Raw genomic sequence first — 52,812 nt, 5'->3', positions numbered from 1 at the left:
GGTGGATCGGCTGATTCACCGTGCCCATATCATCTCTTATCAAGGAGAGAGTTACCGCTTAACAAATGCATTATCTAAAAGAAAATAAAGAGAAGTATTCCGGGTGACAAACCTCTGCACTTTTCTTTGCATTTTCCTGCACTTTTCTATTGCAAAATACAGGCAAAATATTATACTTAATAATAACTTGTGTCTTATTATACGGATTCTTTAAGATCATTAGATTTATTTATAACAAATATATACCTTACAGTTTTGCGACAGATGCAATCGGAATAATAATATTTGTTATCTTTTGCGTTCCTGCCTCACTAGTAATAAGCCATAAATTGTTAAATTCAGCAGGGAAATATTGATCATAAAGAAGGTACTAGAAAGTGTGATGAACTTATATCTTCAGTTATTTCGGAGCTATTGCTCAATAAAAGTAAGCACTCTATGTAAGTTTAGTGCTAATTAGTCGAGTAAATTCAAATGACAACTTATGAGAAATTAATCAAGTTAACCTATAGTGAATGTAAGAAAGGGCAAATGATATGTCGAATCAAACTGCTGGTGAATGGCTAAGAAGTCAAGGATTATCTATTACTGATATTGATTTTATTGAAACGATTCTAGTTGCTACATCTACTGCTAAAGGGTTTAAAAGTAAATTGGATGAGGTTAATCTAACAGTTCAAAAATCATTTCCTGATAAAAAAGTGGAAATTGATTCAAATTTAACGTTTTGGCAATTTGAGAAACTACTACATGATAATGAAGTTTATATTGATATAAATGAATTATTAATTAGATATAGAAAACAGGGTTTTTGTGCGGAACTGTGTAAACAATTATTAGACAGTTGGTCAGTAAAATAACTAGTTCATTATATCGGAGCGATAGTTGCACAGCTTAGGGGAACCTCACAATGAGGTTCCCCTATTTTAGCTCCAATATCAACAATAACCTTTAATATAGCTTATTTTTAAATAAATAAATAAAGGGGTTAGATAGACATATAATACCTATTGCAATTCCAAGATAAGAGCTAATGAAGTCACCTGATAAGGGCTGCCCATTTAAACTAAAAACATCCACAATGTATCCTTCTTGATAAATAAGCATGGTAGTAACAGCTAAGCAGATCACAGAAATACTCACAACACTAAATCCATTTAATAATTTTGACTCTTTTTTTTGAAGAACTATTATTAAAGTAGTAATCACTAAAACTACAATTAAAAAAATAAAAATAGTCCGAAAGGAATCAAACGTCAAAAAGATACACCTCCTATGTATTAATTCTATTTTTTATTGTAAACCATTTTTCGTAATCGGTAAACATAAAATATCATATTATACAAATTTATGAAGACTAGATATAAAGTAGTCTCTTTTTTAAAAGGTGTGCGATATTAAGAACGCATCTCACGATAAGAACTTAGCTTGGAGTTTAGTGTATTAAGACTAATAGATAATTTATGTTATTTTACAGGTCTATAGTCCCTCTTGAAGCGAAGGATGTTTCATATGTTAGTAACATTGGACTATTCGCCGTTGTTGGTTTTAAGTCCTTCGATGCATTTTAGACGAAACGTATTAGTATCTAATACAAAAGAAGTATATTTCTGTTACAGTTAAAATATGTAAACTTAATATTTTGTCAGGTTTACAATAATGAAAAGGAGTGGTTTAAATGAAAATTTTTGAAAGATCAGGCTTATCAATTTTAGTTATGTTAATTATGGCAACTCTGGTATTTGCACCAACAGCAAACGCCCAAGGAAATTCTTCTCAGAAAGAATTAATTACAGAAAGTGGTCAAAAGATTGGTTTTGGTAAACCTAAAGTTAATTCCAATGATGTAACTACTAAAATTGTAAAATCTAAATCTAATAATGTAAATCTTGAGAATATCATTCAAAATTCTAAAGAAAGGGAGGTCTTAAAGCAGACTATCACAGTTCAAGAATCTTCAAAAGATATTACGGTTGAGGTTCCATTTAAATTTGATAATAGAGAATATCTTGTCCTAATTCGAGATGAGGAAGGTAACCTTGATGGTACTGGAAATATCTATAATAAAAATCATAAATCTATCGGTGTTTTTTCAGCGAAAATAGTAGATAACAAGCAAAATGTAAAAATTAATCAAAAAGTAAAAGAAAATGATGTATTAGAATTTAATATTGAACCGAGTGGATCAACAGAATCAATTACTTTAGAAGTAACAGCTCAAGCTACATATTATAGTGATTACTTCTATGACTTTAATTGGATTTCTCTTAGTGGAGGTAAGACATTAAGCTTATACGCTACAAGTTACCTACGCACTTTGGGTTGGGAGTCGGCATCTATAAGGACAGATGCTTGGGATAAGTTATACGCTGTACATGGTTCAAGTCAATATTGGTATAACACAGGTGGAATGTCAGACCAATTTTATTGTCATGTTGACTTTGCAAAGAATAAGACTCCGTGGAATTTAGATCCTTGGAGGCCGAATGTAAGCTATTGGGCAACTGTAAATGCCCAGTGCAATCCTTAAGAGTATACTTAAAACATATATTCAGGAGGAGCTGTTGTTCACAATAGACGGTCGCTTTTTAAAAAGTAGGAACAAAAAGAGACAGTGATATTCTAAATCATTTTTTCTTTTTGTTTTCGAAAAAGTGCCAAAAAAACCATTCATATGAGATACGTGTGAATTATATTGCGTTCATTTCTTATTAAAAATTTCATTCCAACTCAGTTGCCTGGAACATAGGGATTATTCAACAAGATATGATATATTAATGGATGTTGGAAATTATAGTGAAACGGCAGCTATTGGACGTAGTTTTAAGTTCAAAGATGTCGGTGTTTCTGATTTAAAACTTATTGGTTCTGAAATTCCAGAGAACATTGGTATGGGACAAAATCTTCATATTACTGCTGTAGCTGAAGAATACAATGAAAATTTGGAATTTTGTTACTTAAGCCAATTATTACTGAATTAAGATAACTGATATATTGAACAATATGCTAAAGTATTGAAAGCTTTAATCGACTTATTAAACGATGGTTTTGCTGTATAATATGCATTGATTAGGAAGGGACCGCCAGTAGAAACTGGCGGTTTTGTTAATTGAAAATTTCATTTAGATACGTTAAGAAACCGTATCACAAATAAATGAGGTTTTTACAGTGCTCTAGATTAACCTTGGTGCATCAGAAGTTCCTTTTTGTTAATCTAAGTGAAAGTTTAGTTATGAGCTTTTGCAGAAGGTCGTTATATAAAATATATGTAATTAGGATAGTTAATCGTCTAAAGAGGTTTAGTTACCTTCAGTTAATAAAAAACCAATATATGGTAGTGTAATTGATTTTCGTGAAATGTAGTATTCTAAGAGCTTATAAGTGTACTTCTATCGCCAATATGTATTCCTTAAGAATGCTTACAGGGGAGGAAGTATCTTTTGTTTAGGACTACCTTTACTAATAGTCTATTATCGTAAACATAAATTTTAAGGACACCGAGGTAATAGTGCAAAGTTAACTATTCAGCTATATCGGAGCTTATCTGTAATAAGATAGGCTCCTTTTAATGTTAAATAAAGGATTGAGATATTTAAACTTATTTGAAATAATTGGTATTGAGAACTTGGACAGGGTTGTGGATCAGCTGTTTGATAATATTACCGTTTTGTTATTACACAAAAACTTTAAGGGAGAATGGTTGTGCAGAGAAAGATTATAGATAAGTTCAGGTATTATTCCTTTGAAATTAATAAAGTAAATGAATGTGAAAAAGTAATAATCATATATCACGGTTGGGGAGGAACAGCTGAAGGGTATAAGGAACTGGCAGAGGAATTATCAAAAGAGGGTTTTAGGATCATCGTTCCTGAAATCATTTTTCACGATACAAGACAGCCACTAGAAAATCACTTTGACCAAAAAGCAATGCGAGATTATTTTTGGGATACCATAATTAAAAGTATTGATGAATTTAATGATTTTATTTCTGCATTAGAAATAAATAAAGAAGACGTATTCCTTATAGGCAGTTCTATGGGCGGATTTATAGCAAATGGAATTTTCGCTCGTGAACCAAAGTTAGGTGGATTAGCGAATATAAATGGATCCGGTTCATTTATATTGTCAGAGCAAATTTTTAGAGATAGAGATAATAGAGAAGACATCTCCGTAGAACTGAAAAAAACATTAATGGAATACGATCCTAAAGAGAGAGTGAATTGTGGTTCGCCTGTCCTTCTTATTCACGGAGAAAGTGATGAGATTATACCAATAGAGGGACAAAAAGTTTATTATCGTTACCTAAAAGAGGTTGAAAAAAGAAGAAATGTGGATTTCAATGTTCATAAATATGTTAATCATCAATTCACCTCGGAAATGATAATCGATTTAATAACTTGGTTAAATAAAATATCAAACTGAGATAGAAAATGCTTTGTTCCACAATCTCGGAGCTTTGCTGGAAGAGATTTATTGAAAAGAATTGGTTAAATCAAAGTAAAAGGATTGAGTGGTTTGTTAAGAAAGGTTATGGTTTACGCTTTTATAGGAATGGTAGTGCTGATATTAGGAATGGGGTTTACTACTCCTTCCAAAGCAACTTTTAATAATTGGGTACACGGACATTACAATATTAAGTGTGAGGAAGGTTATTGCTTAAAAGAAGATAAAAAAATAAAATTGACTGCTTCACATTTAAAAAACGCCTTTGTATTTTCTTCTTATGAACAGCAATTTCAGAGTTCTAATGGAAAAGAGACTACGATTAGAACTGTAGGCGTGTTTGGTAAAGTTTTCGAGATGGAAAATAACCAATTATGGGAAACGCTCAATTAGATTTTTTATGTATTAAACAAAAAGAAGATAACTTGAATTATCTCAAGTCTTCATGTAAATCGGAGCTTATCTGTAATAAGATAGGCTCCTTTTCTGTGAACAAAAGATTGAGTTATTCGCGTTAATTTGAAATAATTGGCATTGGATATTTCCTTAGGATAGCTTTAGAGAATATTATACAAAAAATATTTGGGGGAGAGTATGAAAAGATTTATTTTAATAATTCCATTTGTATGTATTTTGTTTACTTTACTAGGATGCCAATCTGAAACAAAGGAGATGGTGGTACTAGATAAAATTACTAAAATCTCTGTTTCTAATTCAGAAGGTTTCGGCGGGCTAAATGAAAACTATATCTTTTCTTCACAAGAAAACAAAATAACATCTATTTTTGAAGGGACTATAGAACGATCAACATTGGTTAATAAGGAAATTTCTCAAGTAACTCCGGACTACGATATTCTAGTGGAGTATGAAAATCAAGATACTCAAGGTCTAAATCTTATACTTGGGAGTTCAGATCAAGAGAGCTACCTCACATACATTGGATACGAAGATAAGGTGTATAGAATTTCACGAAGTGACATTGAAATCGTAAGAGGGTTGTTAAAGAAGGGCACTTAATAAAAAACGAAAATAATTTAGTTGCCCTATGATCATTTAATTTTAAGGTGGATAAAATAGCTCGGTAGTTGGGGGTTGAAATGAGGAAAATCATACTAATAGGATTATTTCTACTAATTGTATTAGGAATATCCTCTTGTGGTCCATATAACCTGTTCAAAGATATTAATGAGGAAAATGGACTTAAAGAATTTGTTTCAAAAGATCACAAGTTTAAAGGTCAGGAAATTATAGAAATAGATTATAAGGGATCTGATACCTATTATATTCAAACAAAAGATGAGGAAAAAATAAGACATTATATCGTAATGAGATATCAAGCCTCTGTTATGAATGGACATTGGAAGGTTTTCGAACAGACCTCAATAGGAAGTTACTATTAGGTTATTATGATGTTCCATTATCTCGGAGCTTATCTTTAATAAGATAGGCTCTTTTAAATGCTGGGATTTTAAACTCTAGTAAGATTATCTGGCTCATGTATAAGTCTCCTTCTAAAGTTGTAGCTTATTTAATGCTCGCAGCCGAGGCGTCATATTAAATTCCTATATACACTTAATTCATAGAAAATATGAAAAGAGGAAGTGGATAAATATGATTGAAGGACTTTACGAAGCTCATTTACCAGTTAAAGATCTAAGATGTTCTATTCAATTTTATCAAAGCTTGGGGTTAGAGCTTGCTTGGGAAGGAGATGGAATTGCTTTTATCTGGATTGAGAGGCATAAAAGTTGGCTAGGGCTCTGGGAAGGAGAAGAATATTTAACCTCATACCACCCATCACTAAGACATGTGGTTTTTAGAATTCCATTTGAAGAGATGAAGAACTCTGTGAATTGGTTGCATAGTAAAGGAATAGAAGCTGTACCTTTCGGAAACAGGACATCAGTGCAGCCATTTGTAAGGCCTAATCAGGGGAATGCTTCTGTCTATTTTAAAGATCCAGATGGAAACAGTTTGGAGTTCATGAGTTTTGTTTCTGTTCCGGACGAACTCAAACAAGAAAGTGGGAAATTTGAAATGACAAAGTGGATGGAAATAGTACGCCTAAGAGGAGAAGAGAATACCTTGTGAGGATAAGGCGGCTTACTTTAAAAACAAAACATCTTGATAAAATGAAAATTTTTTATACAGAAACTTTAGGTATGCCATTAACAAAAGAATGCCAAGAAAGTTTTCAGGTATCAATTGGTTCAAGTCAATTGAAATTCACATCAAGAAATGTAAAAGGCGATCCTTATTACCACTTTGCTTTCAATATCCCTTCAAATAAATTTAAAGAGGCTAAAGCATGGTTAGAAGGTAAAGTTGAACTGAATGAAGAAGAAGGAAAAGATGAGGCGGATTTCCCAAACCTTCCTGGCCATTCACTATACTTTTATGACCCTTCTGAAAATGTAGTTGAGTTTATCTCCAGACATTCTATAACCAAAGCTAGTGATGAACCCTTTTCACAAAGTAGCATTCTAAGTATTAGTGAAATTAGCCTTACTGTGGATGATGCAATAAAAACTGGAAGACAATTAATGGACCTTGGGATTAACGAGCGTGATAACAAACAAATAAGCGACGAATCACTTAACTTTATGGGGAATCGTGCAATTGGCGTCTTTATTTTGTTAGTTCAACCAGGTAGAAGATGGATATTTTCTGATAAGGTTTCTGCTATTTATCCAATTGATCTAGAGGTAAATACGAATGATCAAATAGTAGTAAATGAGAACCACGCAGTAACAATTAATTCCACTAGCTAATAGATTTTAGGTGCTTATTCAAGTATCTCGGAGCAATTCTGTAATATCATAACAGTGTAAACAGTGAAGTTTGATCTTGAATAATAGGGCGTGATTCCGTACTAAGGAATTACGTCTTTTCTTTGAAGAAAAGGTTGAGTAAGTGGTTGAGTTTTGAAATAATTGGAATTATTCAATAAAGGAAGTATTTTGAACAAATGCATTGTGTTTTTCTATACTCATTAATGATAGAGAGTTCACGACAGCAAATGAAAAATTGGAGTAATTCCAATACATTAGTCTCATTTATCACGGAAGAGAGGAGCTATTATATTTGAATAAAAAGAAGAAAAGTGTTGCTGTGGGAATTGTTGTTTTAATAGGAATTCTGCTGTCGGTATATGAATATTATCAACCTGATGTATTTGATCAGGCTACTCAAGTTGCTTATGAAGAATTCGAAGCTGACTTTAAAGATAGGTATGGTAAGGACCCAGAAGGGATTACCGTTACTTCCGCCGTTGAGTCAAGTAACAGTTGGATGATAGCCTTCGCAACGGAAGATAGGTCCCCAGAAACAGAAAGGATTGCAGAATATGAGGTAACAGAAGACTTATCTATTCAAAATAGTTCCTGGTATGTTGCTGATCAAATTAAAGCATATAAAAATCTTGTCTCAGCACATAACAAAGGAAATAAAGAAGCATACCTCCAATCCTATAGTCATATTCTCTCCAGTCATTCTCTTCAGAAATTAGAAGAAAAATTTAACATGGATCGTAATGAAGAACATTTATTGTTTTCTGAAGTTACCCTAATTGATTCTTATGAAAAAACGGCTATTCTATTAAGTGAAGAATCACACGCCTTCAACCAGGAGTTTAAGTACAGTTTGGATTCATTTGTCATTCTAAATAAAGAAAATGGACAGTGGAAAGTATTAGAGAAGTTACCCTTTAAAAAAACAGGAAGAAGAGATTATGACACTTCAAGTGACTTTGATAAAACTGAAGAAGTAATTAAAAAAATTAAACAAAATTATGATATTGCAGTAGAGAGATATGAGTGGGCTTTAGTACAATCTTAAAATTATGGTCATTCTAATCGTCATATGGTGAAGCTTTTGAAAAAATGGTTGGAGGTTTCGAAGTAGACCTTTTTAAGAATCTAAGATATCTCGAAGTCAAGTCTTCCATTTAATCGGAGCGATAGCTGCACAGTGGCTATCGCTTATTGTAACGGGTAGAGTTTAATAACAGCAGGAGGAAACAATGACTAAAAAACGTAGAAAAACAATTCTATTTGCCTTACTAATTCTAATTTTTTCTGTGGTTTATTATTTTTTGCAACTTAATTGGATTTCTGTAACAAAGGAAACCGTTCATTTAGATGATTTGCCAGAAGAATTTAATGGATATAAGGTTGTGCAATTATCAGATTTGCACAATAAAGAATTCGGAGATGGAAACAAAAGACTGGTTAATAAAATCCACGAAATTAAACCGGATACGATTGTAATAACAGGCGATATGTTAACTAACACAAGAGAAGTATCAAATAACGGGAATGTTTTAATTACGTTCCTTGAAAACCTTAATAATGATTATCCGATATATTATATTACTGGTGAACACGAGGAAGGTTTATATTATGAGGATAGAAATAAGTATCAAAAAGAAGGTACCAAAGAAGTATATGAAGAGAAATTAAGTAATATGGGCGTTACAGTGCTAAATGATGAGCAAATAACAATCACACGACAAAATGCTGAAATTAATTTGTATGGGTTGAGAGAGCATTTATCAGGAGAAATCCAAATCGAGGAGCGACTGGGTAAAACGAGTGAAAACGAAGTCGATATTTTGCTTTCGCATAGACCCTTTTATTTTGATGAATACGTGAATTGGGGCGCGGATTTGGTTTTCTCTGGCGATACACACGGTGGAATGGTACGGCTACCATTTATAGGTGGGATCGCATCCACAGAAGGTTTTTTTCCTCGATATGATGGTGGTTTATTTCAAAAAGAGAACTCGATAATGAATGTAAGTAGAGGTTTAGGAAACAATCCAATTCCTCTTAGAATTAATAACAGACCAGAAATAAACGTTATTACACTGAAAAGTAAATAAGGTTTAGATTTTACTCAATTAAAGGGGTCTAAAGTAAAAGACTCCTCCAATAAATATCTCGAAATCGAATCTTAAAGAAACTCGGAGCGTTTGTTCAATACAGACGGTCGCTCATATTAAAAGTAGGATAAAAAGAGCCATTAATTTATATTGTTGTCTCTTTTTGTTTTTACATTTTTCACCTCAGTGTTATGTTAAAATAAGAACAGATGTTTGTGTTCATTAATACATATGCAAGGAGGAGAATATGGAGAAAATAAGTTATCCAAAAGTATGGAATTTAGATAACGTTTTTTATGGTGGCAGTAAATCAAGTCAATTTTTAGATCATATCAAGGGATTAGAGGAGCTTATACATGAGCTAGAAGGTAATGTTGAATCTTTTACTTCTTTAATTCTAACTAATGAAATTAGTAATATTGTAGATTTAGTGGGAAACGTCGGAAAGATTCGCTTGCACATTACACAGGCTAACTCGTTTATCACGTGTCTTCTGGCACAAAATCCAAAGGATCAAGATGCTGCGAGTCTAAGAGGAAAAGTTGCTCAAAAAGAGTTGCGTTTCGAAAATATATTATCGGAAATAAAGAAGATATTATCAAATACTGAAGAAGATGTATGGAGAGATATACTAGAAACTAAAGAGTTAGAAGATTATAAATTTATCCTCAACGAGTGGCGAGAAAACGCAGATTCGAATTTGTCAGAAGAGGAGTTAAGTTTAATTTCTGACTTAATGGTTGATGGGTACCATGCTTGGGGCCATTTTTATAGAGATCTAGTAAGTAGTATTAGCGTAAAGATAAGGGTTGAAGGAAAAGAAGAAGATCTATCAGTTGGACAAGCCATTAATTTGCGGTCACATCCTGAGGAAAAAGTGCGTAAGGAAGCTCATAATGCACTAGAATCAATATGGAAAGAGAAAGAAGAACTCTTTGCGAAAGTAATAAATCACATTGCTGGTTTTCGTATACAAATACATAACAAATATGGGATAAACAATGTTCTAGAAAATCCTTTGAAGAAGAACAGAATGAAAGAAGAAACGCTAAATACGATGTGGTCAGTAATTAGTTCATATAAACAACCTTTTTCAAAGTACCTGGAGCGAAAAGCTGAAATGATGGGCGATTCTAGTATGAAGGCTTATAACTTTTGGGCTCCTGTTACAAAGAATGATCACGAAATGAACTACGATGAAGCTGCGACGTTCATTACGGAGCATATTGGTCAGTTCGGAAATGAATTAGAAAGCTTTGTTAAAGAAGCTTTTAATGAAAATTGGATAGAAGCTGAAAATCGTCCGAATAAGTCTGCTGTTCCGTTTTGTGCTAGTTTTCCAGTTACGGGTGAATCAAGAGTTTTTATGACATATAGCGGTACCTTTATAGATGTGCTAACGCTTGTTCATGAACTGGGGCATGGCTTTCATAATTATGCTATGAACGATGTTGAGGGCATAAATAAGCAATATCCATTGAGTATTGCTGAAACAGCTTCAACCTTCTCAGAAATGATTATTATTGATGCCTCAATGAAAAAGCAAAAACTAAAAAAGAAAAAATATTTATACTAGATGAGAAATTGAAACGTAGTGTTATGAACTTCATGAATATACATTCGAGGTTCTTATTTGAGCAGAGATTTTATGAGGAACGTAAAGGTGGTATCGTTTCACCCAAACGTTTAAATCAATTAATGGAACAATCAATAAATGAAGCATACGGGGGTTCTTTAGATCAACCCTCAATCTATTCCTGGGTTTGGACACCTCACTACTATATTACGCAATCCCCGTTCTACAATTTCCCTTATACTTTTGGCTATTTATTTGCTTTAGCAATTTATGCGAAGGCAAAAGAGAAGGGAAAAGAATTTGAAAGAGATTATTTGAAATTACTCCGTGATTCAGGAAGTATGAATGTGGAAGATTTAGTTATGAAACATTTAGGAGAAGACATTACTTCTAAGGAGTTCTGGGAAGCAGGAATGGAAGTATGTTTGAAAGATGTGGAAGAGTTTTTAGAATTAACTTCGGGTTAAATTGAGGAAATCTTATATAATGTGAACTACCCTAATTGGAATATCTCAATATAAAGTCTTCCACAATCTCAGAGCAAGAGTTGAATAAAGTTACCCAGACCTTCAGCTCTATCTTTATCCAATAACATGAAAAAATCTAAGGGGAGTTATCGATGGAAATTGAAGTTAGAGAAGCAAACTTAGACGATTTTGAAAAGATCAAACCAATACATAAAGAGGTTCACGATCTCCATACAAAAGGTAGACCTGATAAGTATAAACCTACTAAGAGTACATTGGATAAGGACTATTACAAAGGTCTAGTTGAAAGCAAAGAAAGTAGAGTTTATGTAATAGAACATACAGGTGAAGTCATTGCTTTTACATTTTTAAGTAAACAGGAGACACCTGACCGTGAAACAATCGTAAAGAATGAATATGTATTTATGGAGGATTTTGGTGTTAGCAATTACTTCAGAGAAAATGGTCTGGGTAAGATGTTGTTTAATAAGGCAATAGAATTCACAAAAGAAATTGGAGCTACCAGTTTAGAACTTGGTGTCTGGGAGTTTAATGAGACTGCAATTAAGTTTTATGAATCTATGGGAATGAAAACACAAGCGAGGAAAATGGAATATATATTTGATTAATAATCACATTGCTCCTCAACAATCTCGGAGCATTTCTGCTAGAAGGTAAGTGCTCAATGAAGGTTTTAGGTAGGATTTTTCAAAAAAGGAGATGAACTTCATGAATATTCAAGGAATTAACCACTTTCTCTTTTCTGTATCTAACCTGGAGAGATCCATTGACTTTTATAAGCAAGTATTTAATGCCAAGTTACTTGTTAAAGGTAAAAGCACTGCTTATTTTGACCTTAATGGGATTTGGCTTGCATTGAATGAGGAAAAAGACATTCCTAGAAATGATATTTCCCAATCATATACCCACATAGCATTTTCGATTGATGAGGTTGATTTCGACAATGTATACAAAGAGTTAAGAAATTTAAATGTAAACGTTCTTTCAGGTCGAAAAAGAGACATTCGTGATAAGAAGTCGATTTATTTTACTGACCCAGACGGGCATAAATTTGAATTTCATACAGGGACATTACAAGATAGACTGGATTACTATAAACAAGATAAAGCTCATATGAAGTTTTTTTATTAGAAAGGAATACAGGATTATTCAGTTATTATAATAATCTTAAAATAACTCTATAGTTGACATAGAGAATGCTTATTTATTTCACTAAGCATTGATTTCTAAAAAAAGTATTTGGAGTGAGGACATAATGCTAGTAGCACCATCTATACTATCAGCCGATTTTGGACAACTAAAAAGGGACTTGGAAGAGTTAAAAGACGCGGAGGCTGACCTCTTACATATTGATATAATGGACGGACATTTTGTGCCAAATATTAGTTTAGGAATACCAGTCATGCAAGCCATTAATAACTATTCTGATTTACCAAAAGATGTACATCTTATGATAAACAAGCCAGAAAGTTTTATTAAAGAATTTATCGGCTTAGGTGCGGACTATGTAACAATTCACCCAGAAGCCACTAGTCAGTTAGAGCATTGTATAGACTTGATAAGGTCTAATGGAGCTAAACCAGGAATAGCCTTAAATCCAGAAACTGAACTAGATGTAGTGCTACCTTATTTACATAGAATCGATTTATTGCTGTTTATGACAATAAATCCAGGCTTTGGTGGACAGAAATTTATAGATAGTGTAGTTGATAAAATGATAAAAGCAAATAGTTATAGAGAGAAGCACGGGTTAAACAATTTATTATTCGAAGTCGATGGTGGAATCAATGAAGAAACCGCGAAAGTTTGTTCAGAGAATAATATTGATATCTTAGTTTCTGGTTCAACCATCTTCAACTCAAAAAATAAAAAGAGTACAATCCGTAATTTGAGAAATGTGTAAGCTTATCTTGAAATCAAGTACTCCACAATCTCGGAGCTTATCTGTAATAAGATAGGCTCCTTTTTAATTTGAAGTAAAAGATTGAGTTATTCGCACTAATTTGAAATAATTGGTATTAAGGGATTAGTCGTATTATAGAAAAATTAATTTTAAGTAAATTGGAAATCTATTCAGAAGGGGGGATGAAATCTTGAGGATAAGATTTTTTATGCTTGTATTGTTGATAGCTATTAGTTTAGCAGGTTGTATTCAGTGGGAAGAAGACGGTGAAAACAGTCCAGTAAAGGCAATAGATGAGTACGATAAATTTAAAGATGTGAAGATTTATGGTTCTCATCAAGTAGCCAATGATTTAACTTTGGTGGTACTAGAAGGGACATATACACAAAAGGGAATTTGGGTTGCGGAAGTTCATTTCATAGAAAAAGATAATAGGTGGAAAGTGAACAACATTACACACCTAATGGAACCAAATGAAAATTGGAGCCCTTTTGAAATAATGTTAGAGAGCGATGAAGGATATCGTGTAGGCTTTTTAAAGAGTGATTCAAAAAACAAGGAGATTGAAAAAGTTGATAAAGTAATCAACATAGAAAGTTACGATAATTGGAAGGTTTGGATACAAAAAAATTGATCGGTTGAAAGTAGAGATTGATTATAAACTGTTTGGTGACTGATATTCACTGTTCAGCAATCTCGGAGCGATTGTTGAAGAACTCTAGCATAAACTTTCGACTTCCTGGACATAATAAAATCAAGATTACTAGATTCGTAACTTGGGGGAGTGAAGTGAATGTTGTTATCGCTTGTTTGGGAAAAGTATAATCTTGATAAGAAAATTGAAGGATATTCTCCATTAACGCTCAAGACTTACTATTTTCAGTACAATCAGCTCTTATGTCACTTTGGTAATGTTGATATGAATGTGATTACGACAAATCAGCTTAAATCATATTTATTGAAAATGGGGAGTCATTTAAAGCCTTCTAGCTTAGGGCATCGTATCCGGTGTATACGATCGTTGTTTAAATGGACTTATGATGAAGGGTTTATTCAGAAAAATCCAACTGCTAAATTGAAAGAACCTAAGCTTGGTAAAAGGATACCAAAGTTTCTTACTGAAATAGAAATTGAACTCTTGAGAGAGGGTTGTCAGAACACGATGGAAAAAGCTTTGTTTGAATTCTTTTACTCAACTGGTTGTCGTATTGGTGAAGTTGTGAAGATCAATCGTGAAGATATTAATTTCCATACAAATTCAGTCATTGTTCATGGAAAAGGGGACAAAGAGAGAGAAGTGTATTTTAACACACGCTGCTCAATCTGGTTGAAACGCTATCTTGATGAGCGTGGTGATCTTGAACCTTGCTTATTTATAACTGAAAGAAGGCCAAAAAGACGGATGAGTATTGACCTTATTCGCTATATCATTAAACGAATTTCTAGAAATGCAGGGCTAAAAAAAGAGATTCACCCTCATCAATTAAGACATAGCTACGCGACGCATATGATTAACAACGGCGCTCCTCTCGAGGTAATCCAAAGTTTGATGGGGCACGAGAAAAGTGAAACAACCAAATTGTACGCCCAGCTTAGTGGAAAATTAAGATACGATTTCTATACGAAGTATTTCTAAGAAGCTCATCTAAACGACCATAATTAGTATTGAGCTGACGGGCACACGTGCCATTATAATGATTCTTCAAGTCAGCAAGTTAATCTTAAAAGCACCTATTCATTTCTTTTTTTCTTCAGCAATATATAAATATAATGACATCAAACCAGCCTTCTTTCATACAATACTGTTGGGGTGGGAAAAATGCCAAGAGTGAAATACACAAGTAAAGACATCGACTTAATGGCAAGGATGATGAGAGCAGAAGCCGAGGGTGAAGGAAAGCAAGGCATGCTATATGTAGGGAATGTCATCGTGAATCGTGCAAAAGCGAATTGCTTAGATTTCCAAGATGTGAGAACTATTCCTCAAGTTATTTATCAAGTCCAGGGAGGGAATTATTCTTTTGAAGCAGTTCAAAAGGGTAATGTCTTCTACAACAGGGCAAGATCGGCTGAAAAAAGACTAGCGAAAAAGAATTTGGATTATTGGAGGGAACATCCAGGGAAATATTCTCTATGGTATTTCAATCCATATGGTCCATGTCCTCCTACATGGTATGGTCAGCCTTTCGCTGGTCAATATAAAAATCATTGTTATTATGAACCAGCACCTGGAACATGTGGCAGTGTCTATATTGGTGGGTGAGTCTTTTCTATTCAGAAATTAAGATATGAAAGCCTTCTTGAAAGCGGATGCTACTTGCATTCGCTTTTCATTTGTATTTTATCTAATTGAAAAAATAATTAAATGATATTTGAAGAAAGGACTGTAAATTCCTGTTATCATCAAATAAATTGATAAAAAATTAAACTCTCACCATATTAAGGCGAGAGTTTAGTTGATACTATTAAGATTTTATATAAAGAAAGTTCTCAATTATTTAATATGTTGAAGGTCATCATTTAATTTCTTTGATTCATGCTTGAAGTATAGATAGAAAGCTATCCACATCACGCTATAAAAAATGGTTGATATAATGAGGAATATAAGAATGTTTATTGCTCCACCTTCAATCCAACCGATTCCATACGCTAGGATAAAGTAAACGATTGTTACTGTGGAAAAATGTAAAGCCGTTTGCTGTGGAAGTTTTAGTGAACGAATTTCAAAGTATAGTGGTGTCACGGTAAATAGCCATCCACAGAAAATGGCACCTAAGGAGTTTGTCACAAAAAGGCTTGAATCAAGTGTCGTTTGTTCTCCGAAAAAGATCACAGCGTACGTCAGCAAAACAGCCAGGAATCCCCCGAAAAATAGTCCTATCATACTTCTAAATAGAAATGTTTTCATTTATTTGTTCCTCCTATTCATTTTTAGAACGTCTTTCAATTTTCCTACATAGTGTCTTGAAGCATATTCTTTTTTGCCAGAGTGGAAGTGTACAGCAAGTGTTCCGTTAAAAGATGGCTCAAAATGATTGATTTCGTGCAGATTAGCAATAACGGATTTGGAGAGGCGTATAAATGTACTAAATGGAAGACTCTCTTCTAGCTCATATAATTTCTCCTTCACTTTAAAAACACCTTCGGAAGTTGTCGCCATGACCTGATCCCCCTCTGAATGGAAGTAATGCACATGATTTGGTTTTATAATGTGCTGCTGCTCGCCTTTTTTTCCTACAATGAACTCTGTTTTTTGTGTATTAAGATAATCGAGTATCTCTTTAATTGAATCATCCACTTCTTTGCAGTGAATCGTAACGCTAGTTTCTCGATACTTCCCGTCAACGTCGAGTGAAATTTTCACTTGTTCACGTCCTTCCTTTTGCGTCCTTCTTATGGTTAGTATAGATCTGGAAAAGGTGGATGTCATTAGAATGAAGGTAAGGGGTCATTACTTGCGGATCAGATGCATCTGGCGACGTTTCTCTTACGTTGCAATGACGGAGGTTGCTAAGAACAATTTAAGCTGCTAAAAGAAATGATTGCCAGTAAGATACTGTTTTGAAATAATTGGGAGTGAGGAAATAAAGTGCGGAGGTTAATCAAGATGGGACATATTGTAGCAGCGATTTATGTAACGTTAGGTTTTTTATTATTTTCGTTTGCTTATTTTGATGGGTTTTATGTGACTTGGTTTGATGAGCTTGGTATTAGCATTATTGTATTTGGTATCGCTTTGCACCTAGTTATTTTCATAAGAGAAGATGAAAAGAAGAGAACCTACCATCAAAAGCGAGAAAAGGAAGAAGAAGTTGATGAAGAATTTTAACCGTTTTATAGTTAACGAGCAAGGAGGAGATCGTTGAAAAGACCTATAGGTGTTTCACTCATAAGTTATTTCTATTTATTTGGAGCTGTTGTTTTACTAGTAACGTCAGTCTTTTATGATCCGAATGCGAATTCTATCGGAATGGCAGATCGAGTTGGATTACCGGATGCACCGGAAAGGTTAGTGAAAGTAGGTATCGCTTTTCTTTCTTTAGGGATGATTTATGGATATATGAGGTTGAAAAAGTGGGGATTCTGGATGATGATTACTTATTCCATTGTTTTCGGATTCATTAGTTCAATCCTTGTTTCGAATCAATCTCAGCAACCCTTTTTCGGGAATATGCTTTTTTCAGTGGTTGTAATAGTTTATACCATATATGTTAGAAAAAATTTTCTGCAAACGTACGATCAGGGCGAGTAAGTTAAGGAACAATAAAAATGATGTGAATAAGCTAAATAGAGTGGGTGGAAATAACGGATCAACTTGAAGTACAAAGCGAGTAATTAAGAGAGATTTAAAAAAAATAAAAGAAGTAGATTAGCAGATATTAATCTTATCTTGAGTAGTTCATTTTTAGCTGAAAAAGGGTAGATGATGCTATAAATGAATGTTAAAGAGAGAGGGTATGGTGCATGCCGAAATGTAAGAATTGTGGTTATCAATTTAAGTGGATAGAGATGACAAAGAATACAATTGGAATGAAGCAGTTTATTTCAGGGATAACATGTCCAAACTGTCAGGCACCTCATTATTCTCAATTATGAAGATCTCGCTATATTCCTTTCTTTATTCTTTTTCATATTTATTTGATATTCTTTCTTTTTTATAGCGAGAAATTCACAGTGTCTTTGTTTATTGGAGGTGTTGTCGTTTTCTTGCTATTATTGATCTTCCTCTTTCCATATATGATTACTTTGAAATATGGGAAACAACCGGATTTATATTGAATGCGTTTATAGGGTTGCAACATTAGCCTGTTTTTTGATGGAGGAGTTATAAAAATTGCTTGTGATGGGCCGATTTAAAGGTGAATAGAAACGGACATAAAGACACAATTCTTTTTAAAGAGAAAGGGCTCACCTTCTTATTTGATAAGGTGACCCCATCTAATCAGTTCTTCGCTTTTTGTTCGCTCGATCTTCTTCCTCAGTTTCGAGCATGCCGTAATCACCATTCATCGCCTGTTCATCTAAATCCGCACCATATTCATTCGTAAATTTGTTTCTATTGTTTTGATTTATTTCGCTTTTGCTTGGTGTCTTTTTGTCCATGATATTCACCTCCACTGAATAGGTTGGCTAATCATGGAAAAAGTATACCTATTAAATGAGCCGGATAACCACTATTTCTGAAACATTTCACACACTTGGCCGTATGAAAGAAATAACCATTTTATGGAGGTGGTAGGAGTGTTCGGAGAAAAATCAACTTGTAGTATTTGTAAAAAAGAAATCAAAGGAAATGATGTTGTCTATGTTAAGATGCGATATCCTTCACATAAAGGTATGACGGAAATCAAAGCATTTCTGAAAAACGAAGGTACGTTCATTTGTGAGACTTGTTTTAAAAACAACTAAGATTAAAAAAAGCGCCTCGCCCTTATAGAAAAGGGTGAGGCGCTTTTGGGCGACATCCATTATTGATAATTAATGATCGCTGGATTTGGATCAAGTTGCAACACTTCGGATGGGGTTAGAACCGGTTTATCTTTGTTATAGAAAATTTTAAATCCGCCGTATTGAACAGGCTCATTTCGAACAAATTTACGGTAAAGCGACATTTTCGTTCCATAGTCGCCGTATCCGTCAAAGTTTAGAGCAACCTCTACGTTATCTGTTGGCTTGATTGCCTGTTTGTTCGTCACAGCGTGATCAGTGAACTGGTGGACGAGAACAATCTTATCAGGTAGATCATTATCTTCAACAAATTTAGATACATAGTCGACAACTTCCTGTACTTCTGAGCCATCCACACTACCTAGATCGATACCTGGTGTTTGACCTTCTTCTACGTGGAACTCCGTATCGATGGCAACATGAACGTAAGGAAGCTTAAGCCATTTTTCAAGAAGCTTCACTTGATGAAGAGCAGTGTCACGACCAAGCTGAACATCTAGCATTAAAATGGCATTATGTTTCTTAGCAAGCTCTGCGTATTCGTCAATATCCTCTTCTGAGGTCATATGATAATATTTTCCATTCGGTCCTGGATCGCGCTGAGCAATCGTTGTGATTAACTCAATTGTTGGAATCGCTGGCCGGTTTGGATCAGCATCGGAATAAGCTTGTGTTTGTTCTTTTAATTTCGTCATCAGGGCTTCAGGTTCCATCTCACCGAGAATGCCCATTTGAGTGGAGTTCGGTTGACCATAGTAAGCAACAAGGCGGTAATCTTTTAGAATACCATCCGTTTCATCAGTTGTGCCTTCCATTAGCGTTTCGCCAACGGGTGTTTTTCTTGTGCGGTCTTCACCGTGGGCTTCAACGACAGGCATTTTCGCTAATTCTTCTTCGGTCATGGTTTCATCAAGCGGTTTAGCGTCCTCAGAAGGCTCCATGGCTTTGAAAGGTTGAGGAGTCTCTTCTTTTTTTTCCGTCTTTTCTTCGTTTTCTTTGTTTTCATCTTCATTCGTTGCTTGCTGATCAGCTTGTTCGTCAGTTTGCTCGTTTGTTGAGGCGGTGTTCGAACATGCGGTAACTAAAGCTACTAAAGCAACGAGAAGGAAAAGGAATAGCTTCCTCATGATATTCACTTCCTTATGTAAGTTAATGAGATTCATAGTTTTGTCAAAACGACCTTCTCATTCTAACACATCCCGAGTAAAACCGAACGAATAGACAGGTAATAAGGTGAAATGAGGTAATCAGTACTATATTTCATATCGAAAGCGATCATTTACAAAGAAAAGCTGCCGTCCTTTTAAATGGATGGCAGCTTTAAAGCTGTTGACAGGTGAAACAATTTTACATGTAGAGGTTCATTCAGTTTAGTCAATGGAACGCACGTACTCAGCGATTGCGGCAACTTCGCCTTCTTCGAATTGAGGTTTTGTTTCATATTCATGGCGTTCAATAGCGTCGTCGATGGTTTTAGCACTTCCATCGTGTAAATAAGGCGCTGTTGCAAAGACGCCAAGTAGCGTTGGAACATCAAACTGAGAAGGTGTTCTAGTATAAGGAAACCTTCATTTTATGTAAACCCTTTATTAACAATTGATTGAAAAGTCAGTGCTGTTTTGGAAAATGCGTTGAAATGCCAAAAAGCAGTGGAACGAGTTCCACTGCTTTTTGGGTATTTATTGTGTTTTATTTCTAATATAATCTCGTATCATTCGTCTGTGGCTTCCAACCATCAGCTCTGGAAGATGGTCTGAAGAAAAGTATCCTAAAGCTATACTTTCTTCTGTGTGGGTGAGATCTCCAGCATACTCGTTTGTAACATAAGCCGTTGTGACAGAGTAGAATTCATCACCGTTATCTGCTTTCGTGAAAAATTCTTCACCAGAATAGAGTTTAAAAAGAGTGAGCTTTTGGATTGTTAAACCCGTTTCTTCAAAAGACTCTCTTACGGCTGTTTCTTCCGTTGATTCTCCTGGTTCCATCAATCCACCAGGTAACCCCCAGCGTTTTTGTTTTTCGTTACGCTGTTGGAGTAGAATTTCTCCATTTTCGTTTAAGATTATTGCGACGGCCCCGACTAAGATCAGTGGCCGATGACCAACAACGTCACGCAATTCCTTCACATAATTCATGCCTATCGCTCCTTTTCTTCCTATTATAAAGGAAGATCTCTTTTCGCAAAGATCATGATGGCAAGGGCATAAAGGACGGTACCTAGTAAGAGTAGGAACGTCATTGATGGCCAGATTTCAACAGAACCTCTGGCAATCTCAACTGGCCGAAATGTTGAAAAGAGTGAGAGATTCACCATCCAATCGAGTTGATCGCTCATTTTCCCGATTAAATCCATTCCATAGAAGACGATGGTGAGTAATCCAGAAAGTCCTAGTGCCTGTCGCTCATCATTTAATAAGGAAGAGAATAGAAACGAGTAGGCTGAGATGACGTAGAACAAAAGAATACCGACGAGATTAACCTTCATAAACGTCATGGCTTCAAACGGCTTATCATCAATTAATATTTCTGTTCCAATGACTCCTGCAAGAGCAGTTGTTAATCCGATAATAAGAAGTCCGGTGAGCAGCACAAGAGATTGAGTGAACGCAATTTTCTTTCGTGAGTTTGGTGTTGCGAGAATGTAAGCCATTGATCCTCTTTCAATGTGACGAGCCATTAGCTGTGAAGCTGTCATTAAGCAAAAAATCGATAAAATGACTATATACAGTAATCCATAATATTCCCCTGCAATAAAGTCACTTACATGCTGAAATCCACCTTCCATTCCAAATGCAGCTAGAAAGCTTTCGGGCATAGACTCCATTAATTCATTCAAACCAGGTGCATCTGCAATCGAAGGGTAGATGCCGATGATAAGAAGCAGGTAAAGTGCAGAGCCAATTGCATAGCTAGAGATGGACTTGGCATGGACTTTTAGCATCCTAGCATAGAGTGTCATATTCATGATTTCTCTGCCTCCCTGTCGTAATAAGTAAGAAAGACTTCTTCAAGGTTTTGTTCATGAATATCAATGTTCCGAATCTGATAATCTCCTAAAGCAGTAATAAATTGATTGTAGTCACCTTGAACCGCTATTTCTGCGCGGTTATCTATGACTGATATGACCTCGAGGTTACTTTCTTTGATACGCTTTGCTTCTGCTTCAGTAGCAAACGTAACATCAAAAAGACGACGCTGCTTTTGCTGCAGATCATTAATATTCTCGACGACAACAATTTTTCCATCTTTAATGATCGCAGCTCTGTCACACGTTCGTTCAATTTCGGAGAAGCTATGAGAAGACATTAGGAATGTAGTGCCTTTCTCTTTCTGCTCCATTACAATTTCAATGAAAATTCGCTGCATGAGCGGGTCAAGACCAGAGGTTGGTTCGTCTAATATAATAACTTCAGGTTCATGCATAAAAGCAGCTACGATCCCCACTTTTTGTTTCATTCCTTTGGACATTTTACGAATAGGAGTTTTTACATCGAATTGAAGTCTATCAATTAGCTGATCACGGTATGTGGTGTTTTTTAGATCTCTCATTCCGCCAACTAATTTAAGGAAACCGATGCCATCCATTCCATCTAGAAAGGCTATTTCACCAGGGAGGTATCCGATCTTCCTCTGGATTTTGGCAGCATCTTTCCACGTATTCACTCCATCTATCGTAGCCGTGCCTTTTGAAGGCTTCATGAATCCCATTAAGTGACGTATCGTTGTCGATTTACCAGCACCGTTTGGGCCGAGAAATCCAAATACTTCGCCTCTAGGAATAGAGAACGTAACATCGAAAATTCCTTTTCCGTTTGGAAATTGCTTTGTTAACCCGTTTAATTCGATCATTGAGGTGCCCCCTCGGCTGATTTTTGAACTATATTATATTATATATTTCATTTTTATCATAAATGACTCTATAATAATAAGCAACATTTATTGAACTCATATTTAATATAAAGTTCAATAAGTGATATACTAATAATGGTGATGAGAATGAATGGATTTGAATTACGTAAACAACAGAAGCGCAAAGATATAGTGGCGTCAGCTTTTACGTTATTTAACGAAGAAGGTATAAAAAAGGTAAAGATTAGTGACATTGCTCGTTTTGCTAATGTCTCTCAGGTCACGATTTATAATCATTTTACGAGTAAGGAAGAGCTTGTAAGAGCGGTGCTAAAAGACTATATGAACAATCAATTTAAAGCTTTTAAAGAGGTAGTTCAGCAGGAGCATTCTTTCGCTGAAGTGATTGAATTGATTATTTTTGAAAAGCATAAGGCAGTCCAAAGCCTTAATCCATCGCTTCTAGCAGAAATGTTAACGACAGATGAAGAGCTGAAGGATTACGTGGATTATTTTTATCGGACACAGACACTTCCGTTATTTGTGCAACTCTTAGAAAAGGCACGTGAACGAGGAGAAATTAATGCTTCGCTTTCGATGGAGTCGATTATGCTATATCTCAATGCCTTAAAGACAGAGGTGCAGCGCATTCCAGCCGAAACATGGTCAGAGCGAAAGGACTTTCTCGACGATGTTCTTCAACTATTCTTTTATGGTTTAAGTGGTGGTGCAGTTTCAAGTAGGAATGAATCTGAATAATCATTCATAAACTGAAATGTGTGTAAATTTTCACAAAATTTTAATAGTTTGTTAATTTATCTAACACACACCTGTTGTATAATGAAACCATACAGAGGGAAAGTTGGTGAATTTTGTTGAAAAAGCTGAAAAAGTTAACCTTTAAACAGCTCGTTGATCAAAATAAAGCAGAACTTCTTAAAAATGAAAAAGAATTAGCTGAAATAGAAAAACGTATTGATAATAGACACGTTTAATTCAAAGGAAACAGTCGTCAATCGGCTGTTTTTTTGCATGAATTAGAATCATATTTGTTGCTTCTCCCTGTGCTAAACTATAGAAAGGAGGCGGTCGGATGGCGAAATTAGTAAGTTTGAATGTAGGGAAACCTATTGAAACGCCCTACAAAGGGAAGTTGATCTCTACAGGCATATACAAACAACCAGTGAGTGAATCAGTTTATGTATCTAAATTACAAGTAGAAGGAGATGGGCAAGCGGATCTTGTTCATCACGGAGGATCAGAGAAAGCCATTTGTGTTTATCCCTTGGAGCATTATGCCTATTGGGAAGAACGTTTAAGATGTGAACTGAAGGCTGGTGCATTTGGTGAGAATTTTACAGTAGTTGGAATGGATGAGACAGTAGCTCGTATCGGTGATATTTATCGAATTGGTGAGATTCAAGTACAGGTTAGCTTACCGAGGCAGCCATGCTTTAAACTCGCGAAGAAGTTTGAAGTTGATAACATGCACTTATTTGTGATGGAAAATGGATACAGTGGTTATTATCTCCGAGTGTTAGAAGAAGGTGAAGTTAAAGCCGGGGATGAAATAACCCTTGAGAGTCGTCCAGATCATGATGTAACTGTTGCTTTAGTCAATCGCGTTACGTACAATGATCGAAAAGATCGCGCTGGGCTCGAAAAGGTATTACTTGCAAAAGAACTGAATGAAAACTGGTATAACAAGCTAAGTAAACAGTTGAGCGCGCTTTAAGTTGCGCGCCATTATTTTTTAGCCATTCTATAATAAAAGACGATCAGCATAATAATCGTAACGAAAGTAACGGTGTATTTAACAATCTGCATCAGTTCCATTGATTTCTCCTCAAATAAAAGCTGGAACCGAGTGGATCCAGCTTATCTGTAAGTTAAACAACTTTTTCTTTTAATGCTTTCCCAGGTTTAAAAGCAGGTGTCTTTGAAGCTTGAATGAGAATTTCTTCACCAGTTTGTGGGTTGCGTCCTTTTCGGGCAGAACGTTCCCTTACTTCAAAATTACCAAATCCTACAAGCTGCACTTTTTCCCCTTTCGCAAGTGCCTCAGCAATCGTATCCATTAACGTGTCTACCACTCTTGCAGTATCTTTCTTTGACATTTCCGATCTTTCCGCAACTGTCGTTAGAAGTTCCGCTTTATTCACTAAGTTTCATCCTTTCTAAATTTGCTAGTTTCAATGCTATGGCACTATTTTCGCCAGTACATCAGTGATTTATACATCGTGAATAAAAGAATATAAAAAAGAGACTCTTAACGAATCTCCAGTGATTATAGGATATTAATAGTTGGATAGTTGTTTGTACTCTTTTTGAAGGTCCGTCAGTGTACATTGATACAGATGGTGGTCAGCGGTGGAATAGGCTCCTGCCTCAATAAGCTTCGAAATGTAGTAATTTCTACGTTGCTCTAGTGCTTTTCTGAGCTGATTGGTTTCCATGAGCACATCCTCCTTAACGATTTTTTATTCCCAGTATGTCCTGGGGCTATGCATTTTAATCAAAATTAGATGTGACAGATTGGACAAAGGACATGTAGGATTCTTAGAGCGCCTTATACATAATTGAAGCTTTTTATAGAAATGAGATGATGAGCAATGAATGAGGAGCAAATTATTTGTGCAATTGAAGCCATTCAATGGGATTACGAAGAAGCTCTTGTACCTGAATCTATTCACTATATTCAAAAAGATGACCTAGTGATGATCAAAAATGATAAATCAGCAAGCGTCTATGCGAATAAGGTTGTTCGCTTCAGTCGAACTCTTAACGAGGTTGAAGAAGCGATAGCGTATTTTCAGAACAGTCCCTTCTCCTGGTGGATCCAAACAAGTTCTGAGTCTAGTGAACTCGAAAAAAAGCTTATTAAATTGGGGATGAACCACGCAGATACATACGTTGGTTTAGCAAAGGAACTAACAGAAGAAATTCCGTCATCATCAGAATATATCCATAAGGAAGTGACAACGAAAGAAGACGTTCTTGGGCATGTAGAGACCGCAGGGAAGGTTTGGGGTTATGACAATCAGGCGATGCAAGCTGCTATTAATGAAAGAGCTTCTTATCTTCAGTTCGCTGAGCGAAGAGGAGGCTATACGCTCTTACTAGACGGAAAGTATCCAATCGGTTATTCAAATTATCGCTATAGTAAGGATAGGAAAGCTCTTTATTTAAATGGAGCAGCGGTTCTGCCTGAATATAGAGGGAAAGGGATTTACAAAAACATGCTGAAGGCACGTTTATATAAAGCGAGTCAAAGAGGATGCGAGATAGCGGTGACGCAAGCGAGAGTCGGTACTTCTGAACCTATTCTACGAAAGCTGGGGTTTAGGGAGTATGCGGAGTATAAGCAATATATCCGAGAATAGAAGCGCAAACAGTAGCCAACCTTTTGTGAAGATGCTGTAAATCTCATTGTGTTTCTGTAAAAAGGTAGGATTGCGAAGTGAGAATCTGGAATACTCAACGTGAAGAATTAATCCTTCGCCTTCTTAAACTTCCGTTAAAAAGGAGCTGTTCTGTTGTTGAAAACCTTTGTTCTAGACACCAATATTCTTTTGCATGATGCTCATTCCCTATTTCGATTTGGTGACAATCACGTTGTGGTTCCAGCGATTGTGATTGAAGAAATCGATTCTAAGAAGCGGTTGATGAATGAGGTAGGTCGTAATGCACGAGAATTTAGCAGAATGTACAAAAAACTGCGAGATAAAAACAAAGGCAAGCTCGATGAACCGATTCCATTTGAATCTGGAGGAACATTTCGAATTGAGTTAAATCATCGCTCTTTTGATAAACTACGAAATGAGTTTAGTGAAGATTCCAATGATAACCGCATTATTGCAGTATCGATTAACTTAAGCACGGATGATATAGGAGATGTCGTTCTTGTTTCAAATGATATGTTAATGATCGCGAAAGCAGATGCCTTAAAAAAATCACTTGAGTTACCATCTTTTTTTCCTGAACTATATGAAAATGATCGTCTTATTGAGCACGTCGATCGTCTTCATAGAGGCTATCATGAAATTCTAGTGCCTCCTGAAATCATTGACTCTCTTTATAAGAGCGGCGAACTCTCTATGAATATTCTGCGTGAGTATATGAACACAGAAGTTTATAGTCAAGATTTTATCCTTTTAAAAGATATTTTTGGAAGTAGTCATTCTGGGATTGGAAGAGTATTAATTTGAAATCAGAAAGTAGTAATTCAAGGCCTAAACCGAGAAAGTGAACATATTTGGGGAATCCTCCCAAAAAACGTGCAGCAGCGTATGTTAATGGAACTGTTGATGGATAAAAGTGTTTCACTTGTTTGTGCAACTGGAAAGGCGGGAACGGGGAAAACGCTTCTTGCACTTGCTGCAGGACTTAGTCAGACGGAAGACGAGCAGCATTATCAAAAGCTACTTGTTTCAAAGCCCGTGGTACCAGTTGGAAATGATATCGGCTTTTTACCTGGTGAGAAAGAAGAGAAGCTTAGACCCTGGATTCAACCAATCTATGATAATCTAGAATTTTTATTTGATGCCAGTAATGAAGAAGAGTTAACAAACATTTTAACTGGCTTGAGGACGCTAAAAGTCGAAGCGTTAACGTACATAAGAGGGAGGAGCATCCCTCATCAATTTGTGATTATTGATGAAGCTCAAAACTTATCTCCACATGAAGTGAAAACGATTTTAACAAGAGTAGGCGAGGGAACGAAGATTGTTCTAATTGGGGACCCCGAACAGATTGATCATCCTTACCTCGATTCAGTGAACAATGGTTTAACGTATGCTGTTGAACGGCTAAAGCAGGAAGATGAGGTAGGAATTGTCCACTTAACGAGTACAGAGCGAAGTAAGCTTGCTGAAATAGCTGCTCGACTTCTTTAAGTAGTACGAAGGGATGATATCCTCAAAAAATAAAATGGGAAATTAGACCATATGGAACTAGACAAACCGATCTTTTCTGTCAGATAATTCAGTTAAAAGAGAGGGGCGCTAAACATGAGTGATGTTAGATTAATACCATTCGAGGTTAATGCAGTCGTTCAAGAAGCAGGAATTCTTCCAGATGGGATTGAAATGATTCAAGCACCAGCGGTATGGGAAGAATCTGAAAAAGGAAAAGGACGAATCATTGCGGTAGTAGACACAGGTTGTCAAATTGATCATCCTGATCTTCAATCACGTATTATTGGAGGTAAGAACTTTACGCAAGATTTCGGTGGAGATGCAGATCGTTATGATGATAATAATGGTCACGGTACGCATGTCGCCGGAACGATTGCAGCAACGAACGGAGAAAAAGGGTTCAAGGTGTTGCCCCAGATTCAAAGCTCTTGATCGTTAAAGTACTGAATGAAGCAGGAAGTGGTTCATATCAATCTATCATTAATGGGATTCGGTATGCCATCGATTGGAAGGGGACAGAAGGTGAACGGGTAAATGTGATCTCGATGTCGCTCGGTGGACCATCTGATGTACCAGAACTTCACGATGTTATTAAAGATGCCGTGAATCAAAATATTTCAGTTGTGTGCGCCGCTGGTAATGAAGGAGACGATAGAGAAGACACATCTGAATTTGCTTATCCAGGTGCCTATAATGAAGTAATTGAAGTAGGAGCGGCCTCTTTCCAACGCACGCTCGCTCCATTTTCCAATACGAATAATGAGATTGACTTAATTGCACCAGGTGTAGATATTCTTTCAACTTATCCTGGTAGTGAATATGCTGTTCTTTCTGGAACCTCAATGGCTGCTCCGCACGTATCAGGGGCACTGGCACTTCTCATGAATGTTTCTGAGAAGGAATTTAAGCGCACGCTTAGTGAAGCTGAAATTTATTCACAGCTTATCAAGAGAACCGTGCCTATCGGTTGTACAAAGCAAGCTGAAGGAAATGGCCTTCTCGCTTTAAATTTTATGAATCAGCTCGAATCGCTCTTTAATATTTATACAACCGCGTGGGATCAAACTGAAGTGAAATCAGAAAAAGTAACGAAATAACTTCACAAGTAAAGTGAAATCAATATTATCATTTACATCACAAATCGTAGTGCGAATTAAGATTCGCACTACGATTTGTGTGTTATATAAATATGTTGGTGCATGATATTTCCAATCTAAGGTGGTGAATCAGGTTCAAAAGAAGTGGACTTGAGAAAAAGTATGTAAAAGGATTCACTATGCAACAAAGCATTCATTTTTGATGTGAGCTAGGAGGATCTTCATAAGGTTAATGATATTTTCCTAGTTCTTATTAGGTACACACCCATGATAGATGCATAGGATAATTTATACATTGTGAAGGGATTGAGAAACTATGTACTATGATCCTTCTGTGCATCCTTATCATCACTATCAACGTCCGCCAACTTATAACGAGGAGAGACAGCCTGGTTACGAACCTTTGCCTCAATTGACAAAGCAAGGTCTTGCATCTCCATCTTCTAACAATGCTGGAAGTAGGGAATTCAAAGATTATGGACCGAAACCATTTGTCGCTAATATTAATGAAGCAACGAAGCAAAACGATACCTTTCGCACAGCTTTATGGACAGGTGAACATTTACAATTAACGTTAATGAGTATCGATGTTGGTGAAGACATTGGTTTGGAAATGCACCCGAACCTTGACCAATTTTTGCGAATTGAACAAGGGCAGGGAAAGGTGCAAATGGGGAAACGTAAAGATTCTTTGAATTATGAACGAGAGGTTTATGATGATTATGCTGTATTTATACCCGCTGGCACATGGCACAATCTCACAAATACTGGAGATGTTCCGATTAAGCTTTACTCGATCTATGCTCCACCTAATCATCCTTTTGGAACGGTTCATGAGACAAAAGAAGATGCTATAGCGGAGGAAGAAGGCGAGCGTAATCGAAACTCAGCTGTGTTTGGCAAAACGCCAGATGAATGGGTGAAATACACGGAATTCTTAGTAAATGAAGGGTTGGAAGATGTCGAAAGAGGTATAAATGCAACACACATTCTTCAAGAGTTTATTCTAATGGGAGTGCTGGTTGGAAAGGGTTACTCTCCTGAAAAAGCCTATGAAATAGTGGAAGATTGGGAGCGAACTGGACAGTCCAAACTTCTTCAACAAAGTAAGAACATGTAGAAAATAGCTTAAGAAAATGAACAAGATGCTCTACGGTCGTAGATTGATCAGGGTTCGAATTGTTTAACAGAAATTTTTCACCCCAGAAGAGCTTAAAAAGGATTAGCTCTTCTGAGGTGAAACCATATTTGTGCTAATTGGAAGTTTAACTTCAAAAGGAGTCATCACTTTCTTTCGTGTTTTGTGGGTCATCCGTTCTATTTGCTTCTTGTATCTTTATTTTTTCAAGTTGTTCGATCATATGCTTGTAGTCTAGCTGGCTAATATTAGGGTAATGATTGATTTTTCTTTTAATGTCATCTAACTCAGTAGGGAGTTTATTTCGACTGTTATTTGAAAACATAGCCGCAACGGTTCCTGTAATAACACCGATCGTTCCAATTCCGACCATCATTAATACCGCAGCAACCAGTTTGCCTGCAGTTGTTTCAGGATAGAGGTCTCCATACCCCACCGTAGTAGTAGTCACAACTGCCCACCAGAGGGCATCACCATATGTCTCAAATTCTGGTTCAATCCATTTCATCGAAAGCGCTGAAATGAAGAGGAGTGAGATAACATAGACAAACGCACGATCAATTTTATATTTGGTTAGAAAGAGTTCAAAAACAGACGTGCGGTGATTAATAAGTGCGACTAATCGAATCACCCGTATAAAGCGGACGAGTCTTGCGGTCCGAAACAATTGATCGAGCGGAATAATAGCAATCAAATCCAGCGGATGTTGTTTGATAAAAGTCCATTTGTGATCACTTAAAAAAAGCCGCGTCGCATAATCAAGTAAGAATAAAATCCAAATAAAAAAATCGAGCGCTGCGCCTTCGGGATCGGGTAAATCAATGACGAGTGAAAAAATAAGGAGAAGGGCGAGCACAAATTCATAAATCAATCCTAGAGACTGCTTTTGCAATGGATCACCTTCTTTTGTCTATTTATCACTATTTCGCTATCAAGAAGAATCTCCCTGCAAAAAAAGAAGTCCTCCATAAATTGGGGGACTGAAGTTAAGCTTTTTTGATAAAAGCAAAAGAACTTTAGATTGGGATGATGTCTCCATCCCATGATTTCTTGCGAATGAAGTAGGCATCTTCAATGGTTGTTTCCGCTTCACGAAAATGATCGAAGGGTTTTGTGATATCAATGTATTTAATCAAGTACTGTTTATTTAATCGTTTCATGTGAATAATCCGCTCCTGCTCTAGTTGAGCGATTTCGTTAAGAAGGATTTTCCCTTCCCACACACGTAAAGGAAGCTCTCTTTTCCAAAGAGAAATGGACCCATGAAAAAGAATTTCCCCTTCATGAAGCCATATTAAATCGTCAGCAATATCTTCCCATTCATTTAACTCATGTGTCGCGATAAGAACAAGCCTTTTTTCGGCATATCTTGATAGAAGGGAGACGACGTTCTTTCGTTCACGACTATCGAGGTAGTTTAACGGTTCATCAAGTAGCAAAATAGGAGGACAGTCAAGAATGGCTTGTGCAATACCAACACGCTGTTTCACTCCTTGAGAGAGAGCTTTAATTTTCTTCCTTTTACATGTTTGAATATGTAGGGCTTCCATCGTTTGATCAACGGCATCCTGGTGAAGGACCCCTTTTAATTCACACATATACCTAAGGAACCTCTTCATTCTCATTTCTTCATATAATTCGATACCTGTTGGAAGAAAGCCGATATTCTTACGAATAAAGGGGAGGGAGGTATCAACTGTTCTCCCACCATATTCAATGATGCCTCTATGTGGTCTTATTGCTGTTGCTAGAAGTTGTAGTAAGGTAGATTTACCAGCGCCGTTCTTACCAACTAGAATGGTGATTCCGGAACCAAGTGTTAGTTCGGGAATAGCAAGTGAGAATTGTTTTCGAGTATATTTGATGTTTTGTAGTTGAATCATACCCTAATCTCACAAATATTGAAGATGCAAACTCTTCCGATACGATAAGAAGAGCATGGCAACTCCAAGTCCAAGGATAATAAGGTAGGAGACAACAAAGAGTAAGTCTTGTTGAAGTGCTTCACCAGATAGTTCGAAAACAGTATAAGGTAATACAAGAAAAGTAAGCGCCCATCCAGCAAGTGAGGCGATAAATCCGGCAATTACCCCTTTATGGAACATGACAAAGGCAAGCAAACCTGTCAGAAAGAGAAGCGGCGCGAACCAATGCAAAAGAAACGTAGCGGGGTTAACCATCGTATTATCTTTCACAATATATAAGGTAGATAACAGGGCCAAACCAATGTTTACGACTAAGACAACAAGCAATTTACTTAAGAGAAGAAGTGCTGGAGGAAAAGGTGTAATCGATTCGACCATCCGCATTTCTTTGTTCCAGGTTTTATAACTATAAAGCACACCAAATAATAGATAAATGGGAACAACGATAGGAAATAAACTGTCTGATTCCATGCTTCCAGCCGAAATCATCGTTAACATTGCAAAAATCAATACGCTAATCAGCCAGTAAGCCCAGTGATAAGAACGGAATTGATTAAGGCATTGCTTTGTTAGTGACGGTTTTGCAGGCTCAGGTTTTTCATCGAAATCAAATTCGATTTGAGAAGGTTTAAGTTCATCGAAAGGATCCTGTAACGAAAGAAGCAGCTTCTGTGTATCCTCTGAACGGGGTGACGTTGCCAGATATGACTTGATCGGCTGCTCTAGATCTTCTTCTAACTTTTCTAATTCAAGATCGATGTCTTGCATGGCTAACTTCCTCCTTTCGTTCTATTGAAGCTTTTAGTTTCTTCAAGGCATGAAATAAGTTCGACTTTACTGTACCGAGTGGAAGTTCCAAAGCTTCTGCAATTTCTTGATACTTTAATTCCTGGTAAAACCGTAAATACACAATTTCTCTTTGCGTCTCAGAAAGCGTATCGAGCTGCTTGAGAAACTCCACGCGTGATTCTTGCCTTTCAAATAGTTCCACTACTGATGGTTCTCGGTCAGCTTGATCTGGAATGAAGTCGAGAATTTGCTTTTCTGACCTAAATCCCGCGCTTTTCCAATAATCTCGGCATTGATTTGTGGCCACCTGGTAAAGCCAGGGCTTGATCTTTTCTGGGGTTTTCTTTGTTTTTAGTTGTTTAATTAATTTCAGGAAGGTTTCTTGAACAACATCTTCGGCCTTTCTTCTATCACGTAACATCCGTTCTAGATAACCAAGAAGCGGAGCATGATAACGATGAACAAGGGCTTCGAAAGCAGCCTGATTTCCACGTGCCATAGCGACTACTAGTTCCTCATCTGTCATGAACCATCCTCCTTTCTAGTCTGATGACCTTGCATCACTTCATCCCATATTTTCTGCCATTCTTCGTAAGGAATGAGAGTAGAAGGTTCTCGAAACAAGGTGAAATCTGCTGCGAATCCCGGGTCTACCCAGCGTTCGCTATATATTCGATCTAGGACTTCTTTCACTTGCTTACTATCTCCATCAGCAATGGTTTCGTTGATCATTGTGAAAATCTGGTTAGCTTTGATTTCTTCCTCACTGTAGTCTTCCAGTGGGATATCATCTTGAATCTTGATAACAAGGTCGCGGATTTGACTGGCCTTTTTTTTATTTCCATTTTCTAATTCATAAATGTACGTATAAGCACTTTGGATGGCACTTGTTACTAGCTCGCCGTCCTCATACCCATAAATCTCAGTACCATCATGGAATAGACTCACTTGAAAGAGCAATTTCATAAGATAAGTTTCATCCATTTGATAGAAAGTGGATTCGCTTAGGATATAGTTTTGATCAATAAAACCTTGTTGTCTCACGTAATTGGCCCAGCGAATATTCTCTACAGGAACGATAAAAAAATGACGCATAGGCTCTATTTTTTTCGTTAAATAGTGGTTGGTGTATAGAAGGCGTTTGTCCAATTCCTTCATGAGCTCAACAGCACGATCACGATTGTAACTGTCCGTTACGATTGACATTGGATAATAAGTAGAATCAACTTCAGTCAGATCTCCAGCATAAAGGTCTAATTTAGAAGTTTTCCCTTGAAGTTTATAGGTTCCAACATTTGTTTTAAGTTCATCGATTGTGCCATATAAGGGTAGTGCTATACTTGAAACTTCAACATTAAAAGTGGCTCTATTCGAAATCCCAATATTCGTTTGTGATTCTCCGTTCATGTCATATAAATATTGATGCCCTGGCAATGGATACCAGGCTGTTTGAGAAGGCATAATCATTTGATCATTTCCAACATGGCCCGGATAGTATTCCTGACCATTATTAGATGCCCATAGTTTGTATGGTCCTTCATATTGAATACGAATAACAGGTTCTTTCATATTTTCAGGTAAAGTAACGGTCAGAAAATCATTCTCTTGAGTAAATGGAATTGGATGTTGATCAATCGTGACTTGGTTAACTGAAAATGTCTGATTCAATGTGAATTTCATGAACTCCTTTGTTTGAAATTCTGCTGATGGTAGAGTGAGAGATGCATCAATGAAAAGTGATTGATCTTCATGCTGAATGGATAAGTCAAATTGTTTTATTTCAAAACGTTCTGGTTGATAGAGCTCTTCTTCCTCTTTCATAAGAGTATTAGGAGAAGAAAGGGAAGGGAAAGACATGTAACTAGCTTGACCGTTTTGTTCGTCTGTTATCAATGGAGATTCTTGTTTAATCTTACTAAATTCATCAGTTCGCTCCTTCCAGAAAGAAGCATATGGAAGATACGAAATCACGACAATTCCAATACTGATCATGAGTGCAACCTTCCACAGCCACGTATATGGATGAGGTCTGCGTTTATTGAGAATGAAAATGATGAGTACCAGGAGAAAGGAAGAAACCGTTAAAACAAAAATGCGCTGTAACTGTAGTTCTTCTTTCATTAATTCAATTCCCCAGGTGCCATTAACAAGAACAGAATCGACAAATAAGTAGGTTAGATGGAACGCTTTAAGATAAAAGTGTCCGCCTTGATCAATAATGAAAATTTCCATGAATAGCGTACCAAACATCCAGGCGCAGAAGGCGATTAAGTAAACATAGCGATTTTTAATAAGTACCGATAAAAGCATGCCAAGAGTTAAACTAATAAAGAACGCTACTTCGTATTGAGTCCCATAGAAACGCAGAATTGTGAACGTTTCTTCCACCGGAATGTTATCTCTCATAGCAAAGATAAAGTAGGTTCCACTCATTAGGACCGTATATATCGTCATATAGATGAGCGCGGACATCAATTTTGCTGATATGAATACGAAATTGGACACGGGAAATGATTGGTGCCACTCAAATGATTCATTCCCAACGTCTCGTCGTATTAAATAAACGCCAATCAGAATACTTAAGCCAATAACGAGAATGAATATAAGAGAGTGCGTTGTTTCATAGGTTGTTCTGTAGAGGTTGCCATGTCCTCCTTCTTGATCTGCACTCATGCTAAAAAGTAACCAGATCAAATATAAGAAAGGAAGAGGTGCGAAAAACCAGTTTTTATACAAAAAAGAAAATTCAAGCTTAAACTGGATAAGCCATTTTCTCATAGTCCATCACGCCCAATCAGTGCCATGTACCCTTCTTCAAGGGTAGGATCCACGGCTTCGGCAAATTCAAATGGTGCTACTGGAGATATTGCTCGACACCTTAATCCTGTTGCTTTTCGTTTTGTAAGTGTCATTTGTAATCCATTTAATTGGTCCCAGTTATTATCAAAGAGGTCGAACTCCCAAACAAGTCCATTCCCCTTACGTTGAAGCTCATCTGGTGTGCCTTGAAAAAGAATGCGCCCTTTATTTAGAACGATCAGCGTATCACAGCTTCCTTCAATGTCTTCTACAATATGCGTAGAAAGAATGACGGTTTTTCGGCTAGAAACATCAGCTAGTAAGTTGCGAAAGCGTAAGCGTTCTTCAGGATCAAGTCCAGCAGAAGGTTCGTCGAATATCATCACAGCGGGTTCTCCATAAAGCGCCTGGGCAATGCCGAGACGTTGCTGCATTCCATTTGAGAACGTCTTAATTTTTTGATTCTGTCGCTTTTCTAAATTAAGGGCATGAAGCAATCGTTTTTTTTCTCGCTCATGATCATAATGGTGGTCTCGTTTCAACTTCCCAACATAGTCCAAAAACTGAGATGCAGTAAGCTGCGGATACAGCTTGAAATGTTGAGGGAGGTAACCGATTTCTTTCCGAACACTTGAAGCTTCTCGGTTAAGTGAATAACCTTTAAGATAGATTTCTCCGGAAGAAGGCTTTGAGACCGCAGCTAGCATTCTCATAAATGTCGTTTTTCCAGCACCATTTGGACCAATAAGCCCTACCATGCCTCCTTCGATGGACAAAGTGAGGTTATGTAGAATCTTCTCTTTTTTGAACTGTTTAGTTAGATGAGATACTTCAATCAAAATCGTTCATCCTTTTACTAGTATTCTATGGCTAAGACGATTATAGTCGATAAAAGGTTTTGTTATGGAAAACAAAAATCCTCTGCACGATGCGTGCAGAGGATTGGTTTTAAAGAGGTAATACATAGAAGAGAACACAGAAGAAATGAGCAAGTGTTCCAGCTACCACGAAAAGATGCCAAACTGCATGATGGTATTTAAAAGCTCTCCAGACATAGAATACCGCTCCAATTGTGTAGAGAACACCCCCAACAATGAGAAGCATCATTCCGTTTGGAGCCAAGTTCTGCGTGAGTGGATTCCAGGCAAGAACGATCAGCCAGCCCATTAAAACGTAGAGAATGGTTGAGACAAATAGAAACTTTTTTACAAAATAAGCTTTAAATACTGTTCCAATAATCGCGAGTCCCCACACGATGCCAAATAGTGTCCAACCTAGCCAACCTTCAATTACAATAAACAAGAAGGGGGTGTAAGTACCAGCGATAAAGAAATAGATAGAAGAGTGATCTAGTATTTCGAAAAAGTCTTTCGCTTTCCCAGGTGGAAAGCTGTGAACGAGTGTAGAGGCCGTATAAAGCATCAGCATCGTTGTACCGAAAAGTGTAAAACTTACAATATGCCAGGCAGTTCCATAGAGAGACGCAAACACAATTAAGATGACTAGAGCGGCAACGCTTATGATAGCTCCAATTCCGTGAGTAATATAATTTGCTCGCTCCTCGCCAACTGTAAACGTATGAGTTGTCATGATTCGCATCATTCCTTTAGATCAATTATTAGAAGTATACTACATGATTTCCCGAACGTCATTTCTTATCGAACCTTATTTTTAAGATTACGTAGTTTTTCTGCTTCTTTTAAGAGATGATAAGTGTAAAAATCTTTTTCTTCTACTTGTTCTGTGGCAGCTGCCATAACGAGAAACTCTTCCGCAATTTCTTCTCGCATTGAAGTAAGTAACTTTTCACTGTCAGTAGTAACTAAATTATTCTTTTGATCCACGGTTGGTTCGCTCCTTCAACATTAAATGATAGTCTCATTGTGCCTTAAGGAAGCGATTTTATTCTAAAATGACTTATTTTATTTTCACCATTTCCTTAGTGATAGAGCGATAGACATGATATCCACTAGTAGAAACCCCAATAGTACCTGCTCCAGGGAAAACGCTGTCGCCACAAAGCCACAATCCCTTGAGACCAGTACGGTGAGAAAGACTGTTGAACAAACTAAATTCATTCGTTTGTGGGAAACCTCCAACCATGCCTTTAGGTCTTTTCGTAAATCTTTCCCATGCTCGTGGTGCACCTGTCATTTGTAATTCGATTCCACTTCTTACATTAGGTATCACTCTTTCAATACCTGTGAGCATTTTCTCAGTTAGCTCCTTTTTATATTGATCGTATTTCTCTTTCGTATCCCAATGGTGAAGCTCTGTATGTGTACTGACTGTTAATGTGCGAAAGCCCTCTGGCGCACGAAAGAGATCATTGGATTTTGAAAGTGACAAGAAGAGGTGATTTCCTTCGGTCATTTTTCCATTATCCGAAAAGACTTGACTAAAGAGGGACGTATATTCAGGGATGATTTTTTCATCTAAAGCAAGATACATCGTAAAAGCTCCCCACTGAGTCATTTGACTTCGTTTTCTTAACTTAGTGGGGAGTTGTTCTTGAAGTGGTTCTGGAAGAAGTGGAACAAAGCCCTGTACAGGTAAGTTATTAATAAGGTGATCAGCTCTCCAACTCTCCCCTTTTTGATCGACAGCTACCCAACGGTTGTTTTCACGCCGAATCGATTGAATTTGCTTTCTCTGGTAAGTTCGACCACCGTTCTGTTCAATATATTGCTGTAGTGTTTCAGCGATGCGATACAATCCACCTTCAGAGTAATATGCCCCTTCGTGATAAATATCGAGAGCAAGAGCACCCATAAGTGCTGAGCACTCTTCACTAGTTGTTTGCATGCTATCAATTAATTGTCCATCAATAAAATGGTGAAAGTCTAGTGCATCATTAAGATTATGTTTTTTTAGAAGATCTCCCATTGTTTTCCGAAGGTAGGGAACCAGTCCGGGAGTTCCTGGTTTGAGAGATAGTAGAAGCCCTTTCCATTCTGATAGGGTGACTGGAGGTACAACAGGGAGAGGTCCAATTAACTTACGTACTTCGGCTCCAATTTTCCATATTTCTCGATAGAAAGAAACAATTTGTTTGGAGTGTTCTGGAAACTGGGTAGCGCATTCTGATAAATGGCGATTTCGATCTGTATAATAAGGCATGACGCGATTGCCATCGTATATTCTCATAATTTCATCCAACGAAAAAACAGGGAAGGACAAACCGAGTTCTTGGAAAATGCGATAGTGTAATCCACCTTCTTCGAACCCCATCCCCATCGTCGCTCCAACAGGGAAGAGAAAATGCCCTCGTGTAAATTTTCCTGCTGATCCACCCCATTCATTCGATGCTTCAAGTATTGTTACGTTGTAGCCTTCTTTCGTCAGTAATGCTCCAGCAGTCAGTCCGCCAATGCCACCACCAATAACAACAATATCCATAATGATCCCTCCAAGATGGTCCGAGCTTGATATCCTTCTATTATAATAGGTATGATGTTGCAAATCATGTATGAGTGTGTCGAGAAGAAGCTTAATGAATGAGAAATTTCCATGTTTGTACCGGGGTACTTGTCCAGCCACAAAGTTAAAAGAAACATAAGATAAATTAAAGAGTGAGGTCAGGTCCCTCCTCTGTATATACTCACTCTTTGTGACCCATTGTAGAGTCAGAATTTATTCTGACTCTTTTTTTTGGCTATGTTAGATAATGCATGTATAATAGCCTATTGATTCGGATCAAAGCGCATGAAATGAGTGCATTCCACTTTCGGCCCTTTATCAGAGCAGTTTGCTTTCGAATCTTGTAAAGAAGGGGGAATCAACCTTGCTTGAAATTATCGAAATAGGAACAAATGAGCATGGAAGAGAGCTGACGATTCGAGAGCTGATTAAGAAACTTGAAGAACATCCTCTTGATCCTGCATTTGAACAAAGTGGAAATTTTATTTTTCCTTATCAGCCAGTCCGTGATGCAAAACGATATGCTGGTTGCAGAGCATTTTTTGGCGACTTCGCGATGATATCATGCCGTTTCTTTATTGTGACGGATGAAAAGGTACTTATAGAAGAGTTGATAAAGGCAATTAAAGAAAATCAAGAACGCATTGATTATGGAAGGTTAAGAGAAGTTCAGGTGAACGGTCGAGTATCCCATTAATTATGCTATAATCAGGATATTCTGCTAGTGATTGGAGTGAATGAAATGAGTCTTGAAACACTTCAGGAACAAGTCGATGGATTGATGGATAAATACACCGAGCTTCTCCTTGGAGATACGAGCCCTGAGCTGAAGGAAAAAGTGAAGCTATGGGCGATGTACACGCATCTTTCAAAAACGATGCCTCCTCTTGCGAAACATTGGAATCAAACGTATCCTGATGCGAAGGATGCCATGAAAGAGCTAGTGACCGAAATCAAAACTATGAACGAAGAGCATCGTAAAGCCCAACAGGATAACCAGAAAGAATCAGATAAGTGAAACCAGGACTTCCCTGGTTTCTTTTTTTTTGGCTACATTAACGAACGTTTTTGATTTTAGCTTATTCGAGAATCAACCATTTAAGCTAATATAGGATTTTGTTTCATTTCAGAAGCTCATCCCTTGAGAAATGAGGTGATTGTTAAGAAAAAAGGTTATGAAAATAGATGAGAAGAGAAGTATCCGATTTTGTAACATTTAAATATACTATTTTAAGTTCCAGTTTTTTTCGTGAAGAGCGGGGTATAGAATACTAATTCAAGTAAATATTTAAAAAAATTTATTACGGAGAAAATCTATCAAAAATAGACTAAACGACAGCATATCATGGTAGAATAGCATTAAAGGCGAAATATGGCGGTATTTGATACTATATGCCGATTTTCTCCACTATATATTTTTTTAGACGTTTTGTATGCGTTTACATGGAGGGGTTATGATGGAACAAGTAATGCGTAATTTCTTTTTATACATGGGGAAGAATAAAGTAGCTACAAAAGTAGCGAAACGGTATGGTATGCGCTTTGGAGCTAGCCGGTTTGTAGCCGGTGCGTCTCTTAATAGCTCTGTAAATGCTATTAAGAAACTAAATGAAAAGGGACTTTCTGTTACAATCGATCATCTTGGTGAATTTGTAGATAACGCCGCTGAGGCTGATGAAATGACAAACCACTGTATTGAAGCAATTGAGCGAATTGCAGCAGAAAATCTTGATTCTCAGCTTTCTCTTAAACTCACATCAATGGGGTTAGACATTGATTACGATATGACGATGAAAAATATGCGCCGAATTCTTGAAGCTGCTGATCAGCACAATGTCTTTGTTACGATTGATATGGAAGATTTCGAGAGGTGCGGAAAAACAATAGAGATTTTTACTAACCTAAAGAGGGAGTATACGAACATTGGTACAGTTCTTCAAGCCTACTTATACCGCGTAGCTGAAGATGTAGAAAAGCTGAACGATCTATCTCCAAATCTTAGACTTGTTAAAGGTGCTTATAAAGAGTCACCAAAAGTCGCATTTCCGGATAAAAAGGATGTCGACGAGAATTTCAAAAAAATCATTAAAATGCACTTATTGAATGGAAATTACACAGCCATTGCGACCCATGATGATCGCATCATTGAATACACAAAGAAGCTCGTAGAGGAATACAATATCCCCCGTTCTCAATTTGAATTTCAAATGCTATATGGTATTTGTGTAGATAAACAAGATGAGCTCCTTAAAGAAGGTTTCAAAATGCGTGTCTACGTACCCTATGGAAAAGACTGGTATGGATATTTTATGAGAAGACTTGCTGAAAGGCCTGCAAACGTAGCTTTCGTCCTTAAAGGAATGATGAAATAGTGAAAAGCGGACGAATGTCCGCTTTAAAATAAGCTTTGTTTAAATTTATAAAATTTTGTCAAAAAAATCCGTGTGATATATTGCTAAATTTCAGAATATATTTTATAGTATAGACAGAGGAAATGATCTCGCTCTTTTTTTGAATTAAAAATGAATGAGCATTCATTCAACAGGGGAGGTTCGCTATGACACGTAGCATTCATAAAGTAGCTGTATTAGGAGCAGGAGTAATGGGATCAGGCATTGCCGCCCACCTGGCGAATGTAGGAATTCCAAGTTTGCTATTGGATATTGCACCAAAGGAACCGAATGAAAAGGAAAAAGTCAAAGGACTTACACTCGCTGACCGTTCTGTCAGAAATAGACTTGCAGCAGAAGCGATTGAGAAACTTAAGAAACAAAAACCGGCACCGCTTTCTAAGAAAGATCACATTCAATTAATTGAAGCGGGAAATATGGAAGACGATATGGAGCGCTTGCAAGAAGTTGACTGGATCATTGAAGTTGTTGTCGAAAACCTGGAGATCAAGAAAAAAGTATATGAAAAAGTAGACGAATATAGACGACCTGGAACCATTGTTAGTTCGAACACTTCCGGTATTTCCGTAGAAGCAATGGCTGAAGGTAGATCAGAAGATTTTAGGAAGCACTTCCTTGGTACGCACTTTTTTAACCCACCAAGATATTTAAAGCTTCTTGAAGTGATTCCAACGAAAGACACGGATCCAGACGTCCTTTCCTATATGAAAAAATTTGGTGAAGATACTCTCGGCAAAGGTGTCGTAGAAACGAAAGACACGCCAAACTTCATTGCCAATCGAATTGGAACTTATGGCCTGCTTGTCACAGTTAGAGAAATGATGAATCGCGGCTTTTCAGTTGGAGAAGTAGATTCTGTAACTGGCCCAGCAATCGGCCGTCCAAAAAGTGCAACGTTTCGAACACTTGATGTAGTTGGACTTGATACGTTTATTCACGTAGCGAACAACGTTTTTGAACAGGTTGAAGGTGATGAGAAAGAAGTATTCCGGATTCCTGAATTTATGCAACAGATGAAAGAAAAAGGCTGGATTGGAGCAAAGGCAGGTCAGGGCTTTTTCATAAAACAAAAAGGGGCAAAAGGAAGCGAAATTCTAGAGTTAAATCCATCTACGCTTGAATATGAACCACGACAGAAATTAAAAACAGCTTCTGTTGAGGCAAGTAAACAAGCGAAGTCAAAAGCGGATAAACTGAAAGCGCTTGCTTACGCGAATGACCGCGCAGGTGAATTAATTTGGAACATCATGAAGCCTGTTTTGCTTTACTCTGCTGAGAAAACCTATGAAATTGCTGATGATATCGACGCCGTCGATCGTGCCATGAAATGGGGCTTTGGATGGGAAATGGGTCCTTTTGAAACGTGGGATGCTCTTGGAGTTGAGAAATCAGTGGCTCGAATGAAGGAAGAAGGCGAAACGATTCCTGAATGGGTTGATCAAATGCTTGCCTCAGGGCAAACGTCTTTCTATAAGCAGGAAGGTGCCACTCAATCTTTCTACCATAATGGTGAGCAAAGAGTAGTTGAGGAAAGTAAGAAAATTATCCACCTTAAAGGATTAAAAGCGCAAAATCGCGTGATTAAGAAAAATACTGGAGCAACGCTTCTTGATCTTGGAGATGGGGTTGCAGGCCTTGAATTCCATTCCCCAAACAATGCAATTGGAATGGATATTCTCCAGATGATTAATGAAGCCGTTGATGAAACGGAGAAAAACTTCGAAGGACTTGTGATTGGAAACCAGGGCAAAAATTTCTGTGTTGGTGCCAACGTCGCGTATATGTTAATGGAAGCTCAAGATGATAATTTCTTTGAAATCGAAATGGTTGCAAGGAAGTTCCAACAGTCCATGGCACGTATTCGCTACTCTCAAAAACCAGTCGTAGCAGCGCCGTTTCAGATGACGCTTGGCGGTGGTGCAGAAGTGTGTATGCCAGCAGCTTCCATTCAAGCTTCTTCAGAAACATATATGGGCCTCGTAGAAGTAGGTGTTGGCTTGATTCCAGGTGGAGGCGGAAATAAAGAACTTTATATGCGTCAGCTAGAGCAAACGCCTCCAGGAGTTAATGTTAACTTAACTGATATTGCAGCCAACGTTTTTGAAACGATTGCGATGGCGAAAGTTTCAACATCAGCTCATGAAGCAATGGAACGAGGATTCATTCGACCTCAGGATGGTATTAGTGCTAACGCGGATCACGTTCTTCATGATGCAAAGGAAAAAGTACTTTTCCTTGCTGAACAAGGCTATCAGCCACCTGTTGCTAAAAAGATCCCAGTTGCTGGAGAAGCAGGTTATGCTGCAATGCTAATGGGAGCGAAAACGATGAAATGGAGCGGTTACCTGTCCGATCACGATTTAACGATTGCGACCAAACTTGCTCACGTCATTGCGGGCGGAAAAGTAAAAGAAGGAACATTAGTCGATGAGCAGTATCTTCTGGATCTTGAGCGTGAAGCGTTCCTCAGCCTGCTAGGAGAGCCAAAAACGCAAGCAAGAATGCAGCATATGTTACTTAAAGGAAAACCGCTGCGCAACTAGTATGGAGGAGGGAAGTTTGATGAAAGAAGCAGTTATTGTATCCGGTGCTAGAACACCTGTTGGAAAAGCAAACCGTGGAACGCTTGCCCATATGCGTCCAGATGATCTTGGAGCACTTACCGTTAAGGAAACGTTAAAGCGTGCCGGCGGTTATGATGGTGAAATAGATGATGTGATTATGGGATGCGCTATTCCTGAAGCTGAACAAGGGCTGAATGTAGCTAGAATGATTGGAGCTAGAGCAGGTCTTGCTGAGACGGTTCCAGCCATTACAATCAACCGATATTGTTCTTCAGGTTTACAGAGTATCGCTTATGCTTCAGAACGCATAATGCTTGGCCAATCCGGTGCCATATTGGCTGGTGGAGTGGAATCGATGAGTCTTGTGCCGATGGGCGGTCATGTAATAAAGCCCAATCCTGCTCTTGTAGAAGAAAAACCTGAATATATTATGGGAATGGGACACACAGCGGAAGAAGTCGCACGTCGCTTTGAGATTAGCAGAGCAGATCAGGATGCTTTTGCACTAAGGAGTCATCAGCGTGCAGCTCAGGCAATCAAAGATGGGAAGTTTCAGGATGAAATTGTTCCGATCGAAGTAACGAAAAGATGGATTGATGAGAAAAACAAATTACAGGAAAAGAAAGTTCTTTTCTCACAGGATGAAGGTGTTCGGGCAGATACGTCACTTGATGTTCTCGGTAAGTTACGTCCAGTATTTAATGTTAGAGGCTCTGTGACCGCCGGAAATTCATCACAAACAAGTGACGGAGCAGCAAGTGTTCTCGTCATGGATCGAGAAAAAGCTGAAAGTGAAGGCTTAGCGCCTATGGCTAAGTTCAGATCATTTGCTGTTGCTGGTGTAGCACCCGAAATAATGGGAGTCGGACCGGTTGAAGCGATTCCTAAAGCTCTTCGACTCGCTGGACTTGAGCTATCTGATATTGGGTTATTCGAATTAAATGAAGCTTTTGCATCACAATCTCTTCGCGTCATTAGAAAGCTTGGACTTGATGAAGACAAAGTGAATGTAAATGGTGGAGCGATTGCACTTGGTCATCCACTTGGATGTACAGGGACGAAGTTAACCTTAAGCTTAATTCATGAGATGAAACGCCGCGGAGAACAATTTGGCGTTGTGACGATGTGTATTGGCGGAGGAATGGGCGCTGCTGGAGTGTTTGAAATTCTTTAAGAGCAACGAAAACAAGGGAGGAAAACAAGCATGTCTAATACAATGAACAAAACGGTTAAAGGTGCAAGCTTCTTGATTGAAGATCAAAAGGCAGAAGATATTTTCACACCGGAGGATTTTTCAGATGAGCATGTCATGATGGGGAAAACAACGGAAGACTTTGTAGTAAAGGAAGTCGTTCCAGCGCTTGATAAAATTGAGAATCATGAATTTGAAATTTCACGGAAGCTTCTCGAAAAAGCTGGTGATCTCGGACTTCTTGGAGCGGACGTCCCAGAAGAATACGGCGGTCTTGGCCTTGATAAAATCAGTTCATCTGTTATTACTGAGAAATTCGCTCGTGCTCGTTCGTTTTCCCTAAGTTATGGCGCCCATGTTGGAATCGGTTCTCTACCTATCGTCTTTTTCGGAAACGAAGAGCAGAAGAAAAAGTATCTTCCAGGTCTTGCGTCAGGAGCTACAATTGCTGCTTATGCTTTGACTGAGCCTGGTTCAGGTTCTGATGCTCTTGGGGCTAAAACCACAGCTAAGCTCAATGCTGAAGGAACACACTATCTTCTAAGCGGTGAAAAGCAGTGGATCACGAACTCCGCTTTCGCAGATGTATTCATTGTCTATGCAAAAATTGATGGCGAACATTTCTCTGCTTTCATTGTTGAGCGGGATTCCAAAGGTCTTTCAACTGGTCCCGAAGAAAAGAAAATGGGCATCAAAGGCTCTTCTACAAGAACATTGATTCTTGAAGATGTAGCCGTGCCAAAAGAAAATTTACTAGGAGAAGCAGGTAAAGGGCACATCATTGCGTTTAACATCTTGAACGTTGGTCGCTATAAGCTAGCAGTAGGTACTATTGGTGGAATGAAGCGTTCGATCGAACTTTCCGCTAAGTATGCTTTAGAGCGTAAGCAGTTTAACACGCCAATTGCAAAGTTCTCTCTCATACAAGAGAAACTGGCGAATATGGCAGTAGCAACATACGCGACAGAAAGTTCTACTTACCGCACAGGAGGTCTTTTTGAGCAGAAGTTAGGAAAACTTTCGGATGAAGAACAAAAAGATGGAGCGAAAGTCGCAGAAGCAATTGCGGAGTATGCAATTGAGTGTTCACTAAATAAAGTGTTTGCTTCAGAGGCGCTAGATTATGTTGTAGATGAGGCAGTACAAATTCACGGTGGATACGGCTTTATGTCTGAATATGAAGTTGAAAAAATGTACCGTGATTCTCGTATCAATCGTATTTTTGAAGGAACGAATGAAATCAACCGCCTTCTAGTTCCAGGCACGCTTGTCCGTAAAACAATGAAAGGCGAGCTTCCATTCCTTGAAAAGGCTACTGCACTTCAAGAAGAGCTCATGATGTTAACGCCACAAGAAATTGGTGATGCACCTCTTGAACAGGAAAAGCATCTCGTTAAGATGGCAAAGAAGATTATGCTTATGACTGCAGGTACAGCTGTTCAAAAATATGGCAAGGCTCTTGATAAAGAACAAGAAGTTTTATCAAACATGGCAGATATCGTAAGCGAAATTTACTCTATGGAATCAGCCGTACTTCGCACAGAGAAAGCGATTAATAAAACTGGTGCAGAAAAGCAACAAAATAAACTTCTTCTAACACAAGTTTTCTGTCAGGAAGCTTTCAACCGTATTGAAGCTCATGCTAAAGAGACTTTGGTTGCCGTCGAAACAGGCGATTCACTTCGCATGATGATATCTGCTCTTCGTAAACTATCACGTTTTACGCCAATTAATGTTATTGCGAAGAAACGTGAAATCGCTGCAAGCATTCTTGAACAACAGCGTTTTACGGTTTAATAAGCTATCATCGCTATACTAATGTAAAATAACAATTTGAATTGGTCATAACCGGTAGGATCAAAACTAACTTCCAAACCATGTTCTCTATTGTCCCTCCAGAAATGGGGGGATTTTTTTCTCTTAATTAGGAAAAATAGTGAGTGGAATAATGAAAGGATTTTGTTAATAGATGACGAAATTTACTTTTAGGTGCATCTGTATTTGTCCAACTCCTCTCATGTGGTAAACTAACGTTATAATCACTTGAGTGTCTTTAAGGAGGAACAGATTTGCCCATTACATTCTATGCATATCCCAAATGTGGTACATGCCGTAAAGCGAAGAAATGGTTCGAGCAAAACGATATTGAAGTAAATGAAGTACACATCGTCGAAAATCCGCCCTCAAAAGATGAGTTAGCTGTCCTGCTTAATCATAGCGGCTTACCAATTAAGAAATTCTTTAATACGAGTGGGCAGAAATATCGAGAGCTTGGATTAAAAGATAAGGTCGCTACATCGACTCAAGACGAATTGCTTGAAATCCTTGCTTCTGATGGGATGTTAATCAAACGTCCAATCGTAACTGACGGAGAAAAAGTTACTGTTGGGTTTAAAGAGGATGTATTTGAGGAAACATGGAAACGATAAAATAGTTGCTTAATTAATAATAACTATTATACGATAGTTATTGTAAATAATATTGACTACTAACCTTTATTAAGAGGAATTATTTCAGGGAGGAATTACTAATGAACTTACCAAAAGATTTTCGCTACTCAGAAGAACACGAATGGGTGCAAGTACAAGAAGACGGAAACATCCGCATCGGTATTACAGACTTCGCACAATCAGAACTTGGAGATATCGTTTTTGTTGAGCTTCCAGAAGAAGGCGACACGATTGAATCTGACGAGCCGTTCGGTAGCGTGGAATCTGTAAAAACTGTTTCTGAGCTATACGCACCAATCTCAGGCAAAGTTCTTTCTGTCAATGAGGATTTAGAAGACAGCCCTGAATTCGTTAATGATTCACCATACGAAAAAGCATGGATGGTCGTTGTAGAACCTTCCGAGCCTTCTCAAGTAGAAGAACTAATGACAGCTGAAGCATACGAAAAAATGGTAAGCGAAGACGAATAAATCAGTCATTCATTTTATAGCTCTCCATTGCTAGTCGAATTATGAGCGTAAAAGTCCACTCATCATCGTAAACTCTTATTAATGAATGTGTTTCCTAATTTCAGTCATAGAATGAATACATGATGGCTTTACGGAATGACACAATAAAGAGGGGATGATACCAATGATTGAGACACCTCGCCCAATGCAAAGAATCGACGTTACTCGAAAGGTATATGGTAAATTTGATCAACAAGCGATGAACTTGTTTATGGACAAGGAAAGAATTGGCCGTATCTTATTCTCAGATCAAGGAAATCAATATGAGTTTCTTGAAGGATTTGAGATGGAGCAGAACAAAATTTATCATTACGAACAAGTAATCGAGCAAAATGGAAGGTATGTAGAAGACTGCGACCTCGGCTGGTGTTAATAAGAAAAGCGAATACGCTCGTTAAGGCCCGACAAGCACTGGAACCTTATGATTCGAACACGCTCTTTGTGTTCAAATCATAAGGAGAAGTGATCGAGGGACTGAGCGTAGTAGCTGGACAAGAAAAGCGAATACGCTCGTTAAGGCCCGACAAGCACTTCTCTTCTAACGCCAACGACTTTATTACTGCAAAAAAACCGGCCATTTGGCCGGTCTTTTTTATGCTTTGTTTTTGCGAATATATTTAATCGTTGTGATTAGACCATCAGCTGACGGTCTTCCAAATGGGCTTGACTGTAAATATTGCGCCATTAATTTGCCGTTCTCATCGATAAGAAAGATGGCAGGCTCTCCATGCTCACCGTGATCTTCATAAGGGTCGTCTTCTCGATGCATCATAACGCCAAAGGAGTCAATTGCCGCATTCTCTTTGTCACTTAGTACTGGGAACTCGAGGTTATGCTTTTCTTTCATTTTTCTAAGAGATTCTAAGCTATCTTTTGCAATTGCAATTGGATGGACGTCTAACTTTCTAAAAGCACCTAGATGCTCTTGAAGCTCTTCTAATTGCTCATTACATACAGGGCACCATTCTCCTCTGAAAAATACGAGCATATGCCAACGCTTGTCTTCCTTTTGGTGCTGTTCAAATTGAAACAGTTCACCTTCTGTATTAATTAACGAAAAGGATGGTACTTCCTGTCCAAGTTTTAACTTTGCCATTATGACCACTCCAATCTTTAATCTTATTGATTTATTTCCACCAGTTGAGCATGATAAAACATAATTGTGTGGTTTAGTGTGAGTAGGGTAAAGGGAAAATAGGTACTGGAAAAGAAAATGACCTATGGAGGGAATTACTATGGCTTTGTCGAAACAAGAATTACAGCATTTTAAAAAACAATTATTAGATCAAAAGAAAGATCTTTTAGATGGTGGTGCAAGTCACCGAGATGAAAATGCCGCACTATCTGAGGAAGCAGGAGAATTAACATCGTACGACAATCATTTTGCTGATATGGCTTCTGAATTGGATCAACGCGAGAAAGATATTACACTAGAAGATGCAGCTAGAGAACGACTAAGCTTAATTAATACAGCACTTGATCGTATTCGAGAAGGTAATTACGGAATATGTGTGGATACTGGTGAAGAAATTGATAAAGAACGTCTTGAAGCCATTCCTTATGCAATACGTACCAAAGAAGCACAAGATCAATTGGAAGAGGCCAAAGACAGCAATAGACCGGATGATGAGGCTACATTTGAAACGTCAGGCAATAGAGTCGATGATCGCCTTCGCACAGTAGATGATCTTCAGAATGAACACGGTAATTCAACATCTGAAACATATTTAGAAGAGGACGATCCTGATCAAGACAATGATTAACAAAGCTGTCATTCATCTGGCTCAATGAGTAGCTGTTGTATCTAACACTTCAAAATGAATAAATTAAATCATATGCCTTGAAACGAAATGCTTCAACTACCATATGCTATAGTAAATGAATTGATACGACAGCTTGAAATGGAGCGTTGTGCCATGACTGATAAAGTAATTATTGTAGAAGGAAAGACAGATAAAGAACAGTTAATGAGAGTGTTAGATGAGCAAGTGGAGATTATCTGCACTTATGGAACGATTAGTTTTGACAGGTTAGAAGAACTTAGTGAAGAGCTTGAGGAGAAGGATGTATATGTTCTTGTAGATGCTGATGATGCCGGTGAGAAATTAAGACGGCAGCTTACACAAGAAATTCCACATGCCGAACATCTCTACATTACAATGCTTCATCGTGAAGTAGCAGAAACACCTCTAAATTATTTAAATAGGATTTTAAGGGCGGCGAAATTTAAAGTAGTGACCGTCCAATAATCAAGAAATGAGCGAAAAGGAAGCTTACCGAAGCTTCCTTTTCGCTCTTACATAGAATGGGGTATTAACATGCAAGACATAACCGATGAATCCATGGTTAGTGAACTTTTACAAAAGGAAGGCACTGTTTTTTTCTTTTACACGCCTTTTTGTCAGACGTGTAAAATTGCAGAGCGAATGTTACAAATTGTTTCGAGCTCTAAAGGGGTTGAATCACATATCTACTCATGTAATTTAAATTATTTTCCTTGGGTAGCGGAAACACTTAAAATACAAAGTGTACCTGCATTAACAGTTATTAGGGAGAAGGGCGGAAATAAGACCCTTTTTGCCTTCGAATCAGTCGTAACTGTGGATGCATTTCTTAGTGAACACAAATTCGTTTGATGATATTTGACCAATTTATCGTTATTTTCTGGTTTTAGAAAATCGCTTCAAGACGGGCTTGAATGAATACGCAATTCGCTGAAAATTAAGCAAGATTAATAATGATAAATTAATATAACAGGAAGTAAAGAAACAGTAACATTGTCATAAAATTGTATTTTCGTTCATGCTGATTGAATGGTATAACTGAATAGAGTCACCTTTCCGATGTTTGATACGAATGGTGACGCATTTTTATTTTAATTACTAATTTAGAATTCTCAAACTAAAAACATCTAAGAATCCAACCCGAGAAGCAATCAATTAGAAATTGACTGCAAGATGAGAGGTGTATAACATGACAACCATTTCAATCAGCACAATGGGAAATTTCGCAAATCATAAAGAAAATAAAAAAGATAATATTACATTAGAAGATAAAATTGATAGTATACAAAACGGAAACCAGTTATTAAGAAACCAGCTATTAGAAGATTACCAACCGTTTATTAAGAAAATCACGTCCAAAGTTTGTAATCGTTATATCAATCATTCGATGGATGAGTTCAGTATCGGACTTTCAGCTTTTAACGAAGCGATGGATCAGTTTCGAAAAGGACAAGGAAGTAGATTTTTAACCTTTGCTGATATGGTGATTAGAAGAAGAGTCATCGACCATATCCGTAAAGAAGCAAGACAAAATAAGTATATTTATCTTGAGCCTGAGGAACTTGATGAGGAAGGCCGACTAGAAGATAGTTTTGCAGAACAGAAAGCTGCACTTGATGTATACGAAATGGACAGACAGCGTGAAGTAAGAATGTATGAAATTGAGGAATACGAACAATTGTTGAAGAAATTTAGCATTACGTTTAAAGTTCTGAGCAAAAACTGTCCTAAACATATTGATGCAAGAGAAAATGCAAAGATGATTGCGCAATTGATTGCTCAAGATGACATTCTTTCAAGTTATTTGCTAGAAAAAAAGCAGCTCCCTATAAAAGATTTGCTAGCGCTCGTTACATGCAGTCGAAAAACGATTGAACGTAATCGAAAGTATATAATAGCAGTGGCGTTAATTCATCTGGGTGGATTTAATGCGCTGAAATCATATATACAGTAGTTGAATTAAGGGGGCCAGGGGATGAAAAATGGGGTCATAATGGACATTCGTGGACGTAAAGCGGTTGTATTAACACCCGATGGGGAGTTTACTACGATCAATTTGAAGCGAAATCATACGTTAACAATCGGCTCTGAAATTAAACTTACACCAAAACCATTAAACAAGAAAAAAGGTTATTTTACCCCCTCTATGCCCACCCTGGCCGGTATGGCAGCAATTTTGTTATTAGTTGTAATCGTGACAGGTGTGATTCCTGTTAGACAAAATGACGCAGTTGCGGCCTATGTAAGCTTTGATATCAATCCAAGTATTGAGGTTGGAGTCAACTCCGACCTTGAAGTTGTTCAATATCAAGCGTGGAATTCGGACGGTGAAGGGTTAAACTTAGATCAAGAGGTAACGAACATGTCTCTAAGCGAATTTGGAGGGCTCCTAGTCTCGAAACTCGACAAAGAGGGGTATCTAACAGAAGATAGAAAACTGCTTATTGTCGCCTCAAATGTAGAGAAGAAAGAGCGTTATCAGGCGATTAAGGATCAGCTTGAGAATACGATTCAAGGAATAGAACAGAATGAAGCATTAGTCAATCAAGCAGTTGCTATTACAACCATACTTGATACTGACTATAGTACTCGAGCAAAAGCTATAGAAAATGGGATAACACCAGGAAAATATATGACTTATCTTGCTGCTGTTGATCGGGGAGCTACGTTATCAATAGAGGATGTACGGAATTTGTCTGTCAAAAACATGGATGAATTAGAGACCGAAAGCATGACCGCAGTGGAATCAAAGTCGAAAGATCGCTCTTTGGAGCTAGAAGATTCTGTCGTCCAGTTGAACGATAAGACGGTACCTAATCAGAATCGAGAAGATAGTGATTTAGTTCTTCAGGAGCCTGAGCAAAGCTCTTCTGATAAGGTTGAAAAGGTGGAGAAAGAACAAAAGGACACGCCTTCAGAACAAGAAACCAGCCCGTCAGATCAAACTGAAGACTCTAAAGATAACAACAAAGTGCAAAAAGATAAAATAGAGAAAAACGAAGACAAATCTAATTCTATAATAGCTAAAGAACAAGACAAAGAAAAAAAAGAAAGCTGAAAAAGCAAACGAGAAAATAGAGAAATCTCAGGAAAAATCGGATAAAAAAATAGAAAAAGCTCAAGAAAAAGAGGATAAAAAGGACAAAAAGAAAGACGAAAAGCAGGATAAAGACAAGAAAGACAAGAAAGACAAGAAAGACAAGAAAGACAAGAAAGATAAGAAAGATAA

General features: G+C 37.4%; 58 protein-coding genes and 5 pseudogenes. 42 read left to right on the top strand and 21 right to left on the bottom strand.

Annotation, left to right across the window (positions count from 1 at the left end):
* Positions 1 to 88 (top strand): annotated as a pseudogene (locus ACIFPW_RS00315) (ATP-binding protein); the annotation flags it as partial.
* A gap of 448 nt (positions 89 to 536) precedes the next feature.
* Positions 537 to 860, top strand: coding sequence for a hypothetical protein (locus ACIFPW_RS00310; RefSeq protein ID WP_430241141.1), 324 nt, complete (start codon positions 537 to 539; stop codon positions 858 to 860).
* A 91-nt stretch (positions 861 to 951) separates the two neighbouring features.
* Here the strand turns inward: ACIFPW_RS00310 and ACIFPW_RS00305 are convergent, their stop codons facing one another.
* A complete protein-coding gene (locus tag ACIFPW_RS00305; protein ID WP_430241139.1) occupies positions 952 to 1,260 on the bottom strand; it encodes a hypothetical protein in 309 nt (102 codons plus the stop codon).
* Positions 1,261 to 1,678: 418 nt separating this feature from the next.
* Between ACIFPW_RS00305 and ACIFPW_RS00300 the strand changes: the two genes are divergently transcribed.
* The 17 genes and pseudogenes from ACIFPW_RS00300 (at position 1,679) to ACIFPW_RS00220 (ending at position 15,555) form a co-directional block, all read left to right on the top strand.
* Positions 1,679 to 2,530 (top strand): DUF2599 domain-containing protein, encoded by an 852-nt coding sequence (locus tag ACIFPW_RS00300; protein ID WP_430241137.1) that lies wholly within the window; start codon positions 1,679 to 1,681, stop codon positions 2,528 to 2,530.
* Positions 2,531 to 2,717: 187 nt separating this feature from the next.
* Positions 2,718 to 2,981 carry a DUF4839 domain-containing protein gene (locus ACIFPW_RS00295; RefSeq protein WP_430241145.1) on the top strand — a complete coding sequence of 88 codons (264 nt, stop codon included), beginning with the start codon at positions 2,718 to 2,720 and terminating at the stop codon, positions 2,979 to 2,981.
* Between the two features lie 721 nt (positions 2,982 to 3,702).
* Positions 3,703 to 4,422, top strand: coding sequence for an alpha/beta fold hydrolase (locus ACIFPW_RS00290; RefSeq protein ID WP_430241136.1), 720 nt, complete (start codon positions 3,703 to 3,705; stop codon positions 4,420 to 4,422).
* Positions 4,423 to 4,515: 93 nt separating this feature from the next.
* Positions 4,516 to 4,836 carry a hypothetical protein gene (locus tag ACIFPW_RS00285; protein ID WP_430241134.1) on the top strand — a complete coding sequence of 107 codons (321 nt, stop codon included), beginning with the start codon at positions 4,516 to 4,518 and terminating at the stop codon, positions 4,834 to 4,836.
* 201 nt (positions 4,837 to 5,037) lie between these two features.
* Positions 5,038 to 5,460, top strand: coding sequence for a hypothetical protein (locus tag ACIFPW_RS00280; RefSeq protein WP_430241133.1), 423 nt, complete (start codon positions 5,038 to 5,040; stop codon positions 5,458 to 5,460).
* Between the two features lie 80 nt (positions 5,461 to 5,540).
* On the top strand, positions 5,541 to 5,843 hold the full coding sequence (locus ACIFPW_RS00275) for a hypothetical protein (protein ID WP_430241131.1): 303 nt from the start codon (positions 5,541 to 5,543) through the stop codon (positions 5,841 to 5,843).
* A 211-nt stretch (positions 5,844 to 6,054) separates the two neighbouring features.
* The gene (locus ACIFPW_RS00270; protein ID WP_430241129.1) at positions 6,055 to 6,534 is read left to right on the top strand and encodes a VOC family protein; all 480 of its coding nucleotides are present in this window, start codon (positions 6,055 to 6,057) and stop codon (positions 6,532 to 6,534) included.
* Complete coding sequence (locus ACIFPW_RS00265; RefSeq protein ID WP_430241128.1) at positions 6,489 to 7,214, top strand: VOC family protein; 726 nt, start codon at positions 6,489 to 6,491, stop codon at positions 7,212 to 7,214. The genes ACIFPW_RS00270 and ACIFPW_RS00265 overlap by 46 nt, the downstream gene beginning before the upstream one ends.
* Before the next feature lie 313 nt (positions 7,215 to 7,527).
* Entirely contained in the window at positions 7,528 to 8,280 is a 753-nt protein-coding gene (locus ACIFPW_RS00260) for a hypothetical protein (RefSeq protein ID WP_430241127.1), read from the top strand.
* A gap of 184 nt (positions 8,281 to 8,464) precedes the next feature.
* Positions 8,465 to 9,325, top strand: coding sequence for a metallophosphoesterase (locus ACIFPW_RS00255; RefSeq protein WP_430241125.1), 861 nt, complete (start codon positions 8,465 to 8,467; stop codon positions 9,323 to 9,325).
* Between the two features lie 247 nt (positions 9,326 to 9,572).
* Positions 9,573 to 11,368, top strand: a pseudogene (locus ACIFPW_RS00250) (M3 family oligoendopeptidase).
* Positions 11,369 to 11,520: 152 nt separating this feature from the next.
* Positions 11,521 to 11,997, top strand: a complete 477-nt coding sequence (locus tag ACIFPW_RS00245; RefSeq protein WP_430241124.1) for an N-acetyltransferase family protein — start codon at positions 11,521 to 11,523, stop codon at positions 11,995 to 11,997.
* A 100-nt stretch (positions 11,998 to 12,097) separates the two neighbouring features.
* Entirely contained in the window at positions 12,098 to 12,520 is a 423-nt protein-coding gene (gene fosM / locus ACIFPW_RS00240) for a FosM family fosfomycin resistance protein (RefSeq protein ID WP_430241123.1), read from the top strand.
* A 124-nt stretch (positions 12,521 to 12,644) separates the two neighbouring features.
* Positions 12,645 to 13,292 (top strand): ribulose-phosphate 3-epimerase, encoded by a 648-nt coding sequence (rpe, locus tag ACIFPW_RS00235; RefSeq protein ID WP_430241121.1) that lies wholly within the window; start codon positions 12,645 to 12,647, stop codon positions 13,290 to 13,292.
* Between the two features lie 190 nt (positions 13,293 to 13,482).
* Positions 13,483 to 13,926 carry a hypothetical protein gene (locus ACIFPW_RS00230; protein ID WP_430241120.1) on the top strand — a complete coding sequence of 148 codons (444 nt, stop codon included), beginning with the start codon at positions 13,483 to 13,485 and terminating at the stop codon, positions 13,924 to 13,926.
* Between the two features lie 159 nt (positions 13,927 to 14,085).
* Positions 14,086 to 14,928, top strand: a complete 843-nt coding sequence (locus ACIFPW_RS00225) for a tyrosine-type recombinase/integrase (RefSeq protein ID WP_430241118.1) — start codon at positions 14,086 to 14,088, stop codon at positions 14,926 to 14,928.
* Positions 14,929 to 15,111: 183 nt separating this feature from the next.
* Positions 15,112 to 15,555, top strand: coding sequence for a cell wall hydrolase (locus ACIFPW_RS00220; RefSeq protein WP_194218924.1), 444 nt, complete (start codon positions 15,112 to 15,114; stop codon positions 15,553 to 15,555).
* A gap of 231 nt (positions 15,556 to 15,786) precedes the next feature.
* On the opposite strand, the gene ACIFPW_RS00215 is transcribed toward ACIFPW_RS00220, so the two are convergent.
* Both ACIFPW_RS00215 and ACIFPW_RS00210 read right to left on the bottom strand, forming a co-directional pair.
* Positions 15,787 to 16,200: a DUF3021 domain-containing protein gene (locus tag ACIFPW_RS00215; RefSeq protein WP_430241116.1), complete on the bottom strand. Its 414-nt coding sequence runs from the start codon at positions 16,198 to 16,200 to the stop codon at positions 15,787 to 15,789.
* Positions 16,201 to 16,656, bottom strand: coding sequence for a LytTR family DNA-binding domain-containing protein (locus ACIFPW_RS00210; protein ID WP_430241114.1), 456 nt, complete (start codon positions 16,654 to 16,656; stop codon positions 16,201 to 16,203).
* Between the two features lie 243 nt (positions 16,657 to 16,899).
* On the opposite strand from ACIFPW_RS00210, the gene ACIFPW_RS00205 reads away from it, so the two are divergent.
* The gene (locus tag ACIFPW_RS00205) at positions 16,900 to 17,121 is read left to right on the top strand and encodes a hypothetical protein (RefSeq protein ID WP_430241112.1); all 222 of its coding nucleotides are present in this window, start codon (positions 16,900 to 16,902) and stop codon (positions 17,119 to 17,121) included.
* 33 nt (positions 17,122 to 17,154) lie between these two features.
* Positions 17,155 to 17,544, top strand: a complete 390-nt coding sequence (locus ACIFPW_RS00200) for a hypothetical protein (RefSeq protein ID WP_430241110.1) — start codon at positions 17,155 to 17,157, stop codon at positions 17,542 to 17,544.
* Positions 17,545 to 18,230: 686 nt separating this feature from the next.
* Here ACIFPW_RS00200 and ACIFPW_RS00195 read toward each other — a convergent pair.
* The 6 genes and pseudogenes from ACIFPW_RS00195 to ACIFPW_RS00170 form a co-directional block, all read right to left on the bottom strand.
* Positions 18,231 to 18,395 (bottom strand): DUF4021 domain-containing protein, encoded by a 165-nt coding sequence (locus ACIFPW_RS00195; RefSeq protein ID WP_430241109.1) that lies wholly within the window; start codon positions 18,393 to 18,395, stop codon positions 18,231 to 18,233.
* Positions 18,396 to 18,760: 365 nt separating this feature from the next.
* Complete coding sequence (locus tag ACIFPW_RS00190) at positions 18,761 to 19,867, bottom strand: hypothetical protein (protein ID WP_430241107.1); 1,107 nt, start codon at positions 19,865 to 19,867, stop codon at positions 18,761 to 18,763.
* A gap of 243 nt (positions 19,868 to 20,110) precedes the next feature.
* Positions 20,111 to 20,308 (bottom strand): annotated as a pseudogene (locus ACIFPW_RS00185) (cytochrome c peroxidase); the annotation flags it as partial.
* A 111-nt stretch (positions 20,309 to 20,419) separates the two neighbouring features.
* Positions 20,420 to 20,875 (bottom strand): NUDIX hydrolase, encoded by a 456-nt coding sequence (locus ACIFPW_RS00180; RefSeq protein WP_226615137.1) that lies wholly within the window; start codon positions 20,873 to 20,875, stop codon positions 20,420 to 20,422.
* A 23-nt stretch (positions 20,876 to 20,898) separates the two neighbouring features.
* Positions 20,899 to 21,705 carry an ABC transporter permease subunit gene (locus ACIFPW_RS00175; RefSeq protein WP_430241106.1) on the bottom strand — a complete coding sequence of 269 codons (807 nt, stop codon included), beginning with the start codon at positions 21,703 to 21,705 and terminating at the stop codon, positions 20,899 to 20,901.
* Positions 21,702 to 22,589 carry an ABC transporter ATP-binding protein gene (locus ACIFPW_RS00170; RefSeq protein ID WP_430241104.1) on the bottom strand — a complete coding sequence of 296 codons (888 nt, stop codon included), beginning with the start codon at positions 22,587 to 22,589 and terminating at the stop codon, positions 21,702 to 21,704. The genes ACIFPW_RS00175 and ACIFPW_RS00170 overlap by 4 nt, the downstream gene beginning before the upstream one ends.
* 147 nt (positions 22,590 to 22,736) lie before the next feature.
* Here ACIFPW_RS00170 and ACIFPW_RS00165 point away from each other — a divergent pair, with 147 nt between their 5' ends.
* The 3 genes from ACIFPW_RS00165 to ACIFPW_RS00155 all read left to right on the top strand — a co-directional run bounded on the left by ACIFPW_RS00165 (position 22,737) and on the right by ACIFPW_RS00155 (position 24,324).
* Complete coding sequence (locus tag ACIFPW_RS00165) at positions 22,737 to 23,348, top strand: TetR/AcrR family transcriptional regulator (protein ID WP_430241102.1); 612 nt, start codon at positions 22,737 to 22,739, stop codon at positions 23,346 to 23,348.
* A gap of 116 nt (positions 23,349 to 23,464) precedes the next feature.
* Positions 23,465 to 23,584: an FbpB family small basic protein gene (locus ACIFPW_RS00160; protein WP_370314259.1), complete on the top strand. Its 120-nt coding sequence runs from the start codon at positions 23,465 to 23,467 to the stop codon at positions 23,582 to 23,584.
* Positions 23,585 to 23,682: 98 nt separating this feature from the next.
* Positions 23,683 to 24,324: an MOSC domain-containing protein gene (locus tag ACIFPW_RS00155; protein ID WP_430241100.1), complete on the top strand. Its 642-nt coding sequence runs from the start codon at positions 23,683 to 23,685 to the stop codon at positions 24,322 to 24,324.
* A gap of 154 nt (positions 24,325 to 24,478) precedes the next feature.
* Here ACIFPW_RS00155 and ACIFPW_RS00150 read toward each other — a convergent pair whose 3' ends face one another.
* Both ACIFPW_RS00150 and ACIFPW_RS00145 read right to left on the bottom strand, forming a co-directional pair.
* A complete protein-coding gene (locus ACIFPW_RS00150) occupies positions 24,479 to 24,751 on the bottom strand; it encodes an HU family DNA-binding protein (protein ID WP_226615133.1) in 273 nt (90 codons plus the stop codon).
* 135 nt (positions 24,752 to 24,886) lie between these two features.
* On the bottom strand, positions 24,887 to 25,045 hold the full coding sequence (locus tag ACIFPW_RS00145) for a Fur-regulated basic protein FbpA (protein WP_194218945.1): 159 nt from the start codon (positions 25,043 to 25,045) through the stop codon (positions 24,887 to 24,889).
* 156 nt (positions 25,046 to 25,201) lie between these two features.
* On the opposite strand from ACIFPW_RS00145, the gene ACIFPW_RS00140 reads away from it, so the two are divergent.
* The 4 genes and pseudogenes from ACIFPW_RS00140 (at position 25,202) to ACIFPW_RS00125 (ending at position 29,722) form a co-directional block, all read left to right on the top strand.
* Positions 25,202 to 25,972 carry a GNAT family N-acetyltransferase gene (locus ACIFPW_RS00140; protein WP_430241097.1) on the top strand — a complete coding sequence of 257 codons (771 nt, stop codon included), beginning with the start codon at positions 25,202 to 25,204 and terminating at the stop codon, positions 25,970 to 25,972.
* A gap of 153 nt (positions 25,973 to 26,125) precedes the next feature.
* Positions 26,126 to 27,484, top strand: a pseudogene (locus ACIFPW_RS00135) (PhoH family protein).
* Positions 27,485 to 27,598: 114 nt separating this feature from the next.
* Positions 27,599 to 28,602, top strand: a pseudogene (locus ACIFPW_RS00130) (S8 family peptidase).
* 316 nt (positions 28,603 to 28,918) lie between these two features.
* On the top strand, positions 28,919 to 29,722 hold the full coding sequence (locus ACIFPW_RS00125; RefSeq protein WP_430241095.1) for a cupin domain-containing protein: 804 nt from the start codon (positions 28,919 to 28,921) through the stop codon (positions 29,720 to 29,722).
* Positions 29,723 to 29,873: 151 nt separating this feature from the next.
* Here ACIFPW_RS00125 and ACIFPW_RS00120 read toward each other — a convergent pair whose 3' ends face one another.
* The 9 genes from ACIFPW_RS00120 to ACIFPW_RS00080 form a co-directional block, all read right to left on the bottom strand.
* Positions 29,874 to 30,632 carry a potassium channel family protein gene (locus ACIFPW_RS00120; RefSeq protein ID WP_430241094.1) on the bottom strand — a complete coding sequence of 253 codons (759 nt, stop codon included), beginning with the start codon at positions 30,630 to 30,632 and terminating at the stop codon, positions 29,874 to 29,876.
* Positions 30,633 to 30,756: 124 nt separating this feature from the next.
* Positions 30,757 to 31,623 (bottom strand): ATP-binding cassette domain-containing protein, encoded by an 867-nt coding sequence (locus ACIFPW_RS00115; protein WP_430241092.1) that lies wholly within the window; start codon positions 31,621 to 31,623, stop codon positions 30,757 to 30,759.
* Between the two features lie 9 nt (positions 31,624 to 31,632).
* Entirely contained in the window at positions 31,633 to 32,433 is an 801-nt protein-coding gene (locus ACIFPW_RS00110) for a hypothetical protein (protein WP_226615126.1), read from the bottom strand.
* Entirely contained in the window at positions 32,414 to 32,980 is a 567-nt protein-coding gene (locus tag ACIFPW_RS00105; RefSeq protein WP_226615125.1) for an RNA polymerase sigma factor, read from the bottom strand. The genes ACIFPW_RS00110 and ACIFPW_RS00105 overlap by 20 nt, the downstream gene beginning before the upstream one ends.
* Entirely contained in the window at positions 32,977 to 35,232 is a 2,256-nt protein-coding gene (locus ACIFPW_RS00100) for a hypothetical protein (protein WP_430241090.1), read from the bottom strand. The genes ACIFPW_RS00105 and ACIFPW_RS00100 overlap by 4 nt, the downstream gene beginning before the upstream one ends.
* Entirely contained in the window at positions 35,229 to 36,092 is an 864-nt protein-coding gene (locus ACIFPW_RS00095) for an ATP-binding cassette domain-containing protein (RefSeq protein WP_430241087.1), read from the bottom strand. Before ACIFPW_RS00095 ends, ACIFPW_RS00100 begins: the two co-directional genes overlap by 4 nt.
* Before the next feature lie 109 nt (positions 36,093 to 36,201).
* The gene (gene trhA / locus ACIFPW_RS00090; RefSeq protein ID WP_430241143.1) at positions 36,202 to 36,846 is read right to left on the bottom strand and encodes a PAQR family membrane homeostasis protein TrhA; all 645 of its coding nucleotides are present in this window, start codon (positions 36,844 to 36,846) and stop codon (positions 36,202 to 36,204) included.
* Positions 36,847 to 36,908: 62 nt separating this feature from the next.
* Positions 36,909 to 37,097 (bottom strand): hypothetical protein, encoded by a 189-nt coding sequence (locus ACIFPW_RS00085; protein WP_430241086.1) that lies wholly within the window; start codon positions 37,095 to 37,097, stop codon positions 36,909 to 36,911.
* A 73-nt stretch (positions 37,098 to 37,170) separates the two neighbouring features.
* Positions 37,171 to 38,652 (bottom strand): FAD-dependent oxidoreductase, encoded by a 1,482-nt coding sequence (locus ACIFPW_RS00080; RefSeq protein WP_430241084.1) that lies wholly within the window; start codon positions 38,650 to 38,652, stop codon positions 37,171 to 37,173.
* Positions 38,653 to 39,037: 385 nt separating this feature from the next.
* On the opposite strand from ACIFPW_RS00080, the gene ACIFPW_RS00075 reads away from it, so the two are divergent.
* From ACIFPW_RS00075 to ACIFPW_RS00035, 9 genes are all read left to right on the top strand, one after another.
* Positions 39,038 to 39,370 carry a hypothetical protein gene (locus tag ACIFPW_RS00075; protein ID WP_194218955.1) on the top strand — a complete coding sequence of 111 codons (333 nt, stop codon included), beginning with the start codon at positions 39,038 to 39,040 and terminating at the stop codon, positions 39,368 to 39,370.
* Positions 39,371 to 39,415: 45 nt separating this feature from the next.
* Positions 39,416 to 39,691 (top strand): YusU family protein, encoded by a 276-nt coding sequence (locus ACIFPW_RS00070; RefSeq protein ID WP_194218956.1) that lies wholly within the window; start codon positions 39,416 to 39,418, stop codon positions 39,689 to 39,691.
* A gap of 439 nt (positions 39,692 to 40,130) precedes the next feature.
* Positions 40,131 to 41,045, top strand: coding sequence for a proline dehydrogenase family protein (locus ACIFPW_RS00065; RefSeq protein WP_194218957.1), 915 nt, complete (start codon positions 40,131 to 40,133; stop codon positions 41,043 to 41,045).
* A 185-nt stretch (positions 41,046 to 41,230) separates the two neighbouring features.
* Positions 41,231 to 43,627, top strand: a complete 2,397-nt coding sequence (locus ACIFPW_RS00060; RefSeq protein WP_430241081.1) for a 3-hydroxyacyl-CoA dehydrogenase NAD-binding domain-containing protein — start codon at positions 41,231 to 41,233, stop codon at positions 43,625 to 43,627.
* Between the two features lie 19 nt (positions 43,628 to 43,646).
* Positions 43,647 to 44,822, top strand: coding sequence for an acetyl-CoA C-acetyltransferase (locus ACIFPW_RS00055; protein WP_430241080.1), 1,176 nt, complete (start codon positions 43,647 to 43,649; stop codon positions 44,820 to 44,822).
* A gap of 30 nt (positions 44,823 to 44,852) precedes the next feature.
* Positions 44,853 to 46,637 carry an acyl-CoA dehydrogenase family protein gene (locus ACIFPW_RS00050; protein WP_430241078.1) on the top strand — a complete coding sequence of 595 codons (1,785 nt, stop codon included), beginning with the start codon at positions 44,853 to 44,855 and terminating at the stop codon, positions 46,635 to 46,637.
* A gap of 272 nt (positions 46,638 to 46,909) precedes the next feature.
* Positions 46,910 to 47,269 (top strand): arsenate reductase family protein, encoded by a 360-nt coding sequence (locus tag ACIFPW_RS00045; RefSeq protein ID WP_194218961.1) that lies wholly within the window; start codon positions 46,910 to 46,912, stop codon positions 47,267 to 47,269.
* Between the two features lie 101 nt (positions 47,270 to 47,370).
* On the top strand, positions 47,371 to 47,760 hold the full coding sequence (gene gcvH, locus ACIFPW_RS00040; protein WP_194218962.1) for a glycine cleavage system protein GcvH: 390 nt from the start codon (positions 47,371 to 47,373) through the stop codon (positions 47,758 to 47,760).
* Between the two features lie 163 nt (positions 47,761 to 47,923).
* A complete protein-coding gene (locus ACIFPW_RS00035) occupies positions 47,924 to 48,172 on the top strand; it encodes a YusG family protein (protein ID WP_194218963.1) in 249 nt (82 codons plus the stop codon).
* A 219-nt stretch (positions 48,173 to 48,391) separates the two neighbouring features.
* Here ACIFPW_RS00035 and ACIFPW_RS00030 read toward each other — a convergent pair whose 3' ends face one another.
* The gene (locus ACIFPW_RS00030; protein ID WP_430241076.1) at positions 48,392 to 48,895 is read right to left on the bottom strand and encodes a peroxiredoxin family protein; all 504 of its coding nucleotides are present in this window, start codon (positions 48,893 to 48,895) and stop codon (positions 48,392 to 48,394) included.
* A 139-nt stretch (positions 48,896 to 49,034) separates the two neighbouring features.
* Here ACIFPW_RS00030 and ACIFPW_RS00025 point away from each other — a divergent pair, with 139 nt between their 5' ends.
* The 5 genes from ACIFPW_RS00025 (at position 49,035) to ACIFPW_RS00005 (ending at position 52,641) form a co-directional block, all read left to right on the top strand.
* A complete protein-coding gene (locus ACIFPW_RS00025) occupies positions 49,035 to 49,562 on the top strand; it encodes a TraR/DksA C4-type zinc finger protein (protein WP_430241074.1) in 528 nt (175 codons plus the stop codon).
* Positions 49,563 to 49,715: 153 nt separating this feature from the next.
* Positions 49,716 to 50,048 carry a toprim domain-containing protein gene (locus ACIFPW_RS00020; RefSeq protein ID WP_303535493.1) on the top strand — a complete coding sequence of 111 codons (333 nt, stop codon included), beginning with the start codon at positions 49,716 to 49,718 and terminating at the stop codon, positions 50,046 to 50,048.
* 69 nt (positions 50,049 to 50,117) lie between these two features.
* The gene (locus ACIFPW_RS00015) at positions 50,118 to 50,435 is read left to right on the top strand and encodes a thioredoxin family protein (RefSeq protein WP_430241072.1); all 318 of its coding nucleotides are present in this window, start codon (positions 50,118 to 50,120) and stop codon (positions 50,433 to 50,435) included.
* A 337-nt stretch (positions 50,436 to 50,772) separates the two neighbouring features.
* A complete protein-coding gene (gene sigI / locus ACIFPW_RS00010; RefSeq protein WP_430241070.1) occupies positions 50,773 to 51,537 on the top strand; it encodes an RNA polymerase sigma-I factor in 765 nt (254 codons plus the stop codon).
* A 21-nt stretch (positions 51,538 to 51,558) separates the two neighbouring features.
* On the top strand, positions 51,559 to 52,641 hold the full coding sequence (locus ACIFPW_RS00005; protein WP_430241069.1) for an anti-sigma factor domain-containing protein: 1,083 nt from the start codon (positions 51,559 to 51,561) through the stop codon (positions 52,639 to 52,641).
* Positions 52,642 to 52,812 lie beyond the last annotated feature (171 nt).

Source organism: Pseudalkalibacillus sp. NRS-1564 (assembly GCF_050467905.1).
In the GTDB taxonomy this organism is placed as follows: domain Bacteria; phylum Bacillota; class Bacilli; order Bacillales; family Guptibacillaceae; genus Guptibacillus; species Guptibacillus hwajinpoensis_B.
The sequence above is the reverse complement of the archived record's forward strand: the minus strand, read 5'-3'. Positions and strand labels throughout refer to the sequence as shown.

What these genes read in the sequence shown, in the direction of transcription:
- ACIFPW_RS00180 (WP_226615137.1), bottom strand. Translation starts at nt 20,875, where the DNA reads ATGAATTATGTGAAGGAATTGCGTGACGTTGTTGGTCATCGGCCACTG.
- ACIFPW_RS00020 (WP_303535493.1), top strand. Translation starts at nt 49,716, where the DNA reads ATGACTGATAAAGTAATTATTGTAGAAGGAAAGACAGATAAAGAACAG.
- ACIFPW_RS00115 (WP_430241092.1), bottom strand. Translation starts at nt 31,623, where the DNA reads ATGATTCAACTACAAAACATCAAATATACTCGAAAACAATTCTCACTT.
- ACIFPW_RS00280 (WP_430241133.1), top strand. Translation starts at nt 5,038, where the DNA reads ATGAAAAGATTTATTTTAATAATTCCATTTGTATGTATTTTGTTTACT.
- ACIFPW_RS00105 (WP_226615125.1), bottom strand. Translation starts at nt 32,980, where the DNA reads ATGACAGATGAGGAACTAGTAGTCGCTATGGCACGTGGAAATCAGGCT.
- ACIFPW_RS00055 (WP_430241080.1), top strand. Translation starts at nt 43,647, where the DNA reads ATGAAAGAAGCAGTTATTGTATCCGGTGCTAGAACACCTGTTGGAAAA.
- rpe (WP_430241121.1), top strand. Translation starts at nt 12,645, where the DNA reads ATGCTAGTAGCACCATCTATACTATCAGCCGATTTTGGACAACTAAAA.
- ACIFPW_RS00060 (WP_430241081.1), top strand. Translation starts at nt 41,231, where the DNA reads ATGACACGTAGCATTCATAAAGTAGCTGTATTAGGAGCAGGAGTAATG.
- ACIFPW_RS00195 (WP_430241109.1), bottom strand. Translation starts at nt 18,395, where the DNA reads ATGGACAAAAAGACACCAAGCAAAAGCGAAATAAATCAAAACAATAGA.
- ACIFPW_RS00215 (WP_430241116.1), bottom strand. Translation starts at nt 16,200, where the DNA reads ATGAAAACATTTCTATTTAGAAGTATGATAGGACTATTTTTCGGGGGA.
- ACIFPW_RS00065 (WP_194218957.1), top strand. Translation starts at nt 40,131, where the DNA reads ATGGAACAAGTAATGCGTAATTTCTTTTTATACATGGGGAAGAATAAA.
- ACIFPW_RS00300 (WP_430241137.1), top strand. Translation starts at nt 1,679, where the DNA reads ATGAAAATTTTTGAAAGATCAGGCTTATCAATTTTAGTTATGTTAATT.
- ACIFPW_RS00005 (WP_430241069.1), top strand. Translation starts at nt 51,559, where the DNA reads ATGAAAAATGGGGTCATAATGGACATTCGTGGACGTAAAGCGGTTGTA.
- ACIFPW_RS00100 (WP_430241090.1), bottom strand. Translation starts at nt 35,232, where the DNA reads ATGAGAAAATGGCTTATCCAGTTTAAGCTTGAATTTTCTTTTTTGTAT.
- ACIFPW_RS00030 (WP_430241076.1), bottom strand. Translation starts at nt 48,895, where the DNA reads ATGGCAAAGTTAAAACTTGGACAGGAAGTACCATCCTTTTCGTTAATT.
- fosM (WP_430241123.1), top strand. Translation starts at nt 12,098, where the DNA reads ATGAATATTCAAGGAATTAACCACTTTCTCTTTTCTGTATCTAACCTG.
- ACIFPW_RS00255 (WP_430241125.1), top strand. Translation starts at nt 8,465, where the DNA reads ATGACTAAAAAACGTAGAAAAACAATTCTATTTGCCTTACTAATTCTA.
- gcvH (WP_194218962.1), top strand. Translation starts at nt 47,371, where the DNA reads ATGAACTTACCAAAAGATTTTCGCTACTCAGAAGAACACGAATGGGTG.
- ACIFPW_RS00190 (WP_430241107.1), bottom strand. Translation starts at nt 19,867, where the DNA reads ATGAGGAAGCTATTCCTTTTCCTTCTCGTTGCTTTAGTAGCTTTAGTT.
- ACIFPW_RS00035 (WP_194218963.1), top strand. Translation starts at nt 47,924, where the DNA reads ATGATTGAGACACCTCGCCCAATGCAAAGAATCGACGTTACTCGAAAG.
- ACIFPW_RS00205 (WP_430241112.1), top strand. Translation starts at nt 16,900, where the DNA reads ATGGGACATATTGTAGCAGCGATTTATGTAACGTTAGGTTTTTTATTA.
- ACIFPW_RS00050 (WP_430241078.1), top strand. Translation starts at nt 44,853, where the DNA reads ATGTCTAATACAATGAACAAAACGGTTAAAGGTGCAAGCTTCTTGATT.
- ACIFPW_RS00170 (WP_430241104.1), bottom strand. Translation starts at nt 22,589, where the DNA reads ATGATCGAATTAAACGGGTTAACAAAGCAATTTCCAAACGGAAAAGGA.
- ACIFPW_RS00155 (WP_430241100.1), top strand. Translation starts at nt 23,683, where the DNA reads ATGGCGAAATTAGTAAGTTTGAATGTAGGGAAACCTATTGAAACGCCC.
- ACIFPW_RS00165 (WP_430241102.1), top strand. Translation starts at nt 22,737, where the DNA reads ATGAATGGATTTGAATTACGTAAACAACAGAAGCGCAAAGATATAGTG.
- ACIFPW_RS00140 (WP_430241097.1), top strand. Translation starts at nt 25,202, where the DNA reads ATGAATGAGGAGCAAATTATTTGTGCAATTGAAGCCATTCAATGGGAT.
- ACIFPW_RS00110 (WP_226615126.1), bottom strand. Translation starts at nt 32,433, where the DNA reads ATGCAAGACATCGATCTTGAATTAGAAAAGTTAGAAGAAGATCTAGAG.
- ACIFPW_RS00310 (WP_430241141.1), top strand. Translation starts at nt 537, where the DNA reads ATGTCGAATCAAACTGCTGGTGAATGGCTAAGAAGTCAAGGATTATCT.
- ACIFPW_RS00275 (WP_430241131.1), top strand. Translation starts at nt 5,541, where the DNA reads ATGAGGAAAATCATACTAATAGGATTATTTCTACTAATTGTATTAGGA.
- sigI (WP_430241070.1), top strand. Translation starts at nt 50,773, where the DNA reads ATGACAACCATTTCAATCAGCACAATGGGAAATTTCGCAAATCATAAA.
- ACIFPW_RS00015 (WP_430241072.1), top strand. Translation starts at nt 50,118, where the DNA reads ATGCAAGACATAACCGATGAATCCATGGTTAGTGAACTTTTACAAAAG.
- ACIFPW_RS00220 (WP_194218924.1), top strand. Translation starts at nt 15,112, where the DNA reads ATGCCAAGAGTGAAATACACAAGTAAAGACATCGACTTAATGGCAAGG.
- ACIFPW_RS00175 (WP_430241106.1), bottom strand. Translation starts at nt 21,705, where the DNA reads ATGAATATGACACTCTATGCTAGGATGCTAAAAGTCCATGCCAAGTCC.
- ACIFPW_RS00070 (WP_194218956.1), top strand. Translation starts at nt 39,416, where the DNA reads ATGAGTCTTGAAACACTTCAGGAACAAGTCGATGGATTGATGGATAAA.
- ACIFPW_RS00145 (WP_194218945.1), bottom strand. Translation starts at nt 25,045, where the DNA reads ATGGAAACCAATCAGCTCAGAAAAGCACTAGAGCAACGTAGAAATTAC.
- ACIFPW_RS00025 (WP_430241074.1), top strand. Translation starts at nt 49,035, where the DNA reads ATGGCTTTGTCGAAACAAGAATTACAGCATTTTAAAAAACAATTATTA.
- ACIFPW_RS00080 (WP_430241084.1), bottom strand. Translation starts at nt 38,652, where the DNA reads ATGGATATTGTTGTTATTGGTGGTGGCATTGGCGGACTGACTGCTGGA.
- ACIFPW_RS00245 (WP_430241124.1), top strand. Translation starts at nt 11,521, where the DNA reads ATGGAAATTGAAGTTAGAGAAGCAAACTTAGACGATTTTGAAAAGATC.
- ACIFPW_RS00125 (WP_430241095.1), top strand. Translation starts at nt 28,919, where the DNA reads ATGTACTATGATCCTTCTGTGCATCCTTATCATCACTATCAACGTCCG.
- ACIFPW_RS00270 (WP_430241129.1), top strand. Translation starts at nt 6,055, where the DNA reads ATGATTGAAGGACTTTACGAAGCTCATTTACCAGTTAAAGATCTAAGA.
- ACIFPW_RS00225 (WP_430241118.1), top strand. Translation starts at nt 14,086, where the DNA reads ATGTTGTTATCGCTTGTTTGGGAAAAGTATAATCTTGATAAGAAAATT.